General features: G+C 66.9%; 58 protein-coding genes (1 of these 58 only partly in view). 22 read left to right on the top strand and 36 right to left on the bottom strand.

Annotated features, from left to right (window positions below; genetic code table 11):
- From ACFC4D_RS45615 to ACFC4D_RS45580, 8 genes are all read right to left on the bottom strand, one after another.
- Window positions 1-71: the 5' portion of an MlaD family protein gene (locus ACFC4D_RS45615; RefSeq protein ID WP_376073130.1), read on the bottom strand. It extends 886 nt beyond the left edge of the window; 71 of the gene's 957 nt are visible here — the first part of the coding sequence; the start codon lies at window positions 69-71; its stop codon lies beyond the left edge, outside the window.
- Window positions 68-1,165: an MlaD family protein gene (locus tag ACFC4D_RS45610; protein ID WP_376073127.1), complete on the bottom strand. Its 1,098-nt coding sequence runs from the start codon at window positions 1,163-1,165 to the stop codon at window positions 68-70. The genes ACFC4D_RS45615 and ACFC4D_RS45610 overlap by 4 nt, the downstream gene beginning before the upstream one ends.
- Before the next feature lie 197 nt (window positions 1,166-1,362).
- Window positions 1,363-2,445, bottom strand: coding sequence for an MlaD family protein (locus ACFC4D_RS45605; RefSeq protein WP_376073124.1), 1,083 nt, complete (start codon window positions 2,443-2,445; stop codon window positions 1,363-1,365).
- Window positions 2,445-3,458, bottom strand: a complete 1,014-nt coding sequence (locus ACFC4D_RS45600) for an MlaD family protein (RefSeq protein ID WP_375955752.1) — start codon at window positions 3,456-3,458, stop codon at window positions 2,445-2,447. Before ACFC4D_RS45600 ends, ACFC4D_RS45605 begins: the two co-directional genes overlap by 1 nt.
- Window positions 3,446-4,441, bottom strand: a complete 996-nt coding sequence (locus tag ACFC4D_RS45595) for an MCE family protein (protein WP_364628698.1) — start codon at window positions 4,439-4,441, stop codon at window positions 3,446-3,448. Before ACFC4D_RS45595 ends, ACFC4D_RS45600 begins: the two co-directional genes overlap by 13 nt.
- Entirely contained in the window at window positions 4,438-5,436 is a 999-nt protein-coding gene (locus ACFC4D_RS45590) for an MlaD family protein (RefSeq protein ID WP_364628695.1), read from the bottom strand. The genes ACFC4D_RS45595 and ACFC4D_RS45590 overlap by 4 nt, the downstream gene beginning before the upstream one ends.
- 33 nt (window positions 5,437-5,469) lie before the next feature.
- Window positions 5,470-6,333, bottom strand: coding sequence for an ABC transporter permease (locus ACFC4D_RS45585; protein ID WP_375955758.1), 864 nt, complete (start codon window positions 6,331-6,333; stop codon window positions 5,470-5,472).
- Window positions 6,333-7,181, bottom strand: a complete 849-nt coding sequence (locus tag ACFC4D_RS45580) for an ABC transporter permease (protein WP_364628692.1) — start codon at window positions 7,179-7,181, stop codon at window positions 6,333-6,335. Before ACFC4D_RS45580 ends, ACFC4D_RS45585 begins: the two co-directional genes overlap by 1 nt.
- 443 nt (window positions 7,182-7,624) lie before the next feature.
- Here ACFC4D_RS45580 and ACFC4D_RS45575 point away from each other — a divergent pair, with 443 nt between their 5' ends.
- Window positions 7,625-7,828: a nuclear transport factor 2 family protein gene (locus ACFC4D_RS45575; RefSeq protein ID WP_364628689.1), complete on the top strand. Its 204-nt coding sequence runs from the start codon at window positions 7,625-7,627 to the stop codon at window positions 7,826-7,828.
- An 8-nt stretch (window positions 7,829-7,836) separates the two neighbouring features.
- Here the strand turns inward: ACFC4D_RS45575 and ACFC4D_RS45570 are convergent, their stop codons facing one another.
- Together ACFC4D_RS45570 and ACFC4D_RS45565 are read right to left on the bottom strand one after the other, a co-directional pair.
- Window positions 7,837-8,931, bottom strand: a complete 1,095-nt coding sequence (locus tag ACFC4D_RS45570; protein WP_375955762.1) for a calcium:proton antiporter — start codon at window positions 8,929-8,931, stop codon at window positions 7,837-7,839.
- Window positions 8,932-9,007: 76 nt separating this feature from the next.
- Entirely contained in the window at window positions 9,008-9,451 is a 444-nt protein-coding gene (locus ACFC4D_RS45565; RefSeq protein ID WP_376073119.1) for a MarR family winged helix-turn-helix transcriptional regulator, read from the bottom strand.
- 96 nt (window positions 9,452-9,547) lie between these two features.
- Here ACFC4D_RS45565 and ACFC4D_RS45560 point away from each other — a divergent pair, with 96 nt between their 5' ends.
- The 3 genes from ACFC4D_RS45560 to ACFC4D_RS45550 all read left to right on the top strand — a co-directional run bounded on the left by ACFC4D_RS45560 (window position 9,548) and on the right by ACFC4D_RS45550 (window position 12,212).
- Window positions 9,548-10,684, top strand: a complete 1,137-nt coding sequence (locus ACFC4D_RS45560) for an SDR family NAD(P)-dependent oxidoreductase (RefSeq protein ID WP_376073117.1) — start codon at window positions 9,548-9,550, stop codon at window positions 10,682-10,684.
- A gap of 1 nt (window position 10,685) precedes the next feature.
- Window positions 10,686-11,399, top strand: coding sequence for an NAD(P)-dependent oxidoreductase (locus ACFC4D_RS45555; protein WP_376073114.1), 714 nt, complete (start codon window positions 10,686-10,688; stop codon window positions 11,397-11,399).
- Window positions 11,400-11,471: 72 nt separating this feature from the next.
- Window positions 11,472-12,212 carry a VIT family protein gene (locus tag ACFC4D_RS45550; protein WP_376073112.1) on the top strand — a complete coding sequence of 247 codons (741 nt, stop codon included), beginning with the start codon at window positions 11,472-11,474 and terminating at the stop codon, window positions 12,210-12,212.
- Between the two features lie 24 nt (window positions 12,213-12,236).
- On the opposite strand, the gene ACFC4D_RS45545 is transcribed toward ACFC4D_RS45550, so the two are convergent.
- The 3 genes from ACFC4D_RS45545 to ACFC4D_RS45535 form a co-directional block, all read right to left on the bottom strand.
- Window positions 12,237-12,704, bottom strand: a complete 468-nt coding sequence (locus ACFC4D_RS45545; RefSeq protein WP_376073109.1) for a hypothetical protein — start codon at window positions 12,702-12,704, stop codon at window positions 12,237-12,239.
- 34 nt (window positions 12,705-12,738) lie between these two features.
- Window positions 12,739-13,236 carry a hypothetical protein gene (locus tag ACFC4D_RS45540; protein ID WP_376073107.1) on the bottom strand — a complete coding sequence of 166 codons (498 nt, stop codon included), beginning with the start codon at window positions 13,234-13,236 and terminating at the stop codon, window positions 12,739-12,741.
- Window positions 13,237-13,377: 141 nt separating this feature from the next.
- Window positions 13,378-13,881 carry a nuclear transport factor 2 family protein gene (locus ACFC4D_RS45535; protein ID WP_376073104.1) on the bottom strand — a complete coding sequence of 168 codons (504 nt, stop codon included), beginning with the start codon at window positions 13,879-13,881 and terminating at the stop codon, window positions 13,378-13,380.
- Between the two features lie 99 nt (window positions 13,882-13,980).
- On the opposite strand from ACFC4D_RS45535, the gene ACFC4D_RS45530 reads away from it, so the two are divergent.
- Window positions 13,981-14,808, top strand: coding sequence for a LysR family transcriptional regulator (locus ACFC4D_RS45530; protein ID WP_376073101.1), 828 nt, complete (start codon window positions 13,981-13,983; stop codon window positions 14,806-14,808).
- Window positions 14,809-14,877: 69 nt separating this feature from the next.
- On the opposite strand, the gene ACFC4D_RS45525 is transcribed toward ACFC4D_RS45530, so the two are convergent.
- Together ACFC4D_RS45525 and ACFC4D_RS45520 are read right to left on the bottom strand one after the other, a co-directional pair.
- The gene (locus ACFC4D_RS45525) at window positions 14,878-15,897 is read right to left on the bottom strand and encodes an NAD(P)-dependent alcohol dehydrogenase (protein WP_376073099.1); all 1,020 of its coding nucleotides are present in this window, start codon (window positions 15,895-15,897) and stop codon (window positions 14,878-14,880) included.
- Window positions 15,898-15,947: 50 nt separating this feature from the next.
- Window positions 15,948-16,391, bottom strand: a complete 444-nt coding sequence (locus ACFC4D_RS45520) for a hypothetical protein (RefSeq protein ID WP_364628664.1) — start codon at window positions 16,389-16,391, stop codon at window positions 15,948-15,950.
- A gap of 158 nt (window positions 16,392-16,549) precedes the next feature.
- Between ACFC4D_RS45520 and ACFC4D_RS45515 the strand changes: the two genes are divergently transcribed.
- The 3 genes from ACFC4D_RS45515 (at window position 16,550) to ACFC4D_RS45505 (ending at window position 19,563) form a co-directional block, all read left to right on the top strand.
- A complete protein-coding gene (locus tag ACFC4D_RS45515) occupies window positions 16,550-17,350 on the top strand; it encodes a helix-turn-helix domain-containing protein (protein WP_375955782.1) in 801 nt (266 codons plus the stop codon).
- A gap of 133 nt (window positions 17,351-17,483) precedes the next feature.
- The gene (locus ACFC4D_RS45510; protein ID WP_376073096.1) at window positions 17,484-18,146 is read left to right on the top strand and encodes a PadR family transcriptional regulator; all 663 of its coding nucleotides are present in this window, start codon (window positions 17,484-17,486) and stop codon (window positions 18,144-18,146) included.
- A gap of 202 nt (window positions 18,147-18,348) precedes the next feature.
- Complete coding sequence (locus ACFC4D_RS45505; protein WP_376073093.1) at window positions 18,349-19,563, top strand: FAD-dependent monooxygenase; 1,215 nt, start codon at window positions 18,349-18,351, stop codon at window positions 19,561-19,563.
- A gap of 58 nt (window positions 19,564-19,621) precedes the next feature.
- Here ACFC4D_RS45505 and ACFC4D_RS45500 read toward each other — a convergent pair whose 3' ends face one another.
- Together ACFC4D_RS45500 and ACFC4D_RS45495 are read right to left on the bottom strand one after the other, a co-directional pair.
- Window positions 19,622-21,658 (bottom strand): MDR family MFS transporter, encoded by a 2,037-nt coding sequence (locus ACFC4D_RS45500; RefSeq protein WP_376073091.1) that lies wholly within the window; start codon window positions 21,656-21,658, stop codon window positions 19,622-19,624.
- Between the two features lie 110 nt (window positions 21,659-21,768).
- Window positions 21,769-22,425, bottom strand: a complete 657-nt coding sequence (locus ACFC4D_RS45495; protein WP_376073088.1) for a TetR/AcrR family transcriptional regulator — start codon at window positions 22,423-22,425, stop codon at window positions 21,769-21,771.
- A gap of 73 nt (window positions 22,426-22,498) precedes the next feature.
- Between ACFC4D_RS45495 and ACFC4D_RS45490 the strand changes: the two genes are divergently transcribed.
- From ACFC4D_RS45490 to ACFC4D_RS45475, 4 genes are all read left to right on the top strand, one after another.
- Window positions 22,499-23,437, top strand: a complete 939-nt coding sequence (locus ACFC4D_RS45490) for a sigma-70 family RNA polymerase sigma factor (protein ID WP_376073086.1) — start codon at window positions 22,499-22,501, stop codon at window positions 23,435-23,437.
- A 155-nt stretch (window positions 23,438-23,592) separates the two neighbouring features.
- Window positions 23,593-24,468 carry an oxidoreductase gene (locus ACFC4D_RS45485; RefSeq protein ID WP_375955793.1) on the top strand — a complete coding sequence of 292 codons (876 nt, stop codon included), beginning with the start codon at window positions 23,593-23,595 and terminating at the stop codon, window positions 24,466-24,468.
- A gap of 72 nt (window positions 24,469-24,540) precedes the next feature.
- Window positions 24,541-25,002 carry a transcriptional regulator gene (locus ACFC4D_RS45480; RefSeq protein WP_376073083.1) on the top strand — a complete coding sequence of 154 codons (462 nt, stop codon included), beginning with the start codon at window positions 24,541-24,543 and terminating at the stop codon, window positions 25,000-25,002.
- The gene (locus ACFC4D_RS45475; RefSeq protein WP_364628639.1) at window positions 24,999-25,406 is read left to right on the top strand and encodes a DUF3817 domain-containing protein; all 408 of its coding nucleotides are present in this window, start codon (window positions 24,999-25,001) and stop codon (window positions 25,404-25,406) included. The genes ACFC4D_RS45480 and ACFC4D_RS45475 overlap by 4 nt, the downstream gene beginning before the upstream one ends.
- An 83-nt stretch (window positions 25,407-25,489) precedes the next feature.
- On the opposite strand, the gene rdgB is transcribed toward ACFC4D_RS45475, so the two are convergent.
- The 10 genes from rdgB to clpS all read right to left on the bottom strand — a co-directional run bounded on the left by rdgB (window position 25,490) and on the right by clpS (window position 32,363).
- On the bottom strand, window positions 25,490-26,098 hold the full coding sequence (gene rdgB, locus ACFC4D_RS45470) for an RdgB/HAM1 family non-canonical purine NTP pyrophosphatase (protein WP_376073081.1): 609 nt from the start codon (window positions 26,096-26,098) through the stop codon (window positions 25,490-25,492).
- Window positions 26,098-26,871 carry a ribonuclease PH gene (gene rph / locus ACFC4D_RS45465; RefSeq protein WP_364628633.1) on the bottom strand — a complete coding sequence of 258 codons (774 nt, stop codon included), beginning with the start codon at window positions 26,869-26,871 and terminating at the stop codon, window positions 26,098-26,100. Before rph ends, rdgB begins: the two co-directional genes overlap by 1 nt.
- A gap of 86 nt (window positions 26,872-26,957) precedes the next feature.
- Window positions 26,958-27,722 (bottom strand): cyclic nucleotide-degrading phosphodiesterase, encoded by a 765-nt coding sequence (locus tag ACFC4D_RS45460; protein ID WP_375956121.1) that lies wholly within the window; start codon window positions 27,720-27,722, stop codon window positions 26,958-26,960.
- A 74-nt stretch (window positions 27,723-27,796) separates the two neighbouring features.
- On the bottom strand, window positions 27,797-28,495 hold the full coding sequence (locus tag ACFC4D_RS45455) for a rhomboid family intramembrane serine protease (RefSeq protein ID WP_376073078.1): 699 nt from the start codon (window positions 28,493-28,495) through the stop codon (window positions 27,797-27,799).
- 54 nt (window positions 28,496-28,549) lie between these two features.
- The gene (locus ACFC4D_RS45450) at window positions 28,550-29,512 is read right to left on the bottom strand and encodes a cysteine synthase (RefSeq protein WP_364628628.1); all 963 of its coding nucleotides are present in this window, start codon (window positions 29,510-29,512) and stop codon (window positions 28,550-28,552) included.
- Between the two features lie 2 nt (window positions 29,513-29,514).
- Complete coding sequence (locus tag ACFC4D_RS45445; protein ID WP_364628625.1) at window positions 29,515-29,793, bottom strand: MoaD/ThiS family protein; 279 nt, start codon at window positions 29,791-29,793, stop codon at window positions 29,515-29,517.
- Window positions 29,794-29,826: 33 nt separating this feature from the next.
- Window positions 29,827-30,276, bottom strand: a complete 450-nt coding sequence (locus tag ACFC4D_RS45440) for a Mov34/MPN/PAD-1 family protein (protein ID WP_375955803.1) — start codon at window positions 30,274-30,276, stop codon at window positions 29,827-29,829.
- Between the two features lie 126 nt (window positions 30,277-30,402).
- Window positions 30,403-31,464 carry a P1 family peptidase gene (locus ACFC4D_RS45435; protein WP_376073075.1) on the bottom strand — a complete coding sequence of 354 codons (1,062 nt, stop codon included), beginning with the start codon at window positions 31,462-31,464 and terminating at the stop codon, window positions 30,403-30,405.
- 31 nt (window positions 31,465-31,495) lie between these two features.
- Window positions 31,496-32,065 (bottom strand): DUF2017 domain-containing protein, encoded by a 570-nt coding sequence (locus tag ACFC4D_RS45430; protein ID WP_364628617.1) that lies wholly within the window; start codon window positions 32,063-32,065, stop codon window positions 31,496-31,498.
- A 22-nt stretch (window positions 32,066-32,087) separates the two neighbouring features.
- Entirely contained in the window at window positions 32,088-32,363 is a 276-nt protein-coding gene (gene clpS, locus ACFC4D_RS45425; RefSeq protein WP_375956124.1) for an ATP-dependent Clp protease adapter ClpS, read from the bottom strand.
- Window positions 32,364-32,638: 275 nt separating this feature from the next.
- Between clpS and ACFC4D_RS45420 the strand changes: the two genes are divergently transcribed.
- The 3 genes from ACFC4D_RS45420 to ACFC4D_RS45410 all read left to right on the top strand — a co-directional run bounded on the left by ACFC4D_RS45420 (window position 32,639) and on the right by ACFC4D_RS45410 (window position 36,838).
- On the top strand, window positions 32,639-33,937 hold the full coding sequence (locus ACFC4D_RS45420) for a nicotinate phosphoribosyltransferase (RefSeq protein WP_376073157.1): 1,299 nt from the start codon (window positions 32,639-32,641) through the stop codon (window positions 33,935-33,937).
- Window positions 33,938-34,116: 179 nt separating this feature from the next.
- The gene (locus tag ACFC4D_RS45415; RefSeq protein ID WP_376073073.1) at window positions 34,117-34,686 is read left to right on the top strand and encodes an isochorismatase family protein; all 570 of its coding nucleotides are present in this window, start codon (window positions 34,117-34,119) and stop codon (window positions 34,684-34,686) included.
- Between the two features lie 88 nt (window positions 34,687-34,774).
- The gene (locus ACFC4D_RS45410; RefSeq protein ID WP_376073070.1) at window positions 34,775-36,838 is read left to right on the top strand and encodes an ATP-dependent DNA helicase; all 2,064 of its coding nucleotides are present in this window, start codon (window positions 34,775-34,777) and stop codon (window positions 36,836-36,838) included.
- A 150-nt stretch (window positions 36,839-36,988) separates the two neighbouring features.
- Here ACFC4D_RS45410 and ACFC4D_RS45405 read toward each other — a convergent pair whose 3' ends face one another.
- Window positions 36,989-38,350: an NCS2 family permease gene (locus ACFC4D_RS45405; RefSeq protein WP_375955809.1), complete on the bottom strand. Its 1,362-nt coding sequence runs from the start codon at window positions 38,348-38,350 to the stop codon at window positions 36,989-36,991.
- 269 nt (window positions 38,351-38,619) lie between these two features.
- Between ACFC4D_RS45405 and ACFC4D_RS45400 the strand changes: the two genes are divergently transcribed.
- Window positions 38,620-40,674: an AMP-binding protein gene (locus ACFC4D_RS45400; RefSeq protein ID WP_376073068.1), complete on the top strand. Its 2,055-nt coding sequence runs from the start codon at window positions 38,620-38,622 to the stop codon at window positions 40,672-40,674.
- Here ACFC4D_RS45400 and glgP read toward each other — a convergent pair.
- Entirely contained in the window at window positions 40,671-43,238 is a 2,568-nt protein-coding gene (gene glgP / locus ACFC4D_RS45395; RefSeq protein ID WP_375955813.1) for an alpha-glucan family phosphorylase, read from the bottom strand. The genes ACFC4D_RS45400 and glgP overlap by 4 nt on opposite strands.
- Window positions 43,239-43,365: 127 nt before the next feature.
- Here glgP and ACFC4D_RS45390 point away from each other — a divergent pair, with 127 nt between their 5' ends.
- From ACFC4D_RS45390 to glgB, 3 genes are all read left to right on the top strand, one after another.
- Window positions 43,366-44,016: a PaaI family thioesterase gene (locus ACFC4D_RS45390; protein WP_375955815.1), complete on the top strand. Its 651-nt coding sequence runs from the start codon at window positions 43,366-43,368 to the stop codon at window positions 44,014-44,016.
- Window positions 44,017-44,093: 77 nt separating this feature from the next.
- Window positions 44,094-46,094 (top strand): maltotransferase domain-containing protein, encoded by a 2,001-nt coding sequence (locus tag ACFC4D_RS45385; RefSeq protein ID WP_376073065.1) that lies wholly within the window; start codon window positions 44,094-44,096, stop codon window positions 46,092-46,094.
- On the top strand, window positions 46,094-48,310 hold the full coding sequence (gene glgB / locus ACFC4D_RS45380) for a 1,4-alpha-glucan branching protein GlgB (protein WP_376073062.1): 2,217 nt from the start codon (window positions 46,094-46,096) through the stop codon (window positions 48,308-48,310). Before ACFC4D_RS45385 ends, glgB begins: the two co-directional genes overlap by 1 nt.
- On the opposite strand, the gene ACFC4D_RS45375 is transcribed toward glgB, so the two are convergent.
- Window positions 48,254-48,874, bottom strand: coding sequence for a TIGR03086 family metal-binding protein (locus tag ACFC4D_RS45375; protein WP_375955821.1), 621 nt, complete (start codon window positions 48,872-48,874; stop codon window positions 48,254-48,256). The genes glgB and ACFC4D_RS45375 overlap by 57 nt on opposite strands.
- Before the next feature lie 210 nt (window positions 48,875-49,084).
- On the opposite strand from ACFC4D_RS45375, the gene ACFC4D_RS45370 reads away from it, so the two are divergent.
- Complete coding sequence (locus ACFC4D_RS45370) at window positions 49,085-49,315, top strand: hypothetical protein (protein ID WP_364628591.1); 231 nt, start codon at window positions 49,085-49,087, stop codon at window positions 49,313-49,315.
- Window positions 49,316-49,436: 121 nt separating this feature from the next.
- On the opposite strand, the gene ACFC4D_RS45365 is transcribed toward ACFC4D_RS45370, so the two are convergent.
- The 3 genes from ACFC4D_RS45365 to ACFC4D_RS45355 form a co-directional block, all read right to left on the bottom strand.
- Window positions 49,437-50,285 carry a tetratricopeptide repeat protein gene (locus tag ACFC4D_RS45365; protein WP_375956130.1) on the bottom strand — a complete coding sequence of 283 codons (849 nt, stop codon included), beginning with the start codon at window positions 50,283-50,285 and terminating at the stop codon, window positions 49,437-49,439.
- Window positions 50,286-50,343: 58 nt separating this feature from the next.
- Entirely contained in the window at window positions 50,344-50,715 is a 372-nt protein-coding gene (locus ACFC4D_RS45360) for a DUF3817 domain-containing protein (protein WP_375955824.1), read from the bottom strand.
- Window positions 50,716-50,867: 152 nt separating this feature from the next.
- Window positions 50,868-52,049: an acetyl-CoA C-acetyltransferase gene (locus ACFC4D_RS45355; protein ID WP_364628586.1), complete on the bottom strand. Its 1,182-nt coding sequence runs from the start codon at window positions 52,047-52,049 to the stop codon at window positions 50,868-50,870.
- Between the two features lie 113 nt (window positions 52,050-52,162).
- Between ACFC4D_RS45355 and mce the strand changes: the two genes are divergently transcribed.
- Together mce and ACFC4D_RS45345 are read left to right on the top strand one after the other, a co-directional pair.
- Window positions 52,163-52,633: a methylmalonyl-CoA epimerase gene (mce, locus tag ACFC4D_RS45350; protein WP_376073059.1), complete on the top strand. Its 471-nt coding sequence runs from the start codon at window positions 52,163-52,165 to the stop codon at window positions 52,631-52,633.
- Window positions 52,634-52,719: 86 nt separating this feature from the next.
- Window positions 52,720-53,688 (top strand): hypothetical protein, encoded by a 969-nt coding sequence (locus ACFC4D_RS45345; RefSeq protein WP_364632686.1) that lies wholly within the window; start codon window positions 52,720-52,722, stop codon window positions 53,686-53,688.
- 130 nt (window positions 53,689-53,818) lie between these two features.
- Here the strand turns inward: ACFC4D_RS45345 and ACFC4D_RS45340 are convergent, their stop codons facing one another.
- From ACFC4D_RS45340 to ACFC4D_RS45330, 3 genes are read right to left on the bottom strand one after another with little or no spacing between them, the layout of a single operon-like run.
- The gene (locus tag ACFC4D_RS45340; protein WP_376073057.1) at window positions 53,819-54,127 is read right to left on the bottom strand and encodes an ATP/GTP-binding protein; all 309 of its coding nucleotides are present in this window, start codon (window positions 54,125-54,127) and stop codon (window positions 53,819-53,821) included.
- A gap of 8 nt (window positions 54,128-54,135) precedes the next feature.
- Window positions 54,136-54,816: an endonuclease NucS gene (nucS, locus tag ACFC4D_RS45335; RefSeq protein ID WP_375955831.1), complete on the bottom strand. Its 681-nt coding sequence runs from the start codon at window positions 54,814-54,816 to the stop codon at window positions 54,136-54,138.
- 33 nt (window positions 54,817-54,849) lie between these two features.
- Entirely contained in the window at window positions 54,850-55,554 is a 705-nt protein-coding gene (locus tag ACFC4D_RS45330; protein WP_376073054.1) for a rhomboid family intramembrane serine protease, read from the bottom strand.
- Window positions 55,555-55,794: the final 240 nt, after the last annotated feature.

The following is a 55,794-nucleotide window of genomic DNA, read 5'->3' as shown; positions in this document are numbered from 1 at the left end:
GTCAGATAGCTCGCGCCGAGCACGGTGACCGCGGCGATACCGCCCAGCGATGCCAGCGAACCCCACTTCATCGCACCGCTCCGATCATGCGCAGGGTGGAGAGGATATTGCCCACCTGGTCGTCCTTGGAGACCGAATCCGTGTGCACGCCGGTGATATTCACCTTCGGGCCGTGCTCGACGAACGGAATCAGCTTGTCGCGCAGCAGGGAAACCAGCAGCGAGAGATTCGAGGACACCGACAGATCCAGCGGCGAGCCCGAGAAAGCCAGCGGCACAAACGCTTTCGCCGCACCATCGGCGGAGCTCACCACGGGCGCCAGCCAGGCCAGCGAATTGCCCAGCTGGCCGAGCGAGGTGAAGATCTGTGCCACACCGCGAATGGAGTTGGTGACGCCGTTCAGGGTGTCCACCGACTCCTGGCTCAGCTCGTGATCCAGGAAATCCGCGCGATCGTGCAGCACCTGGGCATTGACACCCAGGCCGTTGAGCAGCGAGTCGACCTGATCCAGATTCGCGGCCAGATCCACGGCGTTGCCCGCCGCGTTCTGCGCGATGCGCTTGGTCTCGTTCGGATCGGCGGGCAGCACCGCGTTGAAGCGATTGATGATGTCCTGCAACTGATTCACCGCACCGCCCTGGGTGAAGGCGGCCAGCGCGGCCATGGTGTCCTCCAGCTGCACCGCCGGATGCGTGCGCTCCTGCGGAATGGTGCCGCCCTCGCGCAACAGTGCGCCGAAACCGTCGGGCGGGGTGGTCAGCGCGAGATGGATATCGCCGAGCACCGTGTTCTGCCGCAGTTCGGCGATGGTGGTGGCGGGCAATTGCGCCTTGGTCGAAATATCGGCGTCCACAACCACATAGCCGCCGCGTCCGCCCGCATGCGCCGAATCCACCACGCGCACCCCGGCAACCGTCCCGACCTGTGCGCCATTGGCGATAACCTTCGCGCGCGCAGGCAGATTCAGCACATTGCCGAACTCGATGTGAATCCGATACGTCGGCCCGGACACCGAAGTGCCCGGCACCGGAACAGATGCCGGATCGAACGCGCAACCGGCGGCACCGGCCACCAAGCCCGCCGACAACAACACCGCGCCGACGGCCTGTCCGATGCGTTTGCCCGAGAAGGAGGCGGGGTGGCTCCGGCCGACTGCCCTCGGCACGGAGCCCGCACGCCCGGGGGTCGCTGCCCGGTGTGCGGAATCTGCCCTCATCGCAAATTCCATAGGCCCGGCAGTACCTGCGGCCAGCGCAGCCCCTGCTTGCACGAGGTGTGTCGGTGCGGGTTGCTCAGGCGTTACTACCTGGTGGGCAAAGCGGATATAACCGGCGTTGCGGGTGATTTCCCAGGGTCCGATTCTCATCGCGCACCTGCCATTCCGAGCACGAGGGGCACCAGCGGGACATCGACCATGCCGTTGCCGGGGTCGGTGCACGCGCCGGGGGTGACGGCGTTCACGGCCGCGCAGACCTGGGCGGCGTCCGGGGCGGGCAGCGCCGCACGGGGCGAACCGTAGGTGACGCCGGCGCCCATGACCGACTTTGCGGCATTGGCGAGCACCGGCAGTTTGAGCATGATCTCCGAGAGCGAGCCGACATTGGCGCGCAGCAGGCGCACCAGCGGCAGCGTGTCGTCCAGCGCCCGCATGATCGGATCGCCGACAATGGTGATCAGATCATTGAGCATGGGCAGGGCCTGACCCAGCCGGTCGATGAGTTCGGCTCCGGGACCGATCAATTCGGTGCTGGCATTGTTCAGCGCGGGCGCCAGGCGCAACAGCATCGAGCGCAGATCGCCCCAATGCTGTTCCACCTTCTCGCCCACCGAGGCGAAGGCGTCGAAAATACCGGCCAGATGGCCGATATCGGCATCGGGCGCGGCCAGCGCGGAACCGAGCTGTTTGACGATCGCGTTGATCTGCGGTCCCGCGCCCGCGGTCGCGGTATCGAGCCCGGCCAGGCCGTGCGCCAGCGCGTCCGGGGCCTGCGCCTGCTGCAATTGCGAGGACAGATCCGCCAGCGCGGTGAGCGTCTCGGTAATGCTCTTGGGCGTAAGGGTTTTGCTGATGCACTGCGACGAGTCCCAGTGCGCCCGGTTCTTCCCGCTGGCCAGTACGGCCAGATTGCGGTCCGCGACAATGGAATCCGCGACCGTGGTGGCCGCGGCGTCGGCGTACACCGGGTACTTCGCGTCCACCGAGAAGCCGACCTTCACCTTCGCGCCGTCGGAATCGATGGAGGTCACCGTGCCCACCGCGATACCGCGCATGGTCACCTTGTTGCCCACGTACAGACCCACCGCGTCCGGCATTACCGCGCAATAGGATTCGGTCTTCTTCATGGGATCGAAGTAGATGAAGTAGCCGACCACGGCCAGCACCACCACGACCACCGCACCGGCGATGGACATGAACGCCTGCGAGGCGAGCATCCGCTTGAGCATCAGCAGTCCTTTCCGGGCAGCGGCACGCAGACCGGCACCGTCTGGGCGGACTGGTCGATGGTCACGCCACCGTCCGGGATCACCAGCGACGACAACTTCTGCTGTAGCTCCTGCGCCGCCGTGAGCGTCGGCGCGAAACGCGTTCCGAGCTGCTCCAACTGGGTGATGGCATCGTTCAGTTTGGGTTTGAGCGAGGCGTCCCACTGCGGCTGCGCGCCATCGAGCCGATCGAGCACCGCGCTGAGCAAGCGCAGCGCCTCCGCCATTTCGGAGTGCTTGTCCGCGAGCACGGTCACCAGCAGGTTGGCGTTGTCCATCAGGCGGCCCAGATCGGTCTTCGCACCGTCGTACATGCGCACGTACTCATCGGCGACCGAGACCGCGTTGGAGACCTGGGTACGCTGCCGATCCAGGGCGTCGACGTAGGTGCTCACGGTCTGCAACGTGGTGCGCAGACTGTCCGGCGCACCGTCGACGGAATTGCCGAGCGCGGCCAGATTGCGGTTCAGCGTCTGACCGTCGATCTTGGCCAGCGGGGTCGCCGCGTCCTGGAAGGTCTGCGCCAGGCTGTACGGCAGGCGCACCCGATCCGGCGGAATCGCCTTGTCGCCCAGGGCTTTATCGCCCGCCGGGAAGACCGCGACGTAGTGACCGCCGACAATGGTGAGCATCCGGATGTCCAGGGAGGTCTGATCACCCAGGAACACATCGGAATTCACCGTGAAACGCATGACCACGCGATCCGGCTTCAACTCCAGCGATTTCACCTCGCCCACCGAGATGCCCGCGATGCGCACGTCGTCACCGGTTTTCACCGATTGCGCCTCGGAGAGTTCGGCGGTGTAGGTGTGCTTGCCGAACGGCACCACGAACAGCACGCCCGCGGCCAGCAGGCCCAGCGCGACCAGGGCCGCGCCGATAATGCCCCGGCGCAGTTCGCGCTTCTTCTTGGTGGCGTCGTCGACCACGCGGTCATTACGAACGAACAAGCGCCGCAACGTCATCCCTTGCATATCGACACCTGCTGTCCGGAGATCAGCACCTGCACCAGCGGCGGCACGTCGGCATTGCCCTTGCTGCACACGGGCTTCCAGCCGGTGGCATTGGGTGCGGAGACGTCGGCGGCGGCGAGTACCGCGGGCAGGCGGCCGAAGACCTCGACGGCCTGCTGCGCGTCCGGGAAGACGCGGCGAATCAGCGCGTCCACATCGCTGCCGCTGTCGATGCCGAGCGTGCGCAACAGGCTGTCGATCGGGCCGAGCACCGAGGGCGCGGTGGCCGCGAACTGCGCCAGCCCACCGATATTCGCCTGTAGCGCTTCGAAAATGTCGCTCAGGCGCGCCAGCAGCGGCACCAGATAGTGCACCCGGCCGCTCAGCCGATCATCGAGATCGGACATATTGCGGATCAGCGTGCCGATCACCTGCTGCCGATTGTCCACGTAGGACGCGAGTTTGCCGATGGCGTCCATGGCCGGGCCGACACCGCTGCCGTCACCCTCGATCAAAGCGACCATGCTGGCGCTGAATTGATTGATGGCCTCGGGGGAAATGGTGGACAGCACCGGCTTCAGGCCGTTGAACAGGCTGGTCACATCGAAAGACGGCACGGTGTGGTCGATCTCGATGCGCGCGCCCGCCTTGACGCGCTGTCCCGGCTGCGGCTGCTGCTGCAGATCGACATAGCGCTGCCCGGTCAGATTCTGATACCGGATGGCGAGCTTGCTGTTGTCGTAGATCGGCGCGTCGGTCTTGACCGACAACTGGACCCGCGCCTTCGCGCCCTCCAGTTCGATGTGCTTGATCTTGCCGACCTGCACGCCGTACATGCGCACGTCGTCACCGACCTTGAGCCCATTGGCATCGGTGAAAATCGCGTCGTGCGTTTCGGTTTCACCCGATACCGGCCGCTGAATCGCGGTGATCACCAGCATGAGCACCACCACGATCACGGTGGTGAACAGGCCGAGCCGCCAGGCGGCGCCCTTGACCGTCATCGCGCGCCTCCCAGCAGCGGGATCGCGACGGCGGGCACGCCACGCAGATCGACCTCGACATTGAGCACCGGGCCCTGCCCGTTATCCGGCATGGCGGCGCGCAAACGCTCGATGAGCGTGCGCAATTCGGCGCTGGACTGCTGCGGCTGCGGCACCATCTGAGCCAGCATGGCCAGCACCGGCGCGAGCATATCCGTCAGTCCGGAGAGCTGATTACCGGCCGTGCCAAGGGTTTTCGCGAGTTCGGGCAGCAGCTGCCCGGTCACCAGCGCCAGATTCGAATCGTAGGTGGCCCGATTGCCCTGCAGCCGTTGCACACTGCGGATCATGTCGACCACCTGCACGGTGGCACCGGCGAACTTGCCGCCGCCGTCGAACGCCGGGCCGAGCTGGCCCATCAGCTCCGAGAGCGGCATCTTCTGGTTGTCCGCGACCGTGCGGGTGGCGGTGATGAGGGCCTGCGCCAGCGGCGTCAAAGCCTCGGTATCGGCGGCCGCCTGCGCGATCACCGATGCCATCTGCGGGGTCAGCACCGAACCGCCGACCTGCGAGGCGCTGCGCAGAATCGACCCCATGGTGGCGTCGTAGACCGCGTTCGCCCGGGCCCCGGTCAGATCGATGACCGCGCCCGCGTGCAGCGGCGCACCGCCGGATCCGCCGCGCAATTCGATCTCGCTGATGCCGAACAGGTTCGCGGGCGCGTAGTCCACCAGCATGGAATCGTCGATCCCGAACAGCCGGGAATCGTCCAGCCGCAACCCGATTCGCTGCGTACCGTGCGCGTCCGGGGCGATATCGGTGACCTTGCCGACCACCACGCCGTTCACCCGCACCTCGGTGCCGACCAGCACGCCGTCGCCGATCTGTTCGGTGCGCAGCGTAATCGCAAGTCCGTCTTCGGTTTTCGCGGACGAGTAGACCGTCCAGCCAATCGCCACCGCGACGATCAGCGCCAGCGCGACCGCGCCGACCGCCATGGACCGTTTCCGGTCCACGGCAACACCAGGCATTCCGTAGTTCGGCATCCCCTACCCCGTGAACGTGATCGCCGAATTGAAGCCCCACAGCCCGAGCGAGAGCACCATGTCCAGGGCGATGATCGCCACCGAACTCGCGCGCACGGCCTTGCCGGAGGCGATGCCCACACCTTCGGGACCGCCGGTCGCGAAGAAGCCGTAGTAGCAGTGGATCAGAATCACCACCACCGCGAAGATGGCCACCTTCACCACCGCCGCGATCACATCGAAGCCGGAGACGAATTGGAAGAAGTAATGGTCGTACACGCCCGCGGATGATCCGTGCACCAGCGTGATCAGGCCGCGGCATGCCAGATACGACATGATCAGCGCGATCAGGAAGGTCGGCACGATCGCGACCACACCGGCCAGCACGCGAGTGGTCACCACGAAGGGAACCGAACGCAGGCCGAGCGATTCGATGGCGTCGATCTCCTCGGAGATGCGCATGGAACCGATCTCGGCGGTCATGCGGCAGCCCGCCTGCGCGGCGAAACCGATGGCGGCCGCGATCGGCGCGAGCTCACGGGTGGTGGCGTACGCCGACACCAGGCCGGTGACCGGGCCCATGCCCAGCATGTCCAGCGTCGCGAACGATTCCACCGCCACCGACGCGCCCATGACCAGGCCGAGCACGATCATCATCGGGACGGTGCCGCCGCCCACGATGATGGAGCCGCGGCCCCAGGTCATATTGGTGATGGCGCGCATGGTCTCGTCGCGATAGCGCTTGAGCGTCAATGGAATCGACGACAGCACCTGCCAGACGAAGGAGAGCACGAAGCCCACGCCTTCGACGCGGCGCAACAGTAGCCCGCGACGGTGATAGAAGCGCGCGAACCAGCCCAGTCCCTTCGGGACGTAAGTAGCGGACATCAGGCGAGCCTCGTCGGCAGGAACATGGCGGTGATCTGGGTGGCGATCAGATTGACCACCACGATCGAGACCACCGAGAGCACCACCGCGGCGTTCACCGCATCGGCCACTCCGCGCGGCCCGCCCTTGGCCTCGAGCCCGCGCTGGCAGGCGATGATCACCACGATGAAACCGAAGATGACCGCCTTGAGCAGCGAGATCCACACGTCGGCGGTGGTGGTGAAGGAACCGAAGGTGGCCCAGTAGCTGCCCGGCGTGACGCCCTGACCGCCGATGGCCACCACGTATCCGGCGAGCACGCCGACGAAGATGATCAGCACGTTCAGCAGCGGGGCGACCACCAGCATGGCCACCATGCGCGGAATCACCAGGCGGTGAATCGGACTGATGCCCATGGTGTTCAGGGCGTCGATCTCCTCGCGAATGGTGCGCGCGCCCAGATCCGCGGCCAGTGCCGCCGCGCCCGCGCCGCCCAGCAGGAAGCCGGTGGCCAGCGGTGCGCCCTGTTTGATGACGCCGAGGCCGCCGGTCGCGCCGAGCAGCGAATCCGCGCCGAGGGTGTGGATGAGGTTGCCGACCTGCACCGAGACGATGACGCCGAAGGGAATCGCCATCAGGATGGCCGGAATCGCGGTCACCGTCACCAGCCGCCAAGCCTGGAGAATGGCTTCCTTCCACTGGAATTCGCGGCGCGCGATATCGGTGAAGGTGCCCGCCACCGATTCCTGGGCGATGCCGGCCGCGCGGCCGAAGGTGCGCAGGGAGGCCACCGCGGTACCGGAGAAGTTCTCGCGAACGATGCGGACATTGCTGCGCACGGCCGAGCGGCGCGCGAGGGTCCGGGTCATTGCGGGGTGACTTCTGCGAGACGCCGAATTCGGCGCCGGGTGACGAGGTTCAAATCTTCTTCTCCGTGATCGGCAACACTGCCTGCCATCAAAGCTAATGGTTACGCGGAGTTACAACAAATCCGTCGGAAGTGTGACCCAGGACTCTAAGTTACCTTCCAGTACATGTGAGACGATGCTGTTCAACAAGACGATTGCCTATGTGACCTGCGGATCTAGAACTTGTTATTAGCTGCTACCGCTATCGATATGATGCTGGACACACGTCCAGTCAACCGGCGGCAGGCCACCCGAAACGGCTGGTGCGATACCAAAACCGAAATTTGGTGAACAGTCAGCTACCCGAATCCACCCATACCGGGTGCGCATCGGCTATGGCGGTTTTCCGCCATGCCAGCGCGTAAAGACCGACCGGAGTGTTCACTGTGCCTGTGGATCCAACAGTGTCGGCAGTCCTTTCGGCGGTCGCGTCCGATGACTGGACGGCATTCGCCAAACTGGTACACCCCTACGTGCACTGGACCGAGGACGGCATCACCACGCGCGGGCGCACCCGGGTCATGGCCTTGCTCTCCGGGCACGACGGCGTCAAACCCGCCAGCGCGTACGAACTACGGGACGGGCAGATCTATCGTTGGACCTCGTGAACCCGCGATCACGGACTGACGGCCAGAAAGACGAAGGCCGAGAACAACACCAGGTGCACACAGCCCTGCAATAAAGTCGCGCGGCCGGGCACCACGGTGAGCGCGCCGACCACAACGGTCAACGCCAGCAACACCATCTGCGTCGCGCCCAGGCCCAGCATGAGCGGACCCTCGATCCAGATCGACGCCAGCGCGATGGCCGGAATCGTCAGGCCGATACTCGCCATCGCCGAACCCAGCGCCAGATTCAGACTGATCTGCACCCGCTCGCGGCGCGCGGCCCGTACGGCCGCAATGGTTTCCGGCAGCAGCACCAGCAGTGCGATCACCACACCCACCGCGGAGGCGGGCAAACCCGCTGCGGCGATACCGCTTTCGATGGACGGCGATACCAGCTTGGCCAGGCCGACCACACCGACCAGGGCCACCAGCAGCAGCGCCAGGGAGATGAAAGCCTGTTTGCGCGTGGGCATTTCGTCGTGGTCGTCATCGGCCTGGTCGCCGTCCTCCACGGGTAGGAAGTCACCCGGATGCCGGACCGTCTGCACCATGACGAAGACGCCGTAGAGCACCAGCGAGGCCGTCGCGGCGAAGATCAGCTGCGAGGCCGAGAAGACCGGGCCGGGCTCACTGGTGGTGAAGGTCGGCAGCACCAGGCTCAGCGTGGCCAGGGTGGCGACCGTGGCCAGCGCGCCGCCGGTGCCCTCCGCGTTGAAGACCGCCAGCCGCCGTCTCGCGGCCGCCACCAATAGGGATAGGCCGAGAATGCCGTTGCAGGTGATCATCACCGCGGCGAAGACGGTATCGCGGGCCAGCGAGGCCGCCTTGTCACCGCTGGAGAGCATGAGCGTGACGATCAGGCCGACCTCGATGATGGTCACCGCCACCGCGAGAATCAGCGATCCGAACGGTTCACCCACCTTGTGCGCGACCACCTCGGCATGACTGACCGCCGACAACACCGCCCCGACCAGCGCCGCGGACACCAGTACCACCACCGCCGGACCGAGGTCACGACCCCAGGAAACGGCCAGTACCAGGGCGGCGACGAGCGGAATGACAAGCGACCAATAGCGACAGACGATGCGCACCATGACCTTCATCGTTCCAGCAAATTGTTCGCATTCACCGCAAAACGAGAGCCAGACCTCCCTCGGCGAGCCGGGGGCATGACGCTTGTCAGCCGATCTCGCCGGCGGCGCGCTGATAGGCGGCGGCCGCGCGCTCGAAGTAGTCGAACAGCACCGCGCGCTGGTCAGCGGGGTAATCGCCGATGATCTCACCGATCGCCCGGCGCACCGGCGCGAGCACTCGATCCAGCTCGGCGGGCTGGCCTACCGGCTCCACGATCACCTTGCGCCGATCCCCCGGATCGGCGGCGCGCCGGACATAACCGGCCGCCTCCAGCCGATCGATGAGCCGGGTGGTCGGGCCGGTGGTCAGACCGGTGCGAGTGCCGAGTTCGCCGGGGGTCATCGCCCCGCTCAACCCCAGGATATTGAGCGCGTACAGATCGGTCGCGCCCAGTCCGACGGCCTTCGCGCCCGCCTGAGCATGCAGAACGACGGCACTTTCGTACCGCCGGAAGATTTCGCTCTCTTTCGATCCCGCGGGTGTTGACACGGTTCGCCTCCTTCACCTAATCTCTTCCTCAACGAAGAAACTTCCTAAACGAAGAAGCATCTTCTAGGCAGAAGAATAACACGGAGGCTGATTCGAATGACCCCCACCACGCGGACCGGACGAGCACTGGTCACCGGTGCGAGCGCCGGAATCGGGCGGGCCTTCGCCACCACGCTGGCGGCACGCGGATACACGGTGACCGCCGTGGCCCGGGGCGCGGCCGGACTGGACGAACTCCGGGCCGAGATCGGGAACGACCACGAATTCCTGATCGCCGACCTCGCCACCACCGCGGGCGTGCGGACCGTCACCGAACGGCTCGACGCGGCGAATTACGCGGTGCTGGTGAACAATGCGGGCACCGCGACGCACGGCGAGTTCGCCGTCACCCCAGTGGCGGACGCGCTGGGAATGCTGGATCTCAACTGCCACAGCGTGATCGAGCTCGCACACCATTTCCTCGCCGGGGCCGAGCCGGGGGCCGCGCTCGTCAATGTGGCCTCCGCGCTGGCCTTCGAACCCCGGCCTGAACTGGCGATATACAGCGCCACAAAGGCTTTCGTGGCCAGCTTCTCCGAAGCCCTCTCGCAGGAACAACTTTCGCGGGGCGTACGGGTCATCGGCCTGTGCCCCGGCGTGACCATCACCCGCTCACAGACCGCCGAAGGCGTCCCCGCCGAGTACGTGCAGACGCCGCAGCAGGTGGTCGACCGCGCACTGGCCGCGCTCACCGACGGCAGCGGCCCCATCGTCCACACCAATGATCACTACCGAAAGGCAGACACCATGAACGCCACCGAGATCGACACCACCGCCATCCGCGCCCTGATCGAGCGCAGCGCCGACGCTTGGGGCCGCGGCGACGGCGCCGCCTACGGCGCCTGCTTCACCGCCGACGCCACCGACGTGACCTACGTCGGCACCGTCTACCACGGCGGCGACGAGATCGGCGGCGCGCATCAGGCACTGTTCGACAGCTTCCTCAAGGACACCCGGCTCACCATCGACATCCTGGAGATCCGCCGCTACGGCTCCGACACCGCGATCGTGCTCACCCGCGGCGAATCAGGTAAGGGCACGCCCAAGAAGCTCGGAAAACTGGCCACCTACACCGTCATTCGCGATACCGACGACCAGTGGCGCATCGCCGCGGTCCAGAAGACCCAGCACAAGCCCCTCATGGAAGCCGTCTCCTTCAAGTTCCAGCCCGCCACCCGCCCGGCCGCGCACTGATATGGCGACCATCGCAATCCTCGGAGCCACCGGCCGCACCGGCCGAATCCTGGTGCGGCAGGCCCTGACCCGCGGTTACGATGTCACCACTGTCATCCGCCCGGGCTCGCAACCCACCTCGCGCCCCACCGTCGAGACCCGCTCGACCATGCGGCCCGTACACCCGGCCGCGGACGCGTCATCCGGTGTCCGATCGATCGAACAGTCCGCGTTCCCGGCGGCCGTAGCCACGATTGTCGCGGATCCGACCGATCCGGCGGCGCTCACGGCGCTGCGCGGACACGATGTGGTGATCTCCGCCCTCGGGGCCACCGGGCGCGGTCCGGCCACCATCTACTCCCGGAGCGCCGAGGCACTCGTCGCGGCGTTGGCTCCGGGGAGCAGGTTGCTCGTAATCTCCTCCGCCGGAATCGAGGTCCCCGCCTCGGCCGGACCGGGCGCCCGGCTCACGGCCCGACTGCTCTATCGCCTCATGCGCGGCACCTACGACGATATGGTGCGGATGGAACATCGTCTCGCCGGTAGCGACCTATGGTGGACCGCCGTCCGCCCCACCCGCCTCGTCGACGCTCCCGCCACCGGTGCGACGCGCGTTTCCCTCGGCGCCACCGCACCGGTCGGGTCCACCACCCATCGCGCGGATCTCGCGCACTATCTGCTCGATGCCATCGACGATCCGTTCACCTTCGCGCTCCCGGTGGCCGTCTCGTCCTGACGGGGGTGGCGCACAGCCGGGCGAACCGTGCGGATACGGCAAATCGACTAAGAGGTGGAATAGGCTTTCGGGGTGGCCGAAACGAGTGTCGAGGCGGGCGGGGTCGGGGAACCGCATCCGCATGAACCGCATAACGAGGGGCTGGCTTCGCGGCTGAACTGGTTGCGGGCGGGGGTGCTCGGGGCCAATGACGGGATCGTCTCCACCGCCGGGCTGGTGGTGGGTGTGGCCGCGGCGACGACGGAGAGTTCGGCGATTCTCACCGCGGGTATCGCGGGATTGACCGCCGGTGCGATCTCCATGGCGGCGGGCGAATACATATCGGTGAGCACGCAGCGGGACAGTGAGAGAGCATTGCTGTCCAAGGAGCGGCGGGAACTGGCCGAATCACCGGAGTTCGAACTGGCCGAACTCGCGCAGATCTACGAGGGCAAGGGGCTCTCGACGGCTACCGCGCGCCAGGTGGCCGAGGAACTCACCGCGCATGACGCCTTCCGGGCGCACGCGGAGGCCGAATTGGGTTTGGACCCGACCGAACTCACCAATCCGTGGCATGCGGCCATCTCCTCGGCGGTGTCGTTCACGCTCGGCGCGATACTGCCGCTGCTGGCCATACTGCTGCCGCCGGTGTCCTGGCGGATTCCGGTCACCTTCGCGGCAGTGCTTGTGGCCCTGGCGATCACGGGCTCGGTGAGCGCGCGACTCGGCGGCGGCAACCCCCGGCGCGCGGTGCTGCGGGTGGTGTTCGGCGGTGCGCTCGCCATGGCGGTCACGTACGGAATCGGCCAGCTCGCAGGCGTTTCCGGAATCTGACGGGAGCGATCGGGGGGCGCTGGTTTATCGCGGCGGCAACAGGATCGGGACCTCGACCGGATGCGGTGCGACGGGCGACACGACCCCGGCGGGCGGCGGATTGGCAGGCGCGGCAGGCGGATTCGCCGGAGCCATGCGCGGATACACCAGCTCCGGGGAGCCGATCTGCGGGGTGGCGGGACCGTTCACCGGCGCGGCCGGACCGGCCACCGGAGCCTTCGACGGGGGCAGCAATCCATGTGCCGGGGCGACGGAATCGTGTTCGGCCGGAGCGACCGCGGCGGGCGCGGCCGGGGGGTGATACATCGAGGTGCGGCTCGGATCCAGCACGCCGCGAACGGGATTCGCGTCGGTATCGCCGGAGCGGGTGAGCAGCATGCCCGCGCCGATGGCGAGCACCATGAGCCCGGAAACGAGGACGACCGCGGCCAGACCGCGCGGGTCGAGATCGCCTTCGTGCGCCGAGTCGGATTGCCGCGGGCTACCGAGCATGGTTGTCCTCCTTCGGATTCCGGCCGGTCGCCGGTCAGGGGGCCGGGGGCGGTGGTGGCGGTGGCGGTGGCAACAGGAACGGCAGGATGGGGGCGAGAATGTCCGGGATGACCGGCGCGGGCGGCGGCGGGGCGGGCGCGGGCGGCGGCGCGGGTTCGGGCGCGGGCGCCGGAGCGACCGGGGCCGGGGCGTAATACGTTTCCGGAGCGGGGGCCGGAGCGGGCGCGGGCGCGGGTTCGGGGGCCGGAGCGGGCGGCGGGGGTGCGGGAGCGGGTGCCGGAGCAGGCGCGGGTCCCGCACTGGCGGGCTGCTGGGTGGAGCTGGTGACCGGGGCCGCGGGATCATCGGAGGATTCGCCCCAGCCGCCGAAGCTGCTGCGCACACTGCCACCGACCAGGGCCAGCACCACACCCAGCGAGAGCACGATCATCAGCACCAGGGTGCGCGCCGACATCTCGCCGGACTCCACCACGCCGGGTGTGCCGTCGTCGTCGCTCACCTGAGGTTTCTCGCGCACCGCGCCGAGGGACACCGGAAACTCCTTAGATTCCCGGGCAGCTTGCCCGCCGATCCGAAAAGCTCGTCTTCCAGGACCGTACACAGGTTTGCCATGAACCTGAATCGACCTAACGACTCAGAATCATTCCAGCTCAGTATCTATTTTCTTGGATTGCTAGAAGATGGCTTTCGGGTCGCCGGTGAACCAGATATTCACAATGCGGATGCGCCGCATGAGCCAGCGCTCACCATCGCGAACCAGCTCCACCTCGTAGCGGTTCTTCAGCAGCGCGAAGACATCGTGGTCATAGGTGCGCAGGTGCTGCGCCTCGACCATGGCGGTCAGCCAGGCGGTGTCGCCGTCGATCACAACGCGCGGATTGGTGACCTGATGGCTGGTGTCGACGCGGCCCGCGAAGCCGCTCAGGATGGTGTCGACGATGAAATCACGGCCCACCATGAGCGGGGCCTTGCCACCCCAGCGGTCGGCGGTCGGCTGAAAGTCGAGTTCGGCGTCCTCGGTGAACGATGAGGCGAACAATTCCCGATCGCGCAGATCCTGGCCGAGCGCGAAGCGGTACAGCGCGTCGGTGATCTCGGCGCGGTCGCGCAATTCCCGGACCGTCGCGGTGTACTCGGCGATCGGGGCGGACAGTGCGTGCGAGGCGGTGACGGGCATTGCGGTTCCTCCTTGGCGGTGCGGTCCGCTTCACTGTCGGCGTCCGCGCGGGCGGCGGCAATGCGCCGGTGTGCAACGATCGTCAAGCACGGCTTAACAATGCTGGTGGAGGCGGAAATGCTGGAGCGGCACGAAATCGAGGTCCTGCTCACCCTGTCCGAGGAGCTGCACTTCGGGCGCACCGCCGACCGGCTGCACATCTCCACCGCGCGGGTGAGTCAGACCGTCGCCAAACTCGAACGGCGACTGGGCGTTCCGCTCTTCGACCGGAGCAGCAGGCGGGTGGCTGCGACACCGGCCGGGCGTGATCTCTACGCCGAACTGCGGCCCGCCTGGGATCGGATCTCGGCGGCGGTGGCGCACACCGTGGCGACCGGACGCGGACGCGGCGGCACCCTGGAGGTGGCGTTCGTGGAAGCGGCGACCGGACAACTACTCACCCGCGCGGCCGAACTCTTCCGCGAGCGGCTGCCGGAGTGCGCGGTGCGAATTCGGGAAGCTCAACCCGCACAGGTGATTCCGTGGTTGCGCGAGGGTGAGATCGATATCGCACTGGGGGTGCTACCGGTGCACGATCCGGATATCACCGCCGGGCCGGTGCTGGTCACCGAGGCCCGGATACTGGCGGTGCCGGTGAATCACCGCCTCGCACAGCGGCGTTCGGTGACCCTGGCTGATATCCCGGCCGCCACCGTGCTGACCGGAACCGGGACCACCGGTGAATTGCTGACCGCGGTCGGCGCGGGCAAGGGGGTGCTGCCCATCGGGGCTCACGCGCAGCGCTATCACGCCCGCCCCGATGTGGCCTATGTTCCGCTCCGCGATGCCGCGCCGGTTCAGTGGGTACTGCTGTGGCGCAAGGGAAATGACACCGCGCGTATCCGTGGGTTCGCGAGTGCGGCGGAGGTCGCCGCCCAGCCCGGCTGAATTAATATCGCTGCCGGGCTGTGGATCCCGGCCAAAAGCATGCCGGGATGACGGACGGGCTGCGGGCGGCTAGGCGACGGAGATGACGACCTTGCCGAATGGGTCGCCCTCGGTGTAGTAGCGGAACGCCTCGCGCGCTTGGTCGAACGGGAATACCCGGTCGATGAGCGGCCGCATCCGATGGTCGGTGATGGTGCGGTTCATCGCCTCGAAATCGGCGCGCGAGCCGACCGCGATCCGGCGCACGCCCAGGTATTTGAAGCCCGTGGGATCACCGGGCTGCTGTCCGGCCTCGGCCGGGAACGCGCCGATCAGCGTGATCATCGCGTTGTAGGCCCCGGACGCCTGCGATTTCGGCAGCGTCGGCATGCCGACCGCATCGATCACATGCTGGACGCCGTCCCCGCCGGTGAGCTCGAGGACCCGCTGCTCCCAGTCCGGGAATTCCTTGCGGTCGATGACCTCATCGGCCCCCAGTTTGCGCAGGCGCTCGGCCTTATCTGGCGAAGAGGTGATCGAAATGACTCGCGCCCCAAGCATTTTGGCGTGCTGGACGGCGAACAACCCGACCACGCCGGTGCCGACCGTGAGCACGGTATCCCCCGGTCCCGCCGGAACCGGCTTGGTCAGCGCCGACCAGGCCACCAGGCCCGCCGCGGTGAGCGATGCGGCCTCCGCGTCGGTGAGGTGCTCGGGGACGTGCACCACCGAATCCTCTTCCAGCAGCACATAGTTGGCCAGCCAGCCGTGATGATTCGCACCGTACTGCTCGAAGGAGGACTTCTGGGTCTGCGGCCCGTCGTTCCAGGCTACGAAGTAGGTGCCGGTGACCCGGTCGCCGAGCGCGGCGCGGGTCACGCCCTCGCCCAGGGCGATCACCTCGCCGACGCCGTCGACCAGGGGCGTGATGCCGGGGGTCATGGGGACCGGGTATTTGCCCTCGTAGAGCAGGATGTCGCGACGATTCAGCGAGGTGGCGCGGACCTTCACGACGACCTGATGCGGTCCGGGCTCGGGCAACTGCTGCGCCCGGGTGCCGAGGCCGTCGAGGCCGCGCAGCGGATCCATCTGGTACGCAATGCCATTCATTGTGGTTCTCCTGAAAGCGTTCGAAAGTTGTTGTGCCGATGCAGGTGTCGCTACGCGGGGCCGATGTACTGGTGATCGCTGCGGATGCGCCCGTCCTCGTCCAGCGCCAGCACGTCGTAGCCGGTGCCGCCGATCGAGCCGTCCGCGGTGGCGACCATCGCCCAGCCGAGACCGGCCAGACCGCCGGCCAGGCGCTGTGCCACCCCGAGGGGCTGGAAGGTGTATTCGCCCGGGGCGATGAACATTTCGTAGGCCCGGGTGACCCGGGCGTCCAGCTCACGGTGGCCGCGGACGGTCAGGTACGGGACGGGGAAGGCGATGGCGGCGGCCGCCTCGCGGATCTCCTGCGGCGGATCGGTCAGCACCTGCGCGCCGTCCTCGGCCCACAGTTCCGCGATCAGCTTGGTGCGAGCGGCCGCGTCGGCCTCGTTCCAGAGGGTGATGTACTGCTCGGTCAGGGTGGTCAGTGCGGCGGTGTTCAGCTCGTTGCTCATGACCGAAAGTCTGTTCGGCGGCGCGATCGAGCGCGATTCCCCGCAGGGAATGATCATGCTCCGCGGGGAATGATCGAATGGCCGCGCTTGTCATTCCACAGCCGGGCCATTCCCTCCGGGGAATCGCCCGGAGACGGCCGGGCGCACACAGTGGAGGTATGACGATCATGGCGGTGGCAGCACCGGCGAGCCCCTTCGCACAGCAGTTGCGGCACTGGCGCACCCGGCGCCGGATCAGCCAGCTCGATCTCGCGATCAGCGCCGAGACGAGTCAGCGCTATCTGAGCTTCCTGGAGCAGGGTCGCTCACATCCCGGGCGCACCATGGTGGTGCGGCTGGCCGAATCGCTGGGATTGTCACTGCGCGAACGCAATACGCTGCTGCTGGCCGCGGGCTACGCTCCCGCGTTTCCCGAATCCGCTTTGGACGCACCGGAACTCGGTCCCGTACGGCACGCACTGGACACGATTCTGCAGGGGCACCTGCCGTATCCGGCCGTGGTGACCCGGCCGTACGGGGTCCTGGTGTCGGCCAATGCGGCATTCGAGATGCTGGCCGAGGGCTGTGCGCCGGAGCTACTCGACGCGCCGTTGAATGTGTTGCGGTTGGCGCTGCATCCGGACGGCCTGGCCCGGCGGGTGATCAATCTGCCCGAATGGGGGCGGCATATCACCGACAGCCTGCGCAATCGGGCGGCACGCAGTCCGGATCCGGATCTGGACGCGCTCATCACCGAATTGGAGGCGTACCTGCCCAAGGTCGATCCCGGTCCGCAGCATCTGGGTTTCGCGGTACCGCTGCGACTGCGCAGTCCCGGTGGCGAGTTACGCCTGATCACGACGCTGACCTCGTTCGCGACGGCCACCGATATCACCCTGGCCGAACTGCACCTGGAGGCTTTCCTGCCCGCCGATCAGGCCACCTCGGATTATCTGCGCGCACGCTTCGCCACCTCCTGACACGCGAACCGAATCCAGCGCCCCGCACGGCCCTGCCGTGCGGGGCGCGCTGTCGTTTCGGGGCAGGTATCGACCCTTGTTTTTCAGATACTCGTAGACGTATATTCGTAGACGAGTAAGGGAGGTGCCGGAGATGGCTCGCAAGCGCAAGGTCGGAAATCTGATGGCACTGGCGGTGCTGTCGGTCATGGCCATTCAGCCCATGCACCGCTATGAGATCGCCGCCCGTTTGCGGGAGTACGGCAAAGACCACGATATGGGCGTCAAATGGGGTTCGCTCTATACCGTCGTGGACAACCTCACCAAACACGGCTTCCTCGAGGTCACCGGCAGTGAGCGCGACGGGGCCCGCCCCGAACGCACCATCTACCGCATCACCGAGGCCGGTCGCGCCGAACTCACGGACTGGACAAGGGAACTCATCGCCAGCCCGGAACCCGAACAGCGGCCGTTCATGGCCGGACTCTCGGTGCTCTCGGTGCTGCCGCCCGATGAGGTGATCGGCCTGCTCACCGACCGAATCACCAAGCTGGAGACGACCATCGCCGCCACCCGCACTCAAATCGATTCGCTCGCAGGCTCATTGCCGCGCCTGTTCCTGGTCGAAGACGACTATGAGCTCACCATGCTGACCGCCGAGGCGAACTGGGCGCGCGCACTGCGCGATGCCCTCGCCGACGGCAGTTTTCCCCAGGTAGACCAATGGCGGGAGTGGCATAGCGGCGGCTCCCTGCCCGCCGATGTCGTGGCGCAAGTGGAGGGAGGGCTGCCCGGCGCGCAATCGCCGCCGGACTGAACCACCGATCGATTCACCGAATAGACCGGGCCCCGGCGAAGGTGCTGCAACACCACCGCCGAGACCCGGGAACACACCTTCCCGATCCGTGCTCGTGCAGGCGAACTCGTACCGAGTTTGGCAACTACAGGATAACTGGGTTCTCCGCGCGCGCTCTGATTCGGGGTTTATCGCACCCTTCGAATATTCAGGGAGACAACCCATGTCCACCAATTCACGCGCTATTCGCAGCGCCCTCGTCATCGGCGGCGGCATTTCCGGACCGGTCGTCGCGGCCGCGCTGCACCGGGCCGGGATCGAGGCCCGCGTCTTCGAGGCGTACCCGGGACCCGCGTACGGCATCGGCTCCAACCTGGCCCTGGCCCCCAATGGGCTGGCCGCGCTGGAGATCATCGGGGCCGCGGACGCCGTCCGGGCCATTGCCGCGCCGATCCGGTCGCAATCGATGGCGGTCAACGGCAAGCTCATCAAACTGCCCGGGATCAGCGGCGTCGAACCGCTGCAATTGGTCGACCGGCCCGATCTGCACACGGCACTGCACGATGTCGCCGTCGCCGCCGGGGTGAAATTCGAGTACAACCGGCGACTCGTCGAAGTCGAGGAGAACGCGGACGGCATTACCGCGCATTTCGCCGACGGCAGCAGCGCCACCGGTGATGTGCTCATCGGCGCGGACGGCATTCGCTCCACCGTGCGCACGCTCATCGATCCGAAGGCTCCGGGACCGCAGTATCTGAATATGCTCGGATTCGGGGCGTATACGCGATGCCCGGTGGATCTGGAACCGTCCGATATGACCTTCGCCTTCGGCAAACGCGCCTACTACCTGTACTGGGTCATGCCGGACGGCCGCGTCGCCTGGGGTGCGAATCTGCCGCACCCGCAATACCTTTCACTCACCGAAGCGCGCAGCGTCTCGAATGAGGAATGGTTGCGCATCCTGCGCGAGACCTACGCGGACGACACCCCGGGTGCGGCGCTGGCGCAGGCCACCCAGGCGGCGGATTTGCAGGTCGTCGGCGCGCTGCACATCATGCCGCCGGTACCGCACTGGTATCGCGGGCGCATGGTGCTCACCGGCGATGCCGTGCACGCGCCCAGCAATACCTCCGGACAGGGCGGGTCCATGGCCATCGAGAGCGCCATCGAACTCGCGCACTGCCTGCGCGATATCGATGATCCGGCACTGGCTTTCGCCACCTATGAGGCGCTGCGGCGGCCCCGGGTGGAAGGGGTCGCCAATCGGGTCAAGCGAATGAATCACACCAAGGCGGCGGGTCCGGTGACCCGGGCGTTCATGGGCATGGTCATGCCCATGATGTTCAAGCGCATGGATCCGGAGAAGGTGTTCGGACCCGAGCAGCACTTCCGAATCGATTGGGACGCACCGGTGCGACCGGTCCGGGTCACTGCCTGAGCCATGGAAATGACCGTGGCCGTTGCTCTTCCAGGCAACGGCCACGGTCGTGCAGGGGTCAGCGCTTGGCGGGGAGGGCGTCCGGGTAGTCCGCCTCGTCGAGGAGTTTGGTGGCGATATTGTCGATGCTCTGGTCGAAGAGGGCGCGTTCCTTGGGATCGGTGAGATCCCAGTCGTCGAGCTGGTTTTCGAGCCAGTGCTTCCAGGCGGTGTGCACGGTGTCGACCTCGCGCATGCCACGGTCGGTGAGCGAGAGTTCGTCACCGTCGCGGCGGACCAGACCCTCGCGCTGGGTCTTCTCGAAGACCGGTTCCACCAATTCCGGTGGCACCCAGTGGGTTTTGGCGATATCGGAGACCGTGACCGAACCGCGCAGGCGCTGATACATGCGCACCTGGCCGAGCGCCCACGCCTCATCCTTGGCGAGGGAACTGCCCGACGCCGCGAGAATGCCGGGCTCGGGAACGGCATTGTCACGCAGTTTGCGCAGCACCCGCACGATGGCCCGCTCCATCTGCACCCCGCGATCCGGGGAATCCGGCACCGCGAAACCCTCACCGACATCGGCGGCCTGACCGCGCGAACTGTCGCGCAGCGGAACCTCTTTCAGGAACCAGGCGATCAGGAAGCCGAGCACCGCGACCGGCACCACCCAGCGGAAGACATAGTCGATGGAGGTGGCGTAGGCGTCGATGATCGGCATGGCCTGCTCCGGCGGCAGCGCGCGCAACGCCTGCGGATTCTGCGCCACCTCCGGCGGCACCTTCGCCTCCATCAGCGCCGAAGTCAGGTGCGGGCCCAGCTGATTCGAGTACAGCGTGCCGAAAACCGTGGTGCCGAACGCGCTGCCGATGGTGCGGAAGAAGGTCACGCCCGAGGTCGCGGTGCCCAGATCCGAATACGGCACGCTGTTCTGCACCGCGATGGTGAGCACCTGCATGGCCAGGCCGATGCCGAGGCCCAGGATCAGCATGTACAGCGACTGCAACCAGAAACTCGTACCGGAATCCATGGTGGACATGAGGAATAGGCCCAGCGCCATCACGGCCGTGCCCGCGATCGGGAAGAACTTGTACCGGCCGGTGCGGCCGACGATGGTGCCGGACAGGATCGAGGTGCCGAAGAGTCCGACCACCAGCGGCAGGGTCTGCACACCGGAAGCGGTGGCGGATACGCCCTTCACGTATTGCAGGAACGCGGGCAGGTAGGTCATCGCGCCGAGCATGGCGAAGCCGACGATGAAGCTCAGGATCGAGCAGACGGTGAAGACATTGCTGCGGAACAGGCGCATGGGGAGCATGGGCTCCTCGGCCCGCAACTCCACCGCGACGAATGCCGCGAGTGCCACCACAGCCGCCGCGAACAGGCCGATGATCATGGCCGAACCCCAGGCGTATTCCTGTCCGCCCCACTCCAGGCCCAGGATCAGACAGGTGACGCCGATGGCGATGAGCGCGATGCCCAGATAGTCGACGATCGGTTTCACCGCATTGCGGACCACCGGAATCGTCCGCGCCGCAACGAGAATCATGATGATCGCGATGGGCACGTTCACGTAGAAGCACCAGCGCCAGCTCAGGTGATCGGTGAACAGGCCGCCCAGGGTCGGGCCGACCACCGTGGTCACGCCGAACACCGCGCCCAGCGCACCCTGGTACTGACCGCGTTCGCGCAGCGGGATCACATCGGCGATCAGCGCCATCGAGGTGACCATGAGCCCGCCCGCGCCCAGCCCCTGCACGGCTCGGGCAATGATCAGCAAATCCATCCCGTGCGCCATTCCGGCGACGATCGAACCCAGGATGAAGATGGCCCCGCTGAGCTGGAAGATCAGTTTGCGCCCGAACAGGTCACCGAATTTTCCGGCCAGCGCCGTGGCGATGGCCTCGGCGACCAGATAGGCGGTGACCACCCAGGCCATATGCCCGGAGCCGCCGAGATCGGCGACGATGGTGGGCAGGGCGGTGGCGACAATGGTCGAATCGAGTGCCGCCATGAGCATCCCGAGCACCACCGTGCCGAAGATGACATTGATCCGGGCCCGGCTCAGAGGCTGGGGCACCGAAGGAGCGACGGCCACGCTGGCACCGGTCATCGGCCCAGTATGTTTCGCCCACTACCGAAGACACAGCAACGACACGGCTAACTAGTCCGTCATCCCGGCACGCTTCCGGCCGGGATCCACACCCGGGTGCCGAATACGCCCTATTGCGCGCGCACCGCATAGTCACCCAGCGACGGCTCCAGGGTGTCGAACGCGGTGATGACATTCCCGGTCAGCGCTCCGGCGATGACGTCATTGGACTCCCCCGCGACCGTGCGCCGCAGGGTCTCCTCGAACAGCGCGCGATGGATGCCGCCGAGCAGCGCCGCCGCCACCCGCGGGGCGAATTCGTCCGGGCCGGCGGATGTTTCGGCGGCCAGGCAGGTCGCGAGGCGGCGCTCGCGCTCCTCGTGGAATTCGCGCAGCCGCGCCACCAGGGCCGAGCTGCCGGTGATCAGGCGGGCGAAGTCGGGGCCGGAGAAGCCCACCACCGCATTGCGTTCCGCGACCGTGGCGAGGTAGTTGCGGCGCAGCGCGGCCAGCGCCGATTCGCCGATCTCGCGCTCACGCACCGTCTGCGCGAGCGTCTCCACGAAGATGTCGTGCAGATCGAGCACCAGGTCTTCCTTGCGCGGGAAGTAATTGGTGACCGTCATCTTGGCGACGTCCGCGGCGGCCGCGATCTCGGCGATGGTGACGCTGTCGTAGCCGCGTTCCAGGAACAGCAGGGTGGCGGTGTTCGAGATGTGCTGCCGGGTCTGCTGCTTCTTGCGCTCCCGCAGGCCCGCCGACCTGCCATCGGTGATCTGTGCGTTCATGTCGACGACTATATCTGATTCCGTCCCAAATTCATCCTTGACATATTTTTAGGTCGCCTCTAAGTTTGTTCGCATGAGTAGCGCGATCACCCTCAGCGAAGACGCCATCAAGGACTACCTCCGTCGCATCGGCGGCACCGCGTTGTTGACCGCACAGGATGAGTACGCATTGGGAGAACGCATCGAAGCCGGACGGCTGGCACGACAGCGGATGGACGAGTCCGCTTCCGCCGCAATCGAACTCAGCGCCGCCGAACGGCGCGCACTACAGCTGGCGAGCGCCGACGGCCGGCGCGCCAAGGACCATATGGTGCGCGCCAACCTGCGCCTGGTGGTCTCCATCGCCAAGCACTATCCGACTCCGGCGGGCATGTCACTGCTGGACCTGACCCAGGAGGGCACGCTGGGCCTGATGCACGCCATCGACAAGTTCGACCATCGGCGCGGTTTGAAGCTGTCGACCTATGCGACCTGGTGGATCAAACAGTCCATCGGGCGCGCGCTGGCCGATCAGAGCCGCACGATTCGGGTCCCCGTGCACGTGGTGGAGGTGCTGAACCGGGCCAAGCGCACACAGCGACAGCTGTCCCAGCAGCTCGGGCGCGAAGCGACGATGGATGAGCTCGCGACGGCGATGGAGCTTCCGGCCGAGCAGGTGCGCGAGGTGCTACGCCATGGGCGCGAACCGATTTCGCTGCATCTCCCGGTCGGCGAGGAGGACGCCACCGAACTCGGCGCACTGCTGGCGGACAGTGCGCCGGACCCCTCGGTGACCGTCACCGAGGCCGCGGCCCGCGGCCGGATCCGCCAAGTCCTCGCGGGTCTGCCGGAGCGGGAGGCGCAGGTCATCACACTGCGCTACGGTCTGGACGGTGCGGAGCCGCGCACCCTGGAGGAGGTCGGCCGCCTGTTCGGTGTTTCGCGGGAGCGGGTGCGGCAGATCGAGTCCAAGGGCATGCAGCGGTTGCGGCAGCCGTCGCGCATGTCGGCTTTTGCGGACATGCTCGGCTGAGATCCGGGACGCGTCGCGCGGCTTGCGGCGCGTCCCGGACACCGTCCGGTGCGTCCCGGACACTCGGCCTATCGCAGGAACTTACTCTGGAGTAAGATCAGCGGACCGTGTGCGCGACGAAGCGCACCGAAGCCGAACCTGTGAGGTCAACAGCCATGGCATGGAAGCCAAGCGATATCTCGGACCAGTCCGGGCGCACCTTCGTGATCACCGGAGCAAATGGCGGGCTCGGCGAGCAGACCACCAAGGTGCTGGCGAGCAAGGGCGGCACCGTCATCATGGCCTGCCGCAATACCGCGAAGGCGCAAGAGGTCGCCGACCGCATCGACGGCGATGTGCGGGTCGCCGGACTGGATCTGGCCAGCCTGGAATCGATTCGCGAATTCGCGGACGGCCAAGGCGAATTCGATGTGCTGATCAATAACGCCGGGCTGATGAACGTGCCGTTCTCGCGCACCAAGGACGGCTTCGAAACCCAGTGGGGCGTCAACCATCTCGGCCATTACGCGCTCACCGGGCTGCTGCTGGACAAGATCGGCGACCGCGTCGTCACGCTGGCGTCCATCGCGCACAAGCAGACCCCCAAGCTGTGGATCGACGACCTCAATTACGAAAACCGCAGGTACCAGCGCAATCTCGCGTACGCGCAGTCCAAGCTGTCGAATCTGATGTTCGCCCGCGAACTCCAGCGCCGTCTCACCGCCGCCGGTTCCAGCAAGCGCTCCTACGGGGTGCACCCCGGCGTCTCGGCGACCGATCTGTTCGCCCGCACCGAAACCCCCATCGACCGCATCGCCAAGCCGGTCATCCGCCTGGTCGGCCACGCGCCCGCCCTGGCCGCGCACTCCTCGCTCTTCGGAGCGACCGAGCCGGACGCCGATCCCACCGTCTACTGGGGTCCGGCCCGTCTGATGGGCAATAAGGGCCCGGTCGAGCACGCGCCCTCCAGCAAGCTGTCCCAGGATCGCGAACTGTGGCGTCGCCTGTGGGAAGAGTCCGAGCGACTCACGGGCGTCACCTACAAGTTCTGAGCATCAACGGCTTCCGATAATGCGATGGACCTCCTACTACGGTGGCCGTAGTAGGCAGGTACCGTGGAGGTCGTGTCCGCTCCCCAACGCCGTCCGGCCCTGATCGTGTTCGTGGTCGTGGCATTCGTGGCCTGCCTGGGCCTCGGCTGGTGGCAGTGGGGGCGCTACGAATCCGGCACCGGCACCGCGCAGAACCTCGGTTACGCACTGCAGTGGCCGTTGTTCGCGGGGTTCGTGGTGTGGGCGTACTTCCGGTTCGTGCGGCTGGAGAAGGACGCCGAATTGGAGGCGGAGTTCGAGGCCGCGCCACCGTCCTCCGAGGCCGAAGCCGCGCCGCGCCCGAAGCGGCCCAAGCCGCAGGCGCCGCGCGAGATTCCGGCCGGACTGCTGCCCGAGCGGCCCAAGGCGGCCGCCCAGGATGATCCGCAGACCGCCGAATACAACAGGTACCTGGCCGAACTGCACGCCAGCGATCTCGATCAGCAGATCCAGGACGCCGGGCTGCGCAACCACCCCGAAAGGAGCGCCGGGTGACCGCGCGCGACAACTCCCAGGCCCCCGTCGCGACCGGTGCGGAAACCCTCGCGCCCCGACCGCTCGGCGCGGCCGCACCCGAGAAGATCCGCGGCGCACTGCTGCGGTACCGGATTCTGGCGTGGATCACCGGTCTGTGGCTGCTGGTGCTCACCGGCGAGGTGATCTACAAGTACCTGCTGCTGGACGACAGCAGCACCGCCCCGCACTGGCTGTTCTACGTCGGTCAGGTGCACGGCATCTTCTACATGCTGTACCTGGTGATGACCATCGATCTGGGCATCAAGGCACGGTGGAAGCCGGTCACCACGGCGCTGACCTGCCTGGCGGGCACGGTTCCGTTCCTGTCCTTCGTGTTCGAGCACATGCGCACCAAAGAGGTCAAGGCCGCCTTCGGGCTCTGAGCCGCACACACGACGAACGCGCCCCCATCCGATGGATGGGGGCGCGTTCGCTGTGCTGGAGTTGCCGGGATTTCACGGGCAATTCAGTTGGCGGCCAAGGCTTTCAGGGCCGGGAGCAGTTGACGCAGGGCGCGGCCGCGATGGGAGGCCGCGTCCTTCTCGGCCGGGGTGAGCTGCGCCGCGGAGACGGTGCCGCCCTCCGGAACGAAGAGCGGGTCGTAGCCGAAACCGCCGTCGCCCACCGGATTCCGGGAGATGACGCCCGGCCATTCACCGCGCACGACCTCTTCGACGCCGTCCGCGACCAGGGCGCAGGACGAGACGAAGCTCGCGCCGCGGCGCTCGTCCGGGACATCGCCGAGCTGGGCCAGCAGCAGGGTGTTGTTGGCCTCGTCATTGCCGTGCGTACCGGACCAGCGTGCCGAGAGCACACCGGGCATACCGTTCAGCGCGTCCACCGCGATACCGGAATCGTCTGCGACACAGGGCAATCCGGTGGCGGCGAAACCGTCACGAGCCTTGGCGAGGGCATTCTCCTCGAAGGTCGCGCCGGTTTCGGGGGCCTCCTCGTATTCCGGAACGTCGTTCAGGCCCACGATTTCGACGCCCGCGATACCGGCCTCATCGAGGATGCGGCGCAATTCGTTGAGCTTCTTGGCATTTCGGCTGGCGACCAGGACGCGGCGGGACATCAGGACTTCTTCTTCCCCTCGGACGGCTCCGGGAGCACGCCCGGATACGGCAGTGCGAGCGCTTCCTTCTGCACCTGGAAGATGCGCTCGCAGCCCGCGAGCGCGGAGTCCAGCATCTTGTCCAGGGTGGAGCGCGGGAACGTCGCGCCCTCACCGGTGCCCTGGATCTCGACCAGGGTGCCGGTATCGGTGGCGACCACGTTCATATCGACCTCGGCGCGCGAATCCTCCTCGTACGGAAGGTCAAGGCGCACACGGCCGTCCACCACGCCGACGCTCACCGCGGCGATGGCGCAGGAGATGGGCTGCGGATCGGTCAGCTGCCCGGCCGCGGCCAGATAGGTGACGGCATCCGAAAGCGCCACATACGCACCGGTGATCGCGGCGGTGCGGGTGCCGCCGTCGGCCTGCAGCACATCGCAGTCGACCGCGATGGTGTTCTCGCCGATGGTGGACAGATCGATGCAGGCCCGCAATGAACGCCCGATCAAACGGGAGATCTCCTGGGTGCGGCCGCCGACCTTGCCCTTGACCGACTCACGCCCGGAACGGGTGTGCGTGGCGGCGGGCAGCATCGCGTATTCGGCGGTCAGCCAGCCCAATCCGGAATCGCGACGCCACGGCGGCACCCCGTCGGTGACGCTCGCGGTGCACATGACGCGCGTCCCGCCGAATTCCACCAGCACCGATCCCGCCGGATGCGTGGTGAACCCACGGGTGATCTTTACCTCGCGGAGTTCGTCATCCGCCCTGCCATCGGCTCGTTTAGACACGGGCCCAGCCTAATAGTGCACGGAACGAACATGTCCGCGGCCCATACGGGTCGCGGACATGTCGGCGAATGGTGGGATCGGGAGCGTCAGATGTCGAAGGTCTCGCCCGGCGACACCGCGTGCACCGGACCGCTGAAAACGGCCTTCGCCTCGGCGATCACATCTTCGCGCGAGGTCCACGGCGGAATATGGGTGAGCAGTAGTTCACCGACGCCCGCCTCGGCGGCGATCATGCCCGCCTCGGTGCCCGAGAGGTGGATGCCCGGGGGCCGGTTCGCCGGATCGTGCGTCCAGGACGCCTCGGCGAGCAGTACGTCCGCACCGCGCGCCAGGTCGTAGACCTCGGGGCAGATGGCGGTATCGCCGGTGTAGACGAAGGTGCGCCCGGCGGCGGTCTTGATGCGCAGGCCGTAGGACTCCGGCGGGTGATACATGCGGCGCGCCTCGACGGTGTGGCCGGGACCGAACGGGATCGGCTCCCCCACCGACCACTGCCGCATATCGATCACATCGGACCAGTCATCGGTCTCGCCGCCGATCTCCGCGGACGCGTTGCCGATGCGCAGCGAGGTATCCGACGGCCCGTACACGATGGCCTTACCCGTCGGCGGATTCGGATGGTAGCGCCGCCACACCAGCAGCCCGGGCAGATCCAGGCAGTGATCGGCATGCAGATGGGTGAGGAAGATATCCACCTCGCCCGGATCCAGATAGCGCTGCAACGCGCCCAGCACGCCGGGACCGAAATCGATGACGGTGGGAGTCATATCCGGGCCGGTGAGCAGGTATCCCGACGCCGGGGAATCCGGGCCGGACACGCTGCCCGAGCACCCGATCACGGTGAGGCGCATTCCCCCATGCTGCCACGCTGCTGTCTCACTCAAGGAGGGATCCCCCAAATCGCCGACCGGGTCCACCGTCACCCTTACGACACGAGTCGGCCGGCGTTGGCCCCGCGACGATGACGACGTTCATCCGCTGAGAGTACCCACCCCGCAACCAGTCCACCCACCGCCCCGAAAAGATGCCCTTGCCAAGAGATTCCGGGCTGTCCGGGCAGTACACCCCACAGAATCGAGCCATACAGCAACCCCACCACCAGGCCAATGGCGATCTGCACCACATTGCGGGCGAACACACCGCGCGAGATCAGATAGGTGAGCCAGCCGAACACGAGCACCGACGCGCCGACGTGAACGGAGTGGCTTTGGCCGATCAGCCAGGTGCCGGTCCCCGCGATCACCCAGATGATGGCGGTCGCCGCGAGGCCCCGGCCGATACCCGTCAGCAGGGTCAGCAGACCCAGCACTAATACCGGAACCGTATTACCGAGCAGATGCGGCCAATTGGCATGCAGCACAGGGGCGAACAGAATCCCGTCCAAACCGTCGAGTTGGCGGGGCTTCACACCGCCCGCCTCGTCGAGGTGATGACCGGTGACGGTGTCGACGCCTTCTACCCCGTAGAGGAAGGCGGTAACCGCGAGAATGATCGCAATCGCCCGCTGCCACAGCAGCTTCAGCGCGCCGCCCCCGCGCTGTGCGACGCCGGGATTCGTCAATTGCCCCCGCAGTCGCGCGATCCGATCCGGATCGAATGACGCGCCGACGCCGCTGCCGCCCATAGCCGGTACCTCCTAGGCCAAGCTCTGCCCCGAGCGTACCGCCGCCGACCGTGCTCAGGCCCAGAGCTGACCTTCGAGGCGGTCCTCGGCCTCTTCCAGGGTGCCGTCGTAGGCCCCGGTCGAGAGGTATTTCCAGCCGCCGTCGGCCACCACGAAGGCGATGTCGGCTGTGACGCCCGCCTTTTCGGCCTTCTTGGCCACGCCCAGGGCGGCGTGCAGGATCGCGCCGGTGGAGATGCCCGCGAAAATGCCCTCTTCCAGGACCAGTTCGCGGGTGCGGCGGACCGCGTCGTAGGGGCCGACCGAGAAGCGGGAGGTCAGCACCGAGGCGTCGTACAGCTCCGGAATGAAGCCCTCGTCGATATTGCGCAGGCCGTAGACGAGTTCGCCGTAGCGCGGTTCGGCGGCGACGATCTCGATGGACGGGACCTTCTCGCGCAGGAAGCGGCCGGTGCCCATCAGGGTGCCGGTGGTGCCCAGGCCCGCCACGAAATGCGTGATCTCGGGCAGGTCGGCCAGGATCTCCGGGCCGGTGGTCTCGTAGTGCGCGAGCGCGTTCGCCGGATTGCCGTACTGGTAGAGCATGACCCAGTCCGGATGTTCGGCGGCGATCTGCTTGGCCAGCGCCACAGCCTGATTGGAGCCGCCCGCGGCGGGCGAGTCGATGATGCGCGCACCGAACATGGTGAGCAGCTGACGGCGCTCCACCGAGGTGTTCTCCGGCATGACGCAGACCAGTTGGTAGCCCTTGAGTTTCGCGGCCATCGCCAGCGAGATACCGGTATTGCCGCTGGTGGGCTCCAGGATCGTGCAGCCCGGGGTGAGCTTGCCCTCGGCCTCGGCCTGTTCGATCATGCGCAGCGCCGGGCGATCCTTGATCGAACCCGTCGGATTGCGGTCCTCGAGTTTGGCCCACAGGCGCACATGGTTCTCGCCGTCCCAGCGCGGGGACAGATTCTTCAGGCCGACCAGGGGCGTATCGCCGAGCGTCGCGATCAGCGACTCGTAGCGCGCCACGGTTAGCGGGAACCGCCGGCGACCGCCGGGAGGATGGTGACGGTGCCGCCCTCGGGCACCTCGGCCGCCAGACCACCGGTGAAGCGCACATCCTCGTCGTCGACGTAGATGTTCACGTAGCGGTTGAGCTTGCCGTCCTTGAGCAGTCGCTCCTTGAGGCCGGTGTGGTTGGCCTCCAGGTTGTCGATGAGTTCGGCCAGGGTCGCGCCCTCGGCCTGTACGCGCTTCTCACCGCCGGTGAGGGTGCGCATGATGGTGGGGATGGAGACGGTGACCGGCATGGGGGGCTCCTTGCTGTTTCCGGCGGAAGATGTTCAGGCGTCGGCGGATTCGGTATCCGACCCGGTGCCGGAGTAGGCGGGGACGATCTCGACCGGCTCCTCGGTGACCACGCCATCGAGGATGCGGTAGCTGCGCAACTCGTGCGCGTCGGCGTCGCGGGTGGAGATCAACACGTAATGCGCGTTCGGCTCGGACGCGTACGAGATATCGGTGCGGCTCGGGTACGCCTCGGTGGCGGTGTGCGAGTGGTAGATGACCACCGGCTCCTCATCGGCATCGTCCATCGCGCGCCAGACGCGCAATTGCTCACCGGAATCGAAGCGGTAGAAGGTGGGCGAGCGTTCGGCGTTCAGCATGGCTACGAAACGCTCCGGGCGATCCGAACCCTCGGGACCGGCGATGACACCGCAGGCTTCGTCCGGGTGATCGGCGCGCGCGTGCGCGACCATCGCCTCCACGAGATCGGCCCTGATCACCAGCACAGTTCGAATCCTTCCCTTTACCGCTGCCCTCAACAGGTCAGAATATTCACCTATTCCCCGCGACCGGGATCACACCCCCGCGCCCGCCGCGGCGCGAGTGATCGGCGACACCCGGTGCGCATCACGCTATTCGCCGAAAAGTTCCGCGTAGGAAGGGATTCCGGCTACCGAGGTGGCGGACAGGATGGCGTCGACTATGGCGCGTTCCACACAGACCGCCGCCGCGGTACAGAGCTCGTCGAGCAGGAGCAGGTCGGCGGGGAAGGCCGGGGGCAGCGGGAAGGCGGGGGCCGGGGTGACCGCACCCGTGGCCAGGGCGAACAGGGTGTCACCGTCCAGCGGCGAATGCGCGGGGCGGATGGCCCGGGCCAGACCGTCGTGGGCGGTGGTGGCCAGGCGGCGGCAGGCCGAGGGGTCCAGGGCCGCATCGGTGGCCACCACGCCGATGGTGGTGTTCAGGACGGTGCTCTTCACGGGCAGCGCGTTGGCGGCGGCGAGTTTGTCCGGCGCGACCGGACGCAGGCCGAAATGGTCCGGGCCGTCCGTGCCCGCGCCCCACGGCAATCCGGTGCGCGGATCGAAGACCGAGCCGACCGGATTCGCGACGATCAACGCGCCCACCGTGATTCCGGCCGCCGGGCCGTCGGTGAAGCGGACCGAAGCGGTGCCGACGCCGCCCTTGATGGAGCCGGCGCGCGCACCCGCGCCCGCGCCCACCGAACCGCGGGCGAAATCCGTTGCGGCGGCGTCCGTTGCGAGGAAACCGAAATCGGCGTCGGGCCGAATATCCCACGCGCCCACCGGCAGATCGAAGATCACCGCGCCGGGCACGATCGGCACCACGCGGGACGGATCGGCCGGATCCATCGGAATGCCCTCGTGGTGCTCCTCCAGCCAGCGCATCACGCCGTCGGCGGCGGCGAGGCCGTAAGCGCTTCCGCCGGTGAGCAATACGGCATTCACCTGGCGCACGGTATTGCCGGGATCGAGCAGATCGGTTTCCCGGGTGCCCGGTCCGCCGCCGCGCACATCCACCGACGCGGTCGCGCCGCCGGGGACGCGCAGTACGGTGCAGCCGGTGGCCGCGCCGGTGCCGAGGGTGGCGTTCGAATCGACGCGATGTTCATGCCCCACCAGGACACCCGTCACATCGGTGATCGAATTGTTCGGTCCCGCACTGTTGTTCACGATGTGTACCTCCGAAGTGGCGGGGGCGCGATTACGGCATGAGCGCTTGCAGCAGGGAGTCCTGCATCCAGGTGAGCCAGTGATAGACGTCCAGGCTCGGGGCGCGCGGATCGTCCTCGTCCAACTGATCGGGCATATCGGCGCTGATATCGAGCGCGGTGCCCAGGGCCAGGCGGACGTCATTGAGCGCGGTGAGCCAGTGCTCGGCCTGCTCCGGGGTGATGACCACCTTGCCGCCCTGCGGCGGGAGGGTTTCCAGAATGACCAGGCCCGCGGAGACCTTGGTTTCGATGATGTCCGGTTCGTGCAGGCTGCGCAGTGCGCTGTTCAGGTCGGCGCGGTCGGCGTCGGGGGAACCGGGCTCGCTGCGATGGAAATCGGGGAGCAGCCGGGCCAGGCGCGGGTCATCCGGCGGGGTGGAGTTGCCCAGCTGTAACCCGGTGAGCGCGGCCAGATCGTCCTCGGGGGCCGAACGGGCTCGGTCGGTGAGTAATCCGGTCACCGCGCCCACCAGCGAGCGCAGTACCTCCGCCTCGTGGGCGTCCATTTCCGAACGGAGTTTCAGCCCGCCCAGGGAGTTCTTCCTGCTCCACTTCCGCACGGGCCTACCGTAGTCGCCCGGGTCACTGGTCACGCTGCATGGTCGCCCATAGTCCGGCCGCGTGCAGGCGCTGCACATCGTGTTCCATCTTGTCGCGCGAGCCGGAGGAGACGGCGGCTTTGCCCTCGTTGTGCACCTGGAGCATGAGTTCGGTTGCCTTGGCTTTGCTATAGCCGAACAGCTTTTGGAAGATGTACGTCACGTAGTGCATGAGGTTGACCGGATCGTCCCAAACGACCGTTACCCACGGGCGGTCCTCGGCCTCGAGGATTTCGGTGTACTCGACCGCCTCGGGCATCGCCTGCGACGCGCCCAGTACGACCCGGGAAGTCGATGATGTCAGTTGTGCCGCCGATACCGTCCCGCTCACGCCGCCCGTCCGGGCGGCAATCCGGACAGCGTCTTCTCTGCACAGACCCATAACGTCCAGGGTACGACTCGACCCCGAAGAAACAACAGCCCACACGACACGCCCACCACGAGCGTTATATCGCCGACGTGTCGTGGGGCGGTGTCACCAGGATGACCGTTCGGTCTGTGCCTACAGTGGAACCCGTGACGATCGCCGCCGGGATGACCAGCACCGCATTGCTGACCGATCAGTACGAGCTCACCATGCTCGCCGCCGCATTGGCGGACGGATCCGCGCATCGGCGGTGCACGTTCGAGGTATTCGCCCGGCGATTGCCGCACGGCAGGCGGTACGGCGTGGTCGCGGGGACCGGGCGACTGCTGGCGGCGCTGCGTGAATTCCGTTTCGGGGAGCCTGAACTCGCGATCGTCGCGAAGTTCCTGGATTCGGACACCGTGGCCTGGTTGCGGGACTATCGGTTCAGCGGGGATATCGACGGGTATCGCGAAGGTGAGCTGTACTTCCCCGGCTCCCCCATCCTGACCGTGCGCGGCACCTTCGCCGAATGCGTGCTGCTGGAGACCCTCGCGCTGTCGATCTACAACCACGACAGCGCCATCGCCGCCGCGGCCGCGCGCATGGTGAGCGCCGCGGGCGGGCGGCGCATGATCGAAATGGGTTCGCGCCGAACGCATGAGCTGGCCGCGCCCTCGGCGTCGCGGGCCGCGTATCTCGCGGGGCTGGACGCCACCTCGAATCTGGAAGCCGTGCGCAGCTTCGGCGTTCCCGGCGCGGGCACCAGTGCGCACGCGTTCACCCTGCTGCACAGCGGATCCGACGGTGAACACGAGGCCGACGCGTTCCGCAGTCAGATCGCCGCGCTCGGCGTCGGCACCACACTGCTGGTGGATACCTTCGACATCACCCGGGGCGTCGCCACCGCGATCGAGGTCGCCGGACCCGAATTGGGTGGCGTGCGAATCGATTCCGGTGATCTCGGGGTGCTGGCCCGCCAGGTCCGCGAACAGTTGAACGCGCTCGGCGCGGTGAAGACCCGGATCGTCGTGTCCGGCGATCTCGACGAATACGCCATCGCCTCGCTGCGCGCCGAACCGGTCGACGTCTACGGTGTCGGCACCGCCCTGGTCACCGGCTCCGGTGCGCCCACCGCCGGAATGGTCTACAAACTCGTCGAGGTCGAAGGCGTCCCGGTCGCGAAACGCAGCTCCCACAAGGAATCTCGCGGCGGCACCAAGAAGGCCGTGCGCCTGTCCCGCAGCACCGGCACGGTCGTGGAGGAAATCGTCTACCCCGCTTCCGCACCCCATCCCGAGCCCAACGGCTTCCAGATCCGCGACCTGCAAACCCCCCTCGTCCGCGACGGCGAGATCCTCCCCGACCAGCCCACCCTCCAGCAGAGTCGCGAACTGGTCGCGCAGGGCCTGATCAGCCTCCCCTGGGAGGGCCTCAAACTCTCCGCGGGCGAACCCGCCATCCCGACGACCTTCATCACCGCGTAGCGCGCACCCCGGTCGCCGGGCCCGGCAGGCACCGAATCGGCCGCCATGTCTCGACGCGCGAGGAGGGGCTCGAGCGTCGAGAATGGCGTCCGCCGACCGCGCGTGGACCACGCTGACCAGCGGGCGGCACAATGCAATACGAGCATCGAACCGTCGCGGTTCATCCACGGGAGGTCGCCATGAGCCGAGCCTTGATCGTCGTCGACGTACAGAACGATTTCTGCGAAGGCGGATCGCTCGCCGTCGCGGGCGGAGCGGCGGTGGCCGAGCGGATCACCCGGTACCTGGGGGTCTCGGATTACACCGCCGTGGTGGCGACTCGCGATTTCCACATCGATCCGGGCGCGCATTTCTCCGAGAATCCGGATTACGTGGACACCTGGCCGCCGCACTGCCGGGTCGGCACACCGGGGGCGGAGTTCCATCCGGCGCTCGATACCGCGCCGATCCAGGAGGTCTTCTCCAAGGGCGCGTACACCGCCGCCTACTCCGGTTTCGAGGGCACCGCGTCGGACGGTTCCACCGGCCTCGCGGACTGGCTGCGCGCGCACGCCATCGACGCGGTGGACGTGGTGGGCATCGCCACCGATCACTGTGTCCGCGCCACCGCCTTGGACGCCCGCGCGGCGGGCTTCGACACCCGCGTCCTGCTCGGGCTCACGGCCGCCGTCACGCCCGCGACCGTCCGCACCGCCCTCGACACCCTGCGCTCCTCCGGAGTGGACCTCGCGGGCACGCTGGAGAAGTGAGTAGCTCACTCGGTTAGCACGCGTCGGATCGTCCGGCACACCGAGGTTTGCGCGCGGGTTGTCGGCGGCGCGCAGTACCCTGGCCGCCGTGCCTGAACTCCCACCGGTCCCGAAGCTATTGGCCACTGCTGTCGAGGCGCTGGGGGGTAAAGAGCGCAAGGGACAGCAGACGATGGCCGCGGCGGTGGCGCATTCCATCGATACCGGGGAACACCTGGCCGTTCAGGCGGGTACGGGCACCGGAAAGTCCCTGGCGTATCTGGTGCCGAGTCTGCGGCACGCGGTGCGGACCGGGCGGACCGTGGTGGTGTCGACGGCGACCATCGCATTGCAGCGACAGCTGGTGGACCGGGATCTGCCGCGATTGAGTCAGGCGCTGGCGGAACCGCTGGGGCGCGTGGCGGAGTTCGCGATTCTCAAGGGGCGCAACAACTATCTGTGCTTGAACAAGATCAATAGCGCGATTCCGGACGAGCCCGCCGAGGCGGAGTTGTTCGACGCCTTCGCGGTCTCGCGACTGGGGCGCGAGGTGCAGCGACTGCACGAGTGGGTGTCCGATACCGAGAAGGGCGATCGGGATGAGCTCACACCGGGGGTGAGCGATCAGGCGTGGCGGCAGGTGAGCGTGAGTTCCCGTGAGTGCCTTGGGAAGTCGCGCTGCTCCTTCGGACAGGACTGCTTCGCCGAGAAGGCGCGCGCGGAGTCCGGGGCCGCGGATGTGGTGGTCACCAATCACGCGCTGCTGGCCATCGATGCCATCAGCGGCATCCAGGTGCTGCCCGAACATGATGTGGTCGTCATCGACGAGGCGCACGAACTCGTGGATCGGGTCACCGGTGTGGCGACCGCGGAGCTGTCCACCGCCGCGATCAGCGCCGCCGCCAAGCGCTGCACCAAGCTCATCGACGAGCAGGAAGTGGATCGACTCGAAGGCGCGGCAGAAGCCTGGCACACCCTGCTCGACGAATTGAATCCCGGCCGCTGGGATCGCCTACCCGACGGCGCCGCACCGGTTTTGGCGTTGATCCGCGATGCGGCGTGGAATGCCCGCACCGCGCTCGCACCGCAGGGCGCGAACAGCGCACAGGCCGATCCCGAGGGCGCGGCGCTGCGCAATCAGGCGCTGGCCGCCATCGAGGAGGTGCACGATGCCGCGGTGCGCGTGCTCACCACCTACGAGGAACCCGATCCCGCCGCGCACCGCGATGTCATCTGGCTCTCGGTGGACGAGATGCGCGGTGTCCCGCGCCGCACCCTGCATATGGCCCCGCTCTCGGTGGGCGGACTGCTGCGCAGCCAGCTGTTCGGCACCGCCACAGTGGTTTTGACCTCGGCGACGCTTCAGATCGGCGGCTCGTTCGACAATCTGGCGGTCACCTGGGGCCTGCCGCCCAAATCGTCGGCCCAGGTTGATCCGGCATTGGCCAGCGGTAAGGAAACCCCTTCCGACGCAGCGAAACTGCGCTGGAATTCGGTGGATGTGGGTTCCCCTTTCGATCACGCGAAATCCGGAATCCTCTATGTGGCAAAGCATTTGCCCGCCCCCGGCCGGGACGGCCTGCCCACCGCCTATCTGGACGAGATCGAACGGCTCATCACCGCCGCCAACGGCCGCACCCTGGGCCTGTTCTCCTCCATGCGAGCGGCCAAGGCGGCCACCGAGATTCTGCGCGAGCGCCTGGACACCCCGGTGCTGTGCCAGGGCGATGACGCCACCGGCGCACTGGTGAAGAAATTCGCCGACGATCCGGAAACCTCGCTGTTCGGCACACTTTCGCTGTGGCAGGGCGTGGACGTGCCGGGCCCGTCGCTGAGTCTGGTTATCCTGGACCGCATTCCGTTCCCGCGCCCGGATGATCCGCTGTTGATCGCCCGCCAGCGCGCGGTGGAATCGCGGGGCGGCAATGGATTTCTCTCGGTCGCCGCCAATCACGCGGCACTGCTGCTCGCACAGGGCACCGGGCGACTGCTGCGCAGCGTGGATGATCGCGGTGTAATCGCCATTCTGGATTCACGGCTGGCGACCGCGCGCTATGGCGGATATTTGCGAGCGTCACTGCCGCCCTATTGGGAAACATCCGATCCACAGGTGGTGACAAAGGCTTTGGCGCGTTTGACACAGGGTGTTTCGCAAAACAAAACACCCGTGTGAGAACAGTCACACGGGTGGTTCATACTTCCGAACAGAAGTAAATTGGCTTGCGATACTCCGGTGGACCCCCCAATTCCCACATCGGCAGTGTCATAGTCCCCGCGCCAAGCCCTGCACGCGGCGCGGGGACCACAAACCGCCCCGGCCCGACTATTCGGCCAGGAACCAGAAGTACGACAGGAACACCGCCATCAGCACCCACATCACGGGATGCACTTCGCGCCAGCGGCGCTTGGCCACCATGACGATCGGGTAGAACAGCAGGCCCATGGCAATGCCGTTCGCGATCGAATAGGTCAGCGGCATCATGATGACGGTGATGAACGCCGGAACCGCGTATTCCAAACGGCTCCAGTCGATATCGCCGAGCGCCCGCGACATCAGCACGCCGACCACGATGAGCGCCGGAGCCGTCACCGACGGCACATCGGCGACGACCGCGAACAGCGGGAACAGGAACATGGCGAGCAGGAACCAGCCCGCCGTGGACACCGCGGTCAAACCGGTGCGCCCGCCCGCCGACACACCCGCCGTGGATTCGACGTACGCGGTGGTGGTGGAGGTGCCGATGATCGCGCCCGCCGCGGTGCCGACCGAATCGGCGGCCAGCGCCTGCCCGGCGCGCTCCAGCTTGCCCTCCTTGGTGAGCAGCCCGGCCTGATTGGCCACACCGATCAAAGTGCCGGAGGCGTCGAAGAAGTCGACGAACAGCATGGTGAGCACCACGATGATCATCTGCCCGGTGAACGCGTCCGGCAGATGGATGACGGCCTGGCCGAAGGTCTTGTCCAGCCCGTGCGGCAGTGCCGCAATGGAATTCGGCAGTTCCACCAGACCGCAGACAATGCCAAGGATGGTGGTGGAGAGGATGCCGTAGAGCACCGCGCCGTGCCAGCCGAGCACCAGGAAGACCACCGTCACCAGCAGGCCGAACAGCGCCAATAGCGTTGTGCCCTTGTGGAAGTCGCCCAGGTGCACGAAGGTCGCGTCACTGGCGACCACGATGCCCGCGTTCTTCAGGCCCAGGAAGGCCACGAACATGCCGATGCCGGCGCCGACGGCCAGTTTCATCTGCAGCGGGATGGCGTCGATGATCTTCTCGCGGACCTTGGTGATGGCCAGGACGAAGAAGATGATGCCCGAGAGCAAGGTGCCCGAAAGCGCTTCCTGCCACGGGATTCCCATGTTCAGGATGACGGTGTAGGCGAAGAACGCGTTGAGCCCCATACCGGGCGCGAGCGCCACCGGGTACTTGGCCCAGATGCCCATCACCAGCGTGCCGACGACCGCCGCGACGGCGGTGGCGGTGAAGACCGCCTGCGTCGGCATGCCCTTGTCGCCGAGCACGCCGTGGTCGCCGAGGATGGCCGGGTTGACCGCGAGCACGTACGACATGGCCAGGAAGGTGATGGTTCCGGCCATGAGCTCGCGCTTGACGGTCGAACCGTGCTGGCTGATCCCGAAGTACGCGTCGACGCGCCCCTTGGTGCGCGTGAGGACGTCGCTGCTCATTGCTGTGTGGTCTCCAGTCGGCGGGAGGTCAGAGAGGTGCCCTGGGCACCGTACTTGTCCTGTTCGCCGGATGTTCAACCGGCCCGGCGAATCGTGGGCAATCACACCTGCCTGAGGCTTGGTTTATTGGCAACGTTCGCGCTATTACCAGGCAAATTATCTAATTACTCACCGGTAATTGGAAAACCTTGCGCACGACTGTCTGAGACGTTACAAATACGTAATCCGGGAGTGAGGGATTCGAACCGGCGGACGAGAATTGCTAACGCGTGGTTACCGATGTCATCGATGCGATCGCCGAGTTCGCGATCACTCGCAAATCGCTCTGGGATGTGCTCGTCGAGCCACAGTCCTACCCCCGGCTGTTCCGCGGTATCGGCGCCTGCGAGGAGCTCGACGCGGCCGCGGAATACCCCACTCTGACACTGCGTGTCGGCGGTGTGGGACAGGAAGTCCGCACGCTCGAGGTGCAAATGCGCCTGGGCCGCGAATACGAGAGCTTCGAACTGCACTGCGCGGCCACCGGCAGTTTCGCCGCCGTGCGGCTGCGCGAGGCCGGCGATAAGACCCGGGTGTCCGTCACGTATTTCAAAGCGGCGCTGGTGCATCCGCTGGCGGCACAGTTGCCGAACGCGGCTGCGGTGTCCTGGACGCACGCCGGGCTCAAGCGCGCGGTCGAGTTGGTCACCGGCGCGCCGACCGCAGTCATCGTCAATGGCGAGGACTCGCCGATGAAGTTGCAGGCGGGCGTCGCCAGACAGATGGTGGCCTCCGGGGTGGTGCGCACCTATCGCCCCGATGTGGGGCTGAAACAGCTTGGCAGCCTGGCCAAATGGGGGTTCAGCCTGGCGGGCGGCTACGCGGCGGCGGCGGCGCACTCCCCCGACCGGCTCGCCGTCCTGGACGACCGGTACTCCAGCACCTTCGAGCAATTGCATTCGCGCAGTACCGCTTTGGCGGGTGCGATGGGTGCGCTCGGCTTCGGCACCGGCACCGCGGTCGGACTGCTGTGCCGTAATCACACCGGCATGGTCGAGGCCATGGTGGCCGCGGGTAAATCCGGGGCGGACGCGGTGCTGCTCAATACCGGGCTGCCCGCCCGGCAGATCGAGGAGATCGTGCACCGGCACGCGCTCTCGGCGCTGTTCGTGGACAGTGAATTCGAGCATCTGGTGCGGTATCTGCCACCGGATCTGCCGCGCTTCACCACCGATGACCGGCCGCCGGAACCGGGGCGCACCACCATCGAGGACCTCATCTCGATGCGCAATCTGACCGCCAAGAAGCCTTCCCGGCCCGGGCGGCTGATCGTGCTCACCTCCGGCACCAGCGGCACGCCCAAGGGCGCGCGGCGACCGCACCCCAAGGGTTTCGGGACGGTGGCGGCGCTGCTGTCGCGAATTCCGTTCGGCGTCAACGAGACCATGCTGATTCCGTCCCCGCTGTTCCACACCTGGGGACTGGCGGCGCTGCAGATCTCCACCGCCATTCGCGCCACCCTGGTGCTGAACGACCGCTTCGATGCCGAGGACTGTCTGCGGCGGATCGCCGAGCATCGGGTGACCGCGTTGATCGTGGTGCCGATCATGGTGAACCGCATTCTCGATCTGCCCGAGCACGTGCGGGCGCGGTATGACCTGTCCAGTCTGAAAGTGGTCGCCAGCTGCGGTGCGCCGATCGCGGGCGCGACCGTGCTGCGATTCCTGGACACCTTCGGGGACATTCTCTACAACGTGTACGGCTCCACCGAGGTATCCTGGGCCAGCATCGCCGATCCGGCCGATCTGCGCATGTCCCCGACCACCGCCGGGCGGCCGCCACTCGGCACGAAAATCGGTGTGCTGGGACCGGATCAGCGGATTCTGCCGGTCGGCGCGACCGGCCGGATCTTCGTCGGCAATCACATGCTCTTCGACGGCTACACCGACGCCACCCCGCCCGCCGAGGCGCACGGCATGCTCGACACCGGCGATGTGGGGTACCTGGACGCCTCCGGGAAACTGTTCGTGGCCGGGCGCGATGACGAGATGATCATCTCCGGCGGTGAGAACGTCTTCCCGCGCTCGGTGGAGGAGGCGCTCTCGCATCTGCCGCAGGTGAGCGAGGTCGCGGTGGTGGGCGTGCCGGATCACGAATTCGGCCAGCGGCTGGCGGCTTTCGTGGTCAAACGGCCCGGCTCCGGGCTCGATTCGGAGATGGTGCGCACTTACATCCGGCACCGGGTCAGCCGATTCTCGGTACCGCGCGATGTGACCTTCCTGGACGCGCTGCCGCGCAACGCGACCGGGAAGATCCTCAAACGCACACTGGGACAGGCGACTTAGGGGCTGGGCGTCGCCACCAAACCGAACTCGGCCTCCGACGCGAGCAGCGGGTGACTCGGGAGCACCCGAATCGTGTAGCCCACCGCGCCGGACAGCGGCACCGGGGTTTCGATGGTGAAAACCTCTGTGCCGGAATCGGTTCCGGTGTGCGTCATGGGCATGGTGTGCACATCGGACAGGTCGTCCGAGGTCGAGACCCGGCCCAGTACCGCCTGCACGCTGACATCGGCGGGCGTCAGGCCGCCCAGATCGATGCGGGCGCGCAGGGCCAGATCTGCGCCGATGACCGGGATATCCGGCAGGCCGGAACTGTCCACCTGCACGACTCGGACTGTCGGCCAGGCGGATTCGATGCGGCGTCGGTATTCGGACAGATCCCGTGCGCCCTTGAAATCGTTCTGCGACACCGCCGTATAGGCCGCGGCCGCCGGGGTGTAGTAGTCGACGGCGTAATCGCGGACCATGCGCGAGGCAAGCACCTTGGGGCCGAGCGTCTGGAGGGTATGGCGCACCATTTCCATCCAGCGCACCGGCAGATCATCGTGATCGCGATCGTAGAAGCGCGGCAGCACAGCGCGTTCCAGCAATTCGTAGAGCGCGGAGGCTTCCAGATCATCGCGCCGGTGGTCATCGCGCACACCGTCGGCGGTGGGGATGGCCCAGCCGTTCTCACCGTCGTACATCTCATCCCACCAGCCGTCGCGGATGGAGAGGTTGAGCCCGCCGTTGAGCGCCGACTTCATACCGGAGGTGCCGCACGCTTCCAGCGGCCGCAGCGGATTGTTCAGCCACACATCGCATCCCCAGTACAGGTACCGGGCCATGGACATGTCGTAGTTGGGCAGGAAGACGATGCGGTGCCGCACTTCGGGATCGTCGGCGAAGCGCACGATCTGCTGGATGAGCGCCTTACCGCCGTCATCGGCCGGATGCGATTTACCCGCGACTACCAACTGCACCGGGCGTTCGGGGTCGAGGAGCAGGGCACGCAGGCGATCCGGATCGCGCAGCATGAGAGTGAGCCGTTTGTAGGTCGGCACGCGGCGGGCGAAACCGACGGTCAGCACCTTGGGATCGAAGACGTCGTCGATCCAGCCCAGTTCGGCCGGGGCCGCGCCGCGCTCCAGCCAGGACGCGTGCACCCGGCGGCGCACCTCGTCGACGAGGATGCCGCGCAAGGCATTTCGGGTGGACCACAGCTCGCGCAGGTCCACATCGCAGAGCCGTTCCCAGCCGCGCGCCTCCTCGACAAGTTCATCGCCGATGAGTTCGCGGGCCTTGTCGATCCATTCGCGCGCCGCCCAGGTGGGCGCGTGCACGCCATTGGTGACCGAGCCGATCGGCACCTCGGACGCGTCGAAGCCCGGCCACAGCGGCGCGAACATATCGCGGCTGACCTCGCCGTGCAGTTTCGATACGCCGTTGGCGCGCTGGGCCAGTCGCAATCCCAGGTGCGCCATATTGAATACCGACGGATCCGCCTCACGACCCATCGCGAGAATGCGATCCACCGAAACACCCGGCAGCACAAGCGATTCCCGCTCACCGTGCGCGCCGCCGAAGTAGCGCCGCACCAGCGCACCCGCGAACCGGTCGATACCGGCCGGGACCGGGGTGTGCGTGGTGAAGACGGTTCCGGCCCGCACTGCGGTCAGCGCGGCGTCGAAATCCATTCCCGCGACCATGAATTCGCGAATGCGCTCGATGCCCAGGAAACCCGCGTGGCCCTCGTTCATATGGAATACGTCCGGATCGGGCAGCCCGTACGCGCGGGTGTAGGCGCGCACCGCCCGCACGCCGCCGATACCGGCCAGGATCTCCTGTTTGATGCGGTGATCCTGATCGCCGCCGTACAGCCGGTCGGTGACCGCGCGCAGTTCCGGATCATTGTCGGCGATATCGGAATCCAAGAGCAGCAGCGGAATTCGCCCCACCTGCGCGATCCACACCCGCACCCGGAGCACCCGGCCCTCGGGCATGGCCACGTGAATCAGCACCGGTGCGCCGCCGTCGGTGAGCAGTCGCAGCGGCAGGCCCTGCGGATCCAGTGCCGGATAGTGCTCGGACTGCCAGCCGTCCGCGGTCAGCGACTGCCGGAAGTATCCGGACCGGTACAGCAGCCCGACACCGATCAACGGCAGGCCCAGATCGGAGGCGGCCTTGAGATGGTCGCCCGCGAGGATCCCGAGTCCGCCCGAATAGTTCGGCAGCACCTCGGTGACACCGAACTCCATCGAGAAGTAGGCGATACCCTTCGGCCCCTGCTCCTGCCGCTGGAACCAGCGCGGGCGAGCCAGATAGTCGGCGAGATCTGCGGCGGCGGCGTCCACGCGCCGGGTGTACGCCTCATCCGCGGCCAACTCGTCGAGCCGTTCGGCGGGCACCTCCCCGAGCATGCGCACCGGATCGCGCCCGACCTCCACCCACAGGGCGGGATCGAGTGCGGCGAACACATCCTGCGTCGGACCGTGCCAGGACCATCGCAGATTGGTCGCCAGCTCGGTCAGCGCGGAGAGCCGCTCGGGCAGATGGGCGCGGACGGTGAAACGACGCAATGCCTTCACCCACAAAACCCTACCGGGACGGTTTTCCCCGCGCTGCGCTGTGCGGGATTGCCTGTGCCTACGCACCGATATGCAATATGCACAGCCCAGCGAAGAGCATTCCGGTGGCAACCGATAACGTGTTCTCATGAGCGAGCAGCAGGTCGAGACACCTCCGTCCCAGGAGCACCATGAGGGCGGATTCCGGCCGATCGCGGAACTGGGCCGGGACAACAGCAGGGGCGGCCCCCACTACGGCGAATTCATCGAGCAGGTGCGCGGCCTGATGGACCGGGTGCGCCTGGCCAGCCCGACCGATGAGATCGCCCTCGAGGCCATCGCCGAGTTGAAGAAGCTCAATGAGCGTCTCGACGAGGTCGTCACCGACGAATGGTCCGCGCCCAGCTGGCATCGCACCGATCTGCCCTCGCGCGGCAATCTCACCCTGCCGCCGTACCTGGTGGATCAGGCCGACCGGGACGGTGTGCGGGCGCGAATCACCTTCCGCACCTTCCATCTCGGCGGTAACGGCGCGGCGCACGGCGGGCATATCGCCCTCGGCTTCGACGATCTGCTCGGCATGACCGCGGCCGTGCACACCCGCGCCGTCACCCGCACCGCGTACCTGCACGTCGACTACCGCTCCATCACCCCGCTGAACACCGAACTGGCGGTGCACGGCTGGGTCGAGCGGGTGGAGGGCCGCAAGGTCTTCGTCCGCGCCACCCTGCACGACGGCGAGCGCCTGTGCGCCGAAGCCAACGGCCTGTTCCTCATGCTCAAGCCGGGCCAGCAGTAGCCATATACGCGCGTCGCGGCGGCGACACCTCGGCGGCGGGACATCACGCGGGCACGGCACCCGGTAAGTTCGGACGGGTGACCGGCCGCATCGCCATCGATGACACCGCCCCCGCGATACCCGGCGGTCGGCCGGCGAAGGCCGTCGTCGGGGAGGTGTTCCCGGTGCGCACCGTGGTGTGGCGCGAGGGGCACGACGCCGTGGCCGCCACCCTCGCGGTGAAAGCGCCCGGATCCTCGCGGTCGCAGCGCATCCGCATGACGCCGGACTATCAGCCCGATGTCTTCAATGCCGTCTTCACACCCGGGAAACCGGGACTGTGGACCTATCGCGTCGAGGGCTGGAGCGATCCCATCGCCACCTGGCGCTCGGCCGTCGAGGCGAAACTCGCGGTCGGGCAGAGCGCGATCGATCTCGCCAACGATCTGGAAATCGGTGCGCGCCTGCTGGAACGGGCCGCACAGGCGGTGCCGAAGAAGCAGTGGGAGGCCCTGCGCGCGGCGGCCGCCGCACTGCGCGGCGATGCCCAGCTGCCCGCGCGGGTCGGCCCGGCGTTCAGCGCCGAGGTGAGCGAAATCCTGCGCGCCACACCGCTTCGCGAACTGGTGACGCAGGGACCGCAGTTCGCCGTGCTGGTGGAACGACAGCGCGCGCTGTACGGGGCCTGGTACGAATTCTTCCCGCGCTCCACCGGCGGCCGCGATGCCGACGGCAAGCCCGTGCACGGCACCTTCGCCACCGCCGCCAAAGATCTGCCGCGCATCGCCGCCATGGGATTCGATGTGGTGTACCTGCCGCCGATCCACCCCATCGGCACGGTGAATCGCAAGGGGCGCAACAACTCCCTCACCGCCGAACCCGGCGATGTGGGTTCGCCGTGGGCCATCGGCTCCGCCGCGGGCGGGCACGACGCCATCCACCCGGCCCTGGGCGATGAGGCGGATTTCAGCGAATTCGTGGAATCGGCAAGGGAATTGGGGATGGAGGTGGCCCTGGACCTGGCGCTGCAGTGCGCGCCGGATCACCCGTGGGTCGCCGCGCATCCGGAATGGTTCACCACCCTGCCGGACGGCACCATCGCCTTCGCGGAGAACCCGCCCAAGAAGTACCAGGACATCTACCCGGTCAATTTCGACAATGATCCCGACGGCCTGTACGCCGAGGTGCTGCGCGTGGTCCGGCACTGGATCAGCCTGGGCGTCACCATCTTCCGCGTCGACAATCCGCACACCAAACCCGCCGACTTCTGGGAGTGGCTGATCGCGCAGGTGCGGCGCACGCATCCGGAGATCATCTTCCTGTCCGAGGCGTTCACCCGCCCCGCCCGGCTCTACGGACTGGCCCGGCGCGGCTTCACCCAGTCCTACACGTATTTCACCTGGCGGGTGCACAGGCACGAATTCGAGGAATTCGGCCGGGAATTGGCGGCCAAGGCCGATGAGGCCCGGCCCAACCTGTTCGTGAACACCCCCGACATCCTGCACGAAACACTGCAGCACGGCGGGCCGGGCATGTTCGCCATTCGCGCCGTGCTCGCCGCCACCCTCGGGCCAACCTGGGGCGTGTACTCGGGCTTCGAACTCTTCGAACATCAAGCGGCACAACCTGGTAGCGAGGAATACCTCGACTCCGAGAAGTACGAACTGCGGCCCCGCCCCTACGCCGAGGCGGCCGCGCGCGGAGAATCCCTCGAACCGTGGATCTCCCGGCTCAATGAGATCCGGCGCGCGCATCCGGCCCTGCAACAGTTGCGCTGCATCCACTTCCACGGCACCGACAGCGATGCGCTGCTTGCCTTCTCGAAGTTCGATCCGAGCACCGGTGACGCCGTCCTGGTGGTGGTGAACCTGAACCCGTACGGTCCCGAACAGGGCCACATCTCGCTCGATCTGCCCGCCATCGGCCGCGAATGGCATGACCGCCCGGTGGTGTACGACGAGATCAGCGGCGAGGAATACCACTGGGGCCAAAACAATTTCGTGCGCCTGGACCCCGCGCGCGCGGTCGCGCACATTCTCGTGCTGCCGCCGGTCCCCGCCGCCGCCCGCACCGAACTCGCGCATCGAAGAAACTTCTGATGAACCGGCGCGATCTGCTGCTGCTCGCCGCCGGAACGCATCCCGATCCGCACACCGTGCTCGGCGCGCACCCGCATCCGGACGGCACCGTCATCCGGGTGCTGCGGCCGCACGCGGAGACGGTGGCGGCGCGCATCGGGGCGGACGATCATCCGCTCGAACATCTCGAACACGGGATATTCCAAGGCACCGTGCCGTTTCCGGAACTGTGGGACTACCGCATCGTCACGTCCTATCCCGGCGGGCGCACCGTCATCGACGCCGACGGCTACCGTTTCCTGCCCGGCCTCGGCGAACTGGACCTGCACCTGCTCGGCGAGGGACGGCACGAGCGGCTCTGGGATGTGCTCGGCGCGCACCCCCGCCGCTACACCACCCTCGACGGCGAAGTCACCGGCACCGCCTTCGCGGTGTGGGCTCCGAACGCGCGCGGGGTCGCGGTCATCGGCGATTTCGACGGCTGGAGCGGGCATACCGCGCCCATGCGCCGACTCGGCGGTTCCGGTGTGTGGGAGGTGTTCCTGCCCGGGATCGAGACCGGGGCCAAATACAAATACCGGGTGCACGGGGCCGACGGGCGCATCGTCGACCACGCCGACCCCTTCGCCTTCGCCACCGAGGTGCCGCCCGCCACCGCGTCCATCGTCACCGAGAGTTCCTACACCTGGGACGACGGCGAATGGATTCGCGCCCGCGACGCGCACGATCCCACCCGCTCCCCCATGAGCGCCTACGAGGTGCACCTGGGCTCCTGGCGGCCCGGGCTCGGCTATCGCGAACTGGCCGAACAGCTCGCCGAATACGTTGCCGCCCAGGGCTTCACCCATATCGAACTGCTGCCGATCGCCGAACATCCCTTCGGCGGATCGTGGGGGTACCAGGTCACCTCGTACTACGCGCCCACCGCCAGGTTCGGCAGTCCGGACGACTTCCGCTGGTTCGTGGATCACCTGCACCGCAAGGGAATCGGCGTGCTGCTGGACTGGGTGCCCGCGCATTTCCCGCGCGACGAATGGGCCCTGGCGCGCTTCGACGGCACCGCCCTGTACGAACATCCGGACCCCCGGCGCGGTGAGCAACTCGACTGGGGCACCTACGTTTTCGACTTCGGCCGACACGAGGTGCGCAACTTCCTGGTCGCCAATGCCCGCTACTGGATCGAGGAATTCCACATCGACGGGCTGCGCGTCGACGCGGTCGCCTCCATGCTCTACCTCGACTACTCGCGCCCCGACTGGGAGCCGAATATCCACGGCGGCCGCGAGAACCTGGAAGCCGTCGCGTTCCTGCAGGAAATGAACGCGACCGTGCACAAGCATCATCCGGGCGTGGTCACCATCGCCGAGGAATCCACCACCTGGCCCGGCGTCACCCGCCCCACCGAAGTCGGCGGCCTCGGCTTCACCATGAAATGGAATATGGGCTGGATGCACGACACCCTCGGATATCTCAAACATGATCCCGTGCACCGCACCTGGCACCACAACGAGATCACCTTCTCGCTCACCTACGCCTGGAGCGAGAACTACGTGCTGCCCATCAGCCACGACGAAGTGGTGCACGGCAAGGGCACACTGTGGACCCGCATGCCCGGCGACGACTTCACCAAGGCCAGCGGCGTGCGCGCGTTGCTCGCCTACATGTGGGCGCATCCCGGTAAACAACTGCTCTTCATGGGACAGGAATTCGGGCAGTTCCGCGAATGGGATCACGACCGCGGACTGGACTGGTACGAACTGGAAAACCCACTGCACCAAGGCATTCACACCCTGGTGCGGGATCTGAACCAGCGCTATCGGGCCACGCCCGCGCTGTGGAGCCAGGACACCTCACCCGGCGGCTACTCCTGGATCGACGCCGACGATCGCGCCAACAATGTGCTGTCCTTCCTGCGCTACGGTGTGGACGGATCGATCCTGGCGTGCGTCTACAATTTCTCCGGGACCGAACATCGCGACTATCGCATCGGCCTGCCGGGCACGGGTGAGTGGCGTGAGGTCCTCAATACCGATGCGATCGCCTACGGCGGCAATGGAATCGGGAATCTGGGCGCGGTCACCGCGACCGCCGAGACCTGGCACGGCCGCCCGGCGTCCGCGGTCATCACGCTGCCGCCCAGTAGCGGGCTGTGGCTGGTGCCGACCGCGCCGCCCGCCGAATCAGTGCGGCCAGCTCGGCGAACGGCCCAGCACCGCGAGGACCTGATCGAGCCCTGAACCGTCCGGCAGGATGACCTCCGGGGCGAAGGACGCGCCCGGCTGGGTGCGCACCTCACCACCCGGCACCGCCTGCGCGACCAGCAGCGCCGCCGCCAGCACATCGGCGTCGAAGTCGACCGTCAGGTCCAAAGCCCTTGCCACATCCCAGGAATGCACCACGTAGTCCACGAAATGGAAGCTCACCGCGAGCGCGCCGGGAATGACGATGCCGTCCCGGATCTCGGGTAGCGGGAAGCTCCGCTCCAGTGCGCCGGGGACGGCGAACGCGGCCAGTACGTGCTCGGCCGCGGCACGATATTCCGCGATCGGATCCGCGCCGAGCGGAATCGGCTTCCAGAGCGCGATATCACCCTCGCCCCGCGAGGCCGCGGCGAAGCCGTAATGCTGAATGATCAGGTGTTCCAACAGATCCCGCAGTGCCCAGCCCGCGCACGGGGTGGGGGCGTCGAGGTCGGCGATGGACAGTTGCGAGACCACATCGATGCTGGTGCGCACCGCGCGGGCATCGAGGGACAGCAGTTCCGGTCCGGCCGCGAGCAGTTCGTCGTATGTTGCAATCATAAGCACTAGCTTACTAATTTTTCCGGACTTGGCCAGCCCATAGCCGGACCACCCCACCGGGTCAACCCCGCAGAAGTGCGGGCATCCGGAACGCGTTACAGATTTCCATGCCCCGAACTATTCGGGCTGCCGAATCATGTTGCGCTGTAGTGGACTTGGCGAGGCGGCGCCGCCAACTATTCGCAAACCTTTGAAGAGGAATGAATCTGCATGAAGAAGCTCGGAACTGCCATGCTCATCGGTGCCGCCGCGACCGCCATCATCGGCTCCGGCGCGGGCATGGCCTCCGCTGAGGCCCCCGTGGTCTCCGCCTCCCCCGTGGTCGCCCCGGGCGAGCCGGATCCCACCGGCACCACCGGCTCCTCCTCGCTGCTCCCCAAGCTGCTGGAGACGCTGACCGGCAGCCTCGGCAGCAAGCCCGCCACCGACCCGGCCAAGTAGTAGCGCCGCTCCCCGGCGACCCTACGGCCGGGGATAGCGCACCACGGTGAAAACGACCGCGCCCCCGCCTATTTCGGCGGGGGCGCGGTTGCGTTGTACGGGTATCAGCGTTGTACGGGAATCAGTACAGGGCGGCGGCCAGCTTGCGGCGCGCCGCCATCACGATCGGCTCGGCCGGATCGAACAGCTCGAACAACTCCAGCAAATGCGTGCGCACCCGGGTGCGGTCATCACCGGCGGTGCGCTTGATCAGGCCGATCAGGCGATCGAACGCCGCCTCCGGCTCCTGATTGAACATCTCCAGATCCGAGGCGGCCAGCGCCGCGTCCAGATCCGCCGGATCTGCCTCGGCCTTGGCGATCGCGCCCGGATCGATCTCCTGCACGCGCGCGATGAACTGCACCTGGCGCAGCGCGGCCTTGGCCTCGGCATTACCCGGCTCGGCATTCAGGATCGCCTTGTACGCGGCCTCCGCGGTCGCGAAATCGCTACGCTCCAAAGCCTCTTCGGCCGCGACGAAACGCGGATCCTCCGGCTCCTCGGCCTCACCCTCACCCTCGCCGACACCGGGCAGCTTGCCGCGCACCGCGTCCACCACCGCATCGAGCCACTGCCGCACCTGCGCCTCGGGCTGATTACCGGTGAAATCCGCGAGCGGCTGACCGGCGGCCACCGCCACCACGGTCGGAATGCCCTGCACGCCGAACGCCTGCGCGATCCGCATATTGGCCTCGGCCTCGATGGTGGCCAGCTCCCACTCACCACCGTTACCGGCGACCAACTGCTCCAGCAGCTTCACCAATTCGATGCTGCCCGGGGAACGCTGCGAATACAGCGCCACCACCACCGGCACCTGGGTGGAGCGGCGCAGCACCTTGGTCTCGAAATCGGCCTCGGTGACGGCATGCCCCGCGGGCACATCCGTCACCGGCTGCTGCTTCAAGCTGGACAGGTCCACCGCGCCGGACATAGCGGCGGCAGCGGCGGCTGAGGGGCGTCGCGCGGGTCGAGTCACGACTACAAGTCTGTCACGAACGCGCGGCGGCGGGTGCCGCAGCCTCACTCAGTTCCCCGAGTTGACCGGTACGGATGGCCCAACGCTCGAAGAACACCGAAGCGAAAGGCACCACGGTGGAGACCAATCCGAGCACGGTGGTCTTGGCGGGCCACTCGAACTCACGCGAGGCCAGCAGCACGCTGATCGCGAATCCGATGAAGATGATGCCGTGCAGCATGCCGAAAACCATGACCGGCCACTTGATCGGCTCATCGGCGATACCCAGCGCGTCCGCGCGCTTGAGCACCGACCCGAGCAGTAGCAGCGCCCAGCTGGGAGCCTCCAGAATCCCGAAGAACCGAACCCGCTTAGCGACCGTGCTCAGGTCGAAGAAGTCACCCATGGCGTCCATTGTGCCGGACCGCTACGACGACCCGTAGTGGAGATGGGTCACACCCCGCCTGCGGCGGGGGAAGGGAAGGGGTATGCGGGGGAAGCCCCCGCAAACCCCCTGTCGAGGGGCGGATTGGCGGGGGCTTGCCGGGGAATGGGGTCTCAGGGGACGCGGATGATGAGGGCGTCGCCCTGGCCGCCGCCACCGCAGAGGGCGGCCGCGCCGATGCCGCCGCCGCGGCGCTTCAGTTCGAGGGCCAGGTGCAGGACGATGCGCGCGCCGGACATGCCGAGGGGGTGGCCAACGGCGATCGCGCCACCGTTGACGTTGACCTTCTCCGGGTCGATGCCGAGCTTGCGGGTGGAGGCCACGCCGACCGCCGCGAACGCCTCGTTGATCTCGACCAGGTCCAGATCGGTGGGCGAAATGCCTTCGCGGGCACAGGCTTTGATGATCGCGTTGGCGGGCTGATCCTGCAGGGTGGAATCCGGGCCCGCGACCACACCGGCGGAGCCGATCTCGGCGATCCAGGACAGGCCCAGGGATTCGGCCTTCTCCTTGCTCATCACCACGACCGCGGCCGCGCCATCGGAGATGGGCGAGGCGGAACCGGCGGTGATGGTGCCGTCCTTGCGGAAGGCCGGACGCAGCTTGGACAGCGATTCGACGGTGGTGTCGGCGCGAATGCCCTCATCGGAGGCGAACTGCACCGGATCACCCTTGCGCTGCGGAATCGCAACGGGCACAACCTCATCGTCGAACAGGCCGTTCTTCCACGCGGCGGCCGCGCGCTGATGCGAAGCCGCGGCGAACGCGTCCTGCTCCTCGCGGGTGACGGTCTGCACGTCGTTCTGCTGCTCGGTGAGCGCGCCCATCGCCTGATCGGTGAAGATGTCGTGCAGGCCGTCGTATGCCATGTGATCGCGCAGCGTCACATCGCCGTACTTGAAACCCTCGCGGCTCTTCTCCAGCATGTGCGGTGCGCGGGTCATCGACTCCTGGCCACCGGCCACCACGATCTCGTACTCGCCGGCGCGAATCAGCTGATCCGCCAAGGCAATCGCATTGATGCCGGACAGGCACACCTTGTTGATGGTCAGCGCCGGAACATCCATCGGGATGCCCGCGGCGACCGCGGCCTGCCGGGCCGGGATCTGGCCCGCGCCCGCGGTGAGCACCTGGCCCATGATCACGTAATCGACCTGCTCCGGGGCGACGCCGCCCTTCTCCAGGGCCGCCTTGATGGCGATGCCGCCCAGATCGGAGCCGCTGAAATCCTTCAACGAACCGAGCAGCCGACCCATCGGGGTGCGGGCGCCGGAGACGATGACGGTGGTGGTCACGATAGGCCTCGCTTACGTCGAATGATGTGGCTCCGCCAACCATCGGAGCCCTACTCAAAGGTAACCCGACCGACCCGGGCGGCCTTCCCCAGGTGCGCGCTACCGTTCGAAGGGTGAGCAACACCGAGAACACCGAATTCATCCCCGCCGAATACATCACCGCCGTCGATCATGTCGGTATCGCTGTCCCCGATCTCGATACGGCTGTGGCCTGGTACCGGGACAATCTCGGGATGGTGGAGGCACATCGCGAGATCAATGAGGCGCAGGCCGTGCACGAGGCCATGCTGTCCTATGCGGGCGCTCCCGCCGGTACTGTTGCCCTTCAGTTGCTGGCTCCGCTGAACGAGTCCTCCACCATCGCCAAGTTCATCGACCGAAACGGGCCTGGCCTGCAGCAGCTCGCATATCGAGTCACCGATATCGAGGCGGTCTCCGCGTTTCTGCGTTCACGGGGCTTGCGTTTGCTGTACGAAGCCCCACGCGGGGGAACAGCGGGTTCGCGCATCAACTTCATCCACCCGAAGGATGCTGGCGGTGTGCTGGTCGAACTCGTCGAACCGGCGGCGAAAACTACCCACTAGTACCGAGATCAGCGACCCTAAAGAGGCTGTAACAACATTCGCGGTCGGGTCACCATCAGTGGTCACCAGGCTGTAGTTTGTGTGCCATGTCGTCCACTGAGCCCGATCGTAATCGCTTCGTTGCACTGCCCTTTACCGTCGTGCGGAAGGGCTATGACCGTGACGAGGTGCGTAACTACTTCGACCGTTTCGATGCCGAGCTAAGGGTCACCGCGACCGATCGCGATGCCGCCGCAGCCCAGGCGCGCAACCTGGCGGCCCAGCTGGAGGACGCCCGCGACGAGATCGACGAGCTCCGTAAGGAGGTCGACCGCCTCTCCGTGCCGCCGACCACCGCGGAAGGCATGTCGGACCGTATCTCGCGCATGCTGCGTCTGGCCTCCGACGAAGCATCCGAGGTGCGGGCGCAGGCCCAGGCCGAGGCCGCCGAAATGATCTCGATCGCCGAACAGCAGGCGACCGAGATGCGTGGTAAGTACGAATCGCTCCTCTCTGAAACCAAAGAGAAGCGCGAGGCGCTCGAAATCGAATTCGAGCAGACCCTCGCCAATGCCCGTTCCGAGGCCAACAAGATCGTCGAAGCGGCCAACGCCGAAGCCGATCGCCTCACCAAGGAGTCCGAGGCCAAGCGCAAGGCCGCGCAGCAGGACTTCGAGGTCACCATGGCCGAGCGCCGCACCAAGCTCACCCGCGCCATGGAAGAGCTCGAGGCCACCTCGCGCGCCGAGGCCGCCCAGCGCATCAAGGACGCCACCGACGAGGCCAACCGCCTCATCACCTCGGCGACCAACACCGCCGATCGCAAGATCGCGCACGCCAAGGAACTGGCCGAGGAAATGCGCGTCCTGCGCGGCCGCGTGCTTGCCCAGCTGCTCGGCATCCGCGGTCAGCTCGATTCGGTGCCGGCCATGCTCGCCGCCGTCAACCGCGAAAGCGAACTCCTGGACGGCGCTCCCGAACAGCGCTCGCTGAACAAGAGCAGCCGCAAGGCCATCGACACTCGTGACGACGACCTCGTCGACGAAGAGCGCGAGAACGCCGACATCTCCGGCTAACATCCTCCGCCCGGGCGACACCCGCACACCTGAAGGCCGCTCCCGATCCGGGAGCGGCCTTCCTTATGCCTTGATGCCCCGCACAATGCCCTGACGGCCCGCGGGGCGGCCGGTTCCTACCAAACGTGAATCAGGACCAGCGGCGGGTGATGCCGCGGGTGTGGCGGCCTTTCCAGCAGCCGGTGTGCCAGTGGCGGCGATCCTCTTCGCCGCCGTAGGCGGGCCAGGCCACGATATGCGCTACGCCGGGCGGGATTTCGTGATCGCAGCCCGGGCAGCGGTAGTGCTTGGTGGCGCGGGTGCCGGGGATGGTGCGGACCATGTAGGTCTCGTCACCGCCGGGGCCGTCCTCGGTGCGGCCGAAGACATCACCGAGCGGGCGCTGGTCCGGCTGGGACCGCGCCTGAGCATCCTTGGGGCGAGGCTTCCGGCGGGGCATAACCAACCCTAGAACAGCCGGAATTCGCTGCTGTCGGTGCCGCGTAGGGCGTTGTAGTCCAGTGTCAGGCAACGAATCCCGCGATCGGCGGCCAAGGTTTTGGCCTGCGGCTTGATCTGCTGGGCGGCGAACACACCGGCAACGGGGGCCAGCAGTGGATCGCGGTTGAGCAGCTCCAGATAGCGGGTCAGCTGTTCCACACCATCGATCTCACCGCGGCGCTTGATCTCCACCGCCACCGTCGCACCGTCGGCATCGCGGCACAGGATGTCCACCGGGCCGATGGCGGTCATGTACTCGCGGCGAATCAGCGAATACCCCGCGCCCAGGGTTTCGATGTGCTCGGCCAGCAACTCCTGCAGATGCGCCTCGACGCCGTCCTTCACCAGACCCGGATCGATGCCCAGCTCATGCTTGGAATCATGCTCGATCTCCTCGACGGTGATCCGCAATTCCTCGCCGGCCTTATTGGTGACCACCCAAAGCTGTTGCGCCGTTTCGGTTTCCGGCTCGCGCTCCTCCAGCCAGCAGGGCGGGCTCATCCAATTCAGCGGCTTGTAGGAACCGCCGTCCGAATGCACCAGCACCGAACCGTCCGCCTTCACCATGAGCAGGCGGCGGGCCATCGGGAGGTGAGCGGTCAGACGACCGACGTAATCGACCTGGCAACGAGCAATCACAAGGCGCACCCAAGCACTCTAGGGGACGGCCCTTTTCGCGGATTAACCGACCAGCATGATGTACCCGAGAATCGAGGCCGCGGTGAGCAGCCCACCCTCCCAGGCATTCAACTTCGGCAGCTCGGTACGACCGCGGCGCAGCACCCGATAACCGGCCAGCAGACCGATCGAGAACGCCAGCAGGTGACCGACATTGGTGAAGGTGCGGCCCATCGCCACACCGGCGACCGCGACGGCCAGCCAGGTGATGGCCCAGGTCGGTTTCCAGCGCGAGGGAACCAGTGCGATGAAAGCGCCGATCAATGCCATCGCGCCATAGCTGACACCCACATCCGAGACATGGGTGACCTCCACCGGCAGCCAATTCGCCGATACCGCGATCCACAGGCCGAGGGCGACGATGACCGTCGCGCCGACATGACCGACCACGAAGATGCGCAGCAGCCGCAGCGCGCCGAACTTCATCTCCGCCAGCGCGAGCAGACAGGCCAGCAGCGGAATGATGACCGCGGCGCTCTGCAGATCGTCGATGACGAAGGCACTGGAGAACAGGGTGCCGATGCGGCCGTGCAGCAGGTTGTACAGATTCGTGCTGGCGTGCAGCACCACCCGGGTCTGGGTGGCCTCGCTGAGGATGGAGAGCAGTACGGTGACCGAAATGAGCAGGGCCGCATAGCCATAGGTGACCGGCAGGAACAGGCGACGCCAACCCGTACGGGTCGTTGCGACCGGCTCGACGACCACCACAGTGCTCTCCTTCTGACGACGCTGCCTCCATGATCCATGGCGCCGCTCCGTACAGACTACGAGTTCCTCGAGAACATGCTGTTAAACAACCGAAATTCTCAGAGATCTCTCGCAGATCTCAGACAGATCTCGCGAAAGTCCTCCGGAAACGACGAAACCCCCTGACCGAAGTCAGGGGGTTTCGCGAATGATGTTCCGGCGGTGTCCTACTCTCCCACACCCTGTCGAGTGCAGTACCAT

It is taken from the genome of Nocardia sp. NPDC056000, from assembly GCF_042269265.1.
GTDB lineage: Bacteria > Actinomycetota > Actinomycetes > Mycobacteriales > Mycobacteriaceae > Nocardia.
Note: the sequence above shows the minus strand (reverse complement) of the source record. Positions and strands in the feature narration are given on the sequence as shown.

What these genes read in the sequence shown, in the direction of transcription:
- ACFC4D_RS45390 (WP_375955815.1), top strand. Translation starts at nt 43,366, where the DNA reads ATGAGCGAGCAGCAGGTCGAGACACCTCCGTCCCAGGAGCACCATGAG.
- ACFC4D_RS45515 (WP_375955782.1), top strand. Translation starts at nt 16,550, where the DNA reads ATGACGATCATGGCGGTGGCAGCACCGGCGAGCCCCTTCGCACAGCAG.
- ACFC4D_RS45340 (WP_376073057.1), bottom strand. Translation starts at nt 54,127, where the DNA reads ATGCCCCGCCGGAAGCCTCGCCCCAAGGATGCTCAGGCGCGGTCCCAG.
- ACFC4D_RS45605 (WP_376073124.1), bottom strand. Translation starts at nt 2,445, where the DNA reads ATGCTCAAGCGGATGCTCGCCTCGCAGGCGTTCATGTCCATCGCCGGT.
- ACFC4D_RS45535 (WP_376073104.1), bottom strand. Translation starts at nt 13,881, where the DNA reads ATGCCCGTCACCGCCTCGCACGCACTGTCCGCCCCGATCGCCGAGTAC.
- ACFC4D_RS45525 (WP_376073099.1), bottom strand. Translation starts at nt 15,897, where the DNA reads ATGAATGGCATTGCGTACCAGATGGATCCGCTGCGCGGCCTCGACGGC.
- ACFC4D_RS45360 (WP_375955824.1), bottom strand. Translation starts at nt 50,715, where the DNA reads ATGGGTGACTTCTTCGACCTGAGCACGGTCGCTAAGCGGGTTCGGTTC.
- ACFC4D_RS45585 (WP_375955758.1), bottom strand. Translation starts at nt 6,333, where the DNA reads ATGTCCGCTACTTACGTCCCGAAGGGACTGGGCTGGTTCGCGCGCTTC.
- ACFC4D_RS45495 (WP_376073088.1), bottom strand. Translation starts at nt 22,425, where the DNA reads ATGAACGCACAGATCACCGATGGCAGGTCGGCGGGCCTGCGGGAGCGC.
- ACFC4D_RS45510 (WP_376073096.1), top strand. Translation starts at nt 17,484, where the DNA reads ATGGCTCGCAAGCGCAAGGTCGGAAATCTGATGGCACTGGCGGTGCTG.
- ACFC4D_RS45505 (WP_376073093.1), top strand. Translation starts at nt 18,349, where the DNA reads ATGTCCACCAATTCACGCGCTATTCGCAGCGCCCTCGTCATCGGCGGC.
- clpS (WP_375956124.1), bottom strand. Translation starts at nt 32,363, where the DNA reads ATGCCCGAGGCGGTCGAGTACACCGAAATCCTCGAGGCCGAGGACCGC.
- ACFC4D_RS45345 (WP_364632686.1), top strand. Translation starts at nt 52,720, where the DNA reads ATGTCGTCCACTGAGCCCGATCGTAATCGCTTCGTTGCACTGCCCTTT.
- ACFC4D_RS45595 (WP_364628698.1), bottom strand. Translation starts at nt 4,441, where the DNA reads ATGACGGTCAAGGGCGCCGCCTGGCGGCTCGGCCTGTTCACCACCGTG.
- ACFC4D_RS45420 (WP_376073157.1), top strand. Translation starts at nt 32,639, where the DNA reads ATGACCAGCACCGCATTGCTGACCGATCAGTACGAGCTCACCATGCTC.
- ACFC4D_RS45405 (WP_375955809.1), bottom strand. Translation starts at nt 38,350, where the DNA reads ATGAGCAGCGACGTCCTCACGCGCACCAAGGGGCGCGTCGACGCGTAC.
- ACFC4D_RS45370 (WP_364628591.1), top strand. Translation starts at nt 49,085, where the DNA reads ATGAAGAAGCTCGGAACTGCCATGCTCATCGGTGCCGCCGCGACCGCC.
- ACFC4D_RS45460 (WP_375956121.1), bottom strand. Translation starts at nt 27,722, where the DNA reads ATGCGCCTCACCGTGATCGGGTGCTCGGGCAGCGTGTCCGGCCCGGAT.
- ACFC4D_RS45365 (WP_375956130.1), bottom strand. Translation starts at nt 50,285, where the DNA reads ATGTCCGGCGCGGTGGACCTGTCCAGCTTGAAGCAGCAGCCGGTGACG.
- glgB (WP_376073062.1), top strand. Translation starts at nt 46,094, where the DNA reads ATGAACCGGCGCGATCTGCTGCTGCTCGCCGCCGGAACGCATCCCGAT.
- ACFC4D_RS45600 (WP_375955752.1), bottom strand. Translation starts at nt 3,458, where the DNA reads ATGCAAGGGATGACGTTGCGGCGCTTGTTCGTTCGTAATGACCGCGTG.
- ACFC4D_RS45530 (WP_376073101.1), top strand. Translation starts at nt 13,981, where the DNA reads ATGCTGGTGGAGGCGGAAATGCTGGAGCGGCACGAAATCGAGGTCCTG.
- ACFC4D_RS45375 (WP_375955821.1), bottom strand. Translation starts at nt 48,874, where the DNA reads ATGATTGCAACATACGACGAACTGCTCGCGGCCGGACCGGAACTGCTG.
- ACFC4D_RS45500 (WP_376073091.1), bottom strand. Translation starts at nt 21,658, where the DNA reads ATGACCGGTGCCAGCGTGGCCGTCGCTCCTTCGGTGCCCCAGCCTCTG.
- ACFC4D_RS45485 (WP_375955793.1), top strand. Translation starts at nt 23,593, where the DNA reads ATGGCATGGAAGCCAAGCGATATCTCGGACCAGTCCGGGCGCACCTTC.
- rdgB (WP_376073081.1), bottom strand. Translation starts at nt 26,098, where the DNA reads ATGTCCCGCCGCGTCCTGGTCGCCAGCCGAAATGCCAAGAAGCTCAAC.
- ACFC4D_RS45545 (WP_376073109.1), bottom strand. Translation starts at nt 12,704, where the DNA reads ATGCTCGGTAGCCCGCGGCAATCCGACTCGGCGCACGAAGGCGATCTC.
- ACFC4D_RS45580 (WP_364628692.1), bottom strand. Translation starts at nt 7,181, where the DNA reads ATGACCCGGACCCTCGCGCGCCGCTCGGCCGTGCGCAGCAATGTCCGC.
- ACFC4D_RS45520 (WP_364628664.1), bottom strand. Translation starts at nt 16,391, where the DNA reads ATGAGCAACGAGCTGAACACCGCCGCACTGACCACCCTGACCGAGCAG.
- ACFC4D_RS45570 (WP_375955762.1), bottom strand. Translation starts at nt 8,931, where the DNA reads ATGAAGGTCATGGTGCGCATCGTCTGTCGCTATTGGTCGCTTGTCATT.
- ACFC4D_RS45445 (WP_364628625.1), bottom strand. Translation starts at nt 29,793, where the DNA reads ATGCCGGTCACCGTCTCCATCCCCACCATCATGCGCACCCTCACCGGC.
- ACFC4D_RS45455 (WP_376073078.1), bottom strand. Translation starts at nt 28,495, where the DNA reads ATGGGCGGCAGCGGCGTCGGCGCGTCATTCGATCCGGATCGGATCGCG.
- ACFC4D_RS45560 (WP_376073117.1), top strand. Translation starts at nt 9,548, where the DNA reads ATGACCCCCACCACGCGGACCGGACGAGCACTGGTCACCGGTGCGAGC.
- ACFC4D_RS45415 (WP_376073073.1), top strand. Translation starts at nt 34,117, where the DNA reads ATGAGCCGAGCCTTGATCGTCGTCGACGTACAGAACGATTTCTGCGAA.
- ACFC4D_RS45490 (WP_376073086.1), top strand. Translation starts at nt 22,499, where the DNA reads ATGAGTAGCGCGATCACCCTCAGCGAAGACGCCATCAAGGACTACCTC.
- ACFC4D_RS45555 (WP_376073114.1), top strand. Translation starts at nt 10,686, where the DNA reads ATGGCGACCATCGCAATCCTCGGAGCCACCGGCCGCACCGGCCGAATC.